We start from the raw sequence: 53,141 nt of genomic DNA, 5'->3' as shown, positions 1-53,141 counted from the left end.
GTCTCAGGGGACCAGGTCAACAGAGTCAGACGGCCTGTCGCCATGTGCGACCACCCCTCTCACTTCTCGACCGAGCCTCTGCTGCGGATCACACCCATGACGCTGCAACCGTACCGGCCGCCACTGACGATCCGGAGAGGCACCTGAACCGGGACGAGGTCGAGCCGAGTCGCTGGTTGTACAGAGCCGTCTTGCTTGGGACTCGTTGCCGAACAAGTCGTCGGCCCTCCATCTTGATTCAGATGGAGGGCCGACGATCATCGGAACCGCCGCTCTTACGGGCAGATGTGCATCAGTGCCTCAGTCGACGATCGGCAGGTACAGCCGGTGCCCCGCCTCCGCGAACTCCCTGGACTTCTGCATCATCCCCTCGGCGACCTCCTCGGCCGTCGCCCCTTCAGCCACGTCGCCGGCGAACTTCTTTGTGATGCTTTGGCTAATTTTCATCGAGCAGAACTTCGGGCCGCACATCGAGCAGAAGTGGGCCGTCTTGGCGGGTTCCGCCGGGAGGGTCTCGTCGTGGAAGTCCCGTGCCGTGTCCGGGTCGAGGGACAGGTTGAACTGGTCCTCCCACCGGAACTCGAAGCGGGCGTCGGACAGTGCGTCGTCCCACTCCTGCGCGCCCGGATGTCCCTTGGCGAGGTCGGCGGCATGGGCGGCGATCTTGTAGGTGATCACACCGGTCTTGACGTCGTCGCGGTTGGGCAGGCCCAGGTGCTCCTTGGGCGTGACGTAGCAGAGCATGGCCGTGCCCCACCAGGCGATCATCGCGGCGCCGATGGCGGAGGTGATGTGGTCGTAGCCCGGTGCGATGTCGGTCGTCAGCGGGCCGAGGGTGTAGAACGGCGCCTCGTCGCAGATCTCCTGCTGGAGGTCGATGTTCTCCTTGATCTTGTGCATCGGGACGTGTCCCGGGCCCTCGATCATGGTCTGCACGTCGAAGCGCCGTGCGATCCGGGCGAGTTCTCCGAGCGTGCGCAGCTCCGCGAACTGGGCCTCGTCGTTGGCGTCCGCGATGGAGCCGGGCCGGAGGCCGTCGCCCAGGGAGTACGTGACGTCGTAGGCGGCGAGGATCTCGCAGAGCTCCTCGAAGTGCTCGTACAGGAACGACTCCTTGTGGTGCGCGAGGCACCAGGCCGCCATGATCGAGCCGCCGCGCGAGACGATGCCGGTCTTGCGGTTGGCGGTCAACGGGACGTAGGCCAGACGCACCCCGGCGTGGACGGTCATGTAGTCCACGCCCTGCTCGGCCTGCTCGATGACCGTGTCCTTGTAGATCTCCCAGGTCAGTTCCTCGGGCTTGCCGCCCACCTTCTCCAGGGCCTGGTACAGCGGCACCGTGCCGATGGGAACGGGGGAGTTGCGCAGCACCCACTCCCGGGTGGTGTGGATGTTGCGGCCGGTGGAGAGGTCCATGACCGTGTCGGCGCCCCAGCGGGTCGCCCAGGTCATCTTCTCCACCTCCTCCTCGATGGAGGAGGTCACCGCGGAGTTGCCGATGTTGGCGTTGACCTTCACCAGGAACCGCTTGCCGATGATCATCGGCTCGATCTCCGGGTGGTTGACGTTGGCCGGCAGCACGGCCCGGCCCGCCGCGATCTCCTCGCGGACGACCTCGGGGTCGACGTTCTCCCGGATCGCCACGAACTCCATCTCGGGTGTGATCTCCCCGCGGCGCGCGTACGCGAGCTGCGTCACCGCCTGGCCGTTCCGGCCGCGGCGCGGCTGACGCGGCCGTCCGGGGAACACCGCGTCGAGGTTGCGCAGACCGCCGCGCGGTGAGGTGTGCCTGATCCCGTCGTCCTCGGGGCGGATGGGGCGCCCCGGGTACTCCTCGGTGTCTCCGCGAGCGACGATCCAGTTCTCCCGCAGCGGCGGCAGTCCCCTGCGGACGTCGGTGTCGACGAGCGGATCGGTGTACGGGCCCGATGTGTCGTACAGCGTGACCGTCCGTCCGTCGGTGAGGTGCACCCGGCGGACCGGTACCCGCAGATCGGGACGTGAGCCCTCCACGTACGCCTTGTGCCAGCCGATGGTCTTCTGCGTGGAGGCAGGCGTACGTACATCCTTGTCGGTCATGAGACCCAATCTCCCTACGCCGGCATTACCCGGTAACAGGTTCGGCGGTCGACGCAGCGGTTTCCGTCCGCCGGCGTTTCACGGTGAACATCGCACGTTTGCGTGAAACCCCGCGAAGACGGAGGTCAGCGCCCTCTCAGCCCGGTGCTCCGAGCTCCCGCGTGTGCAAAGGCACCTACACGCTAGCGTCATGCAGGGCGCGGTGAACAGTGGGGCCGCCCCGTTCCTTGCGATGATCGAGCGGTGACCACGACACAGCAGTCCCCCCAGCCGCCCCCCGGACCACGGCACGGACACGGGCACGGACCCGGTCCGGGAATCGCCGGAGGGCACGGGCACACGCACAGCCATGGGCCGGCCGCGCCCGTCTCCCGGCATCTGCGCAAGGTCATCGCGGCGGTCCTGATTCCGTTCGCCGCCGCGGTGGTGGCCGGTCTCGTCGTCCTGTGGCCGGGCGGCACCCCGGCGCACCAGCGCACCGGTGTGGGGTTCGACCGGCAGACGCAGCAGGCCACCGTCACCCGGGTGGTGGAGGTGAGCTGTTCGTCGGCGAACGCCTCCCCGGCCGCACCGGGCGGCGCTCCCTCCGCCGCCGGGGGCTCCTCCGCGCCGCGGCAGGCGTCCGGTACCTGCAAGAGGGCCACGGTCCGGGTGGACACCGGCAAGGACAAGGGGCGTACGTTCACCGAGATCGTGCAGCCCGACCAGTCCCGCCAGCTGAACCGGGGCGACAAGGTCGTGGTCGCCTACGAACCCTCCGCGCCGAGGGAGTTGCAGTACTCGGTCACCGATGTCGACCGGCGCCTCCCGATGACGCTGCTGGCCGCCGTCTTCGCCCTCGCCGTGGTGGTCGTCGGACGGCTGCGGGGCGTCATGGCGCTGATCGCGCTGGCCGTCAGCTTCCTGATGCTGAACCTGTTCATCCTGCCGGCGATCCTGCAGGGCTCGAACCCGCTGGCCGTGGCGGTCGTGGGGTCGAGCGCCATCATGCTGATCGCGCTGTACATGTGCCACGGCCTGTCCGCCCGTACCTCGGTGGCGGTGCTGGGCACCCTGATCTCGCTGACGCTGATCGGTGTGCTGGGCTCGCTGTTCATCGGCTGGGCCGCGCTCACCGGCAACACCGACGACAACACCGGGCTGATCCACGGCCTGTATCCGTCGATCGACATGAGCGGTCTGCTGCTGGCCGGTGTCATCATCGGCTCGCTCGGGGTGCTCGACGACGTGACGGTCACCCAGACGTCCGCGGTCTGGGAACTGCACGAGGCCAATCCCACGATGGGCTGGCGCGGACTGTACCGCGCGGGCATCCGCATCGGGCGCGACCACATCGCCTCGGTGGTCAACACCCTGGTCCTCGCGTACGCGGGTGCCGCGCTTCCGCTGCTGCTGCTGTTCTCCATCGCGCAGAGCAGCATGGGGACCGTCGCCACCAGCGAGCTGGTCGCCGAGGAGATCATGCGCACACTGGTGGGATCGATCGGCCTGGTCGCCTCCGTCCCGGTCACCACGGCCCTGGCGGCACTCGTGGTCTCGGCCGACCGCGGCCCACGGGGGCGGACCGCCGCGCCGGCCGCCGTGCCCGCCCCGGCACGCGGGGGAAGGGGCAGGCGCCGCAAGCGGTGATCCGCCGCGGGGGGGGGCGGCGCCCGCCCAGGGAACCGTTCCTGCACCGCTGCGAAGACGTGGTCACGCGGTGCATCACCCGTACGGCCGATGCCGTAACGCTTCAGCCCGTGCTCTGCTCCTCCGCCAGAATGCGGTCCAGGGCCTCGTCGAGATGGGCGTCGAAGTCGGCCAGTGCGCCTTCCTGCCCCAGCGGCACCAGCTTGTCCGTGCGGTCCAGGAACGCCACCAGCGGCGCCGTGGAGGAGCGGAACAGCGCCCGGTCGGAACCGACCTGAAGCCGGATCAGGACCTCGCTGAGCGACCCGGAGTCGACGGGAGCGATGTGCACATCGCCCTCCCCGCACGGCGCGGCCACCCCGTCGACCAGCAGCTCCCGCCCGAACGCCCAGGTCACCGGGGCGTCCCCGGGGAGATGGAAGGTCAGTCGCACGGCATAGGGATCGCAGGTCTCGTATCGCAACTCCACTGGGATGCGGAAGGAGAGTTCCTCGGACACGAGAAAACTCATCATGACCTCTGCCTGTACGGACTCGCTCATCGCTACCCCGTCATCTGCCGTCGACTGGCCGGGAACCCGTCCCGTGAGACGGGTGCATCTTGCTGAACGTACACAGCAGATCACAAGGAGTGATTTTTCAGATACTGATAGAGAGCGCCAGGGAGCCCAGACACCGTCCCACTTCGCGCTGCAACTGCCGTGCGGCGGGCAGCAGCCGGTCGGCCTGGTGCACGGGAAGGGAGAAGCCCATGGTGGCCACCGTGGTGCCCACCGTGATGGGAATCGCCGCGCACACCGTCCCCAGGGCGTACTCCTGCCGCTCGGTCACCGGCTCCATCCGCGGCGTCCGCTCCAGGCGCCGCAGCAGGCTGTGCTCGTCGCGGACCGTGTACGGGGTGAGGGAGAGCACGGGATAGCGGTCGAGATGGTCGCGCCGGGCGTCGTCGTCCAGCTGGGACAGCAGACACCGGCCGATCGCGTGCGCATGTCCGGTGGCGCGGAGGTCGGCCCACTCCTCGACCGCCGGATAGGCCGCGGAGGCCGAGACGCACATGACCTCGATCTCGCCGTCGCGGTACATCGCGTAGTACATCGGCGCGCCGATCGCGTCCCGCCACCGCGCCATCGCCTCGGCGACTGCGCCGCGACGTTTCTGCGCCGCCCCGCTGCTGCTCAGCCGCTCGGCCGCCTCCCCCAGGAAGAACAGGCCCCGGTCGCGGTACAGATAGCCCTCGTGAACGAGGGTGCGCAGCAGGTGGTAGGCGGTGGGAAGGGCCATGCCCGTCTCACGGGCGAGCTGCTTGGCCGGCGTTCCCCGCTCGTGCCGTGCGACGGACTCCAGCAGGCGCATCGCGCGCTGCACGGACCCGATGAGGGTCTGGGACTGCTGCTCCGGAACCGCGGCGCGCGGCTGTGCCGCGGGGCGCGACGAGCGCGGCTGCGCCGGAAGTGCCGTGGAGGGGGACGGTTCCCGGGGTGCGGGAGACGTGCGCCGTTCTGCAGGTGCGGTGTCAACCGTGGCCAAAGGTCACTCCCGTAGCGCGAGGGGGCAGCCGTGCCGGGAGCACGGGTGGGGGTGCGAGCCGCCGCGGGGACCTGCCCCGTGTCGATTTCCGGACCTTATCCGTCTGCCACCGCTCACAGACGGACTGTCCGGGAAACTTCCCTCCCCCGAGGGAACCGGTGATTCCTGTTACCGATCACCGGTGCCTCATGGCTCTCACCAGTCGCTGCGCGAGGTCGAACTCGACATGAACTTCCGGACGATGTAGATCAGTCCGCCGACCAGGGCCACAAAGATCAGCAGCTTGAACAGCAGGCCGATCAGAAAACCGACCACGCTTGCGATCAGGCCGCCGAAGACGACCAGGGCGATGACCGGCACCGCGATCCACTTCACCCACCACGGCAGACCCGCAAAGATCTCTCGCATTGCCCTCGTCCTCGTCTCTCCGCCGGCCGAGGCCGGTCCCGTCACGTCCCGCGCTCCTGGCGCGGGCTCTTCGTTGTCCTGCACTCGATGCTAGGGCGACCATGCGGCCTGGCGGAGTCCGCGCATCCCTTGTCCTCCCCTGACCGTTCCCCTAGGGAATCCAGGACGGCACCTCAGGCCTCCGGCGGAGAGAACACCACAAGAACCCGCAGATCCTCGCTGATGTGGTGGAACTTGTGGGGAACTCCGGCCGGCACGTACACCACGCTGCCGCGCGCCACATGGGTCGTCTCCTGGCCGACCGTGATCAGGGCACGGCCGCTCACGACGAAGTACACCTCGTCCTGGTTGTGCGGCTTCTGCGGGTCGTGCTCGCCGGCATTGAGCGCGTACAGGCCGACCGACATGTTCCGCTCCCGCAGGAACTGAAGGTAGGCCCCCTCGTTGGCAACCCGCTCCGCCTCCAGTTCGTCCAGCCGGAATGCCTTCATCGCCCTCGCTCACACCCCTCGCCGGTCCTGTCTGCCACGATCGGACACATGAAGAATTTCATAGTCAAGACGATCGCCAATGCGGGTGCCCTGGCGGTCGCCGTCTGGCTGCTCGACAGGATCACCCTGACCGACGGCGGCACGGTCCGGCAGGCCGGCACCCTGATCGTCGTCGCACTGGTCTTCGGCCTGGTGAACTTCCTGGTCAAGCCCGTGGTGCAGGTGCTGACCCTTCCGCTGTTCCTTCTGACGCTCGGCCTGATCACCCTGGTGGTCAACGCACTGATGCTGCTGCTCACCTCGTGGGTGTGCGGCAAGCTCGGGGTGAGCTTCCACGTCGAGGGCTTCTGGACGGCCGTCCTCGGCGGCCTGATCATCTCGGTCGTCTCCTGGGCGCTGAACGCGGTCCTGCCGGACGGGGACTGAGCGGACGAGAGCCGGCCGGACAAGAACCGGCCGGACAAGGACCGGCCGGACGAGGACCGAGCGGCCGGTGACGGGCCAAACGACGCCGGCGACAGGCCGGACGAAGGAGGACGAAACAGTATGAACGACTCCGTGACGCACGGCCTGGACGATCCCCCGAGGGACCTGTGTTCCCCCGCCGGCGCCGGTGAGGGCACACGCGTGGTGCGGGCCGGGCTGCCCGAGCCGGTCAAGTACGAGCCGGCGTTGCCGGGGCCGGTGTTCGCCGCCCACTTCCATCTGCCGGGCGACCCGACGGGCCCCTACACCTACGGCCGCGACGAGAACCCGACCTGGACCCTGCTGGAGCGCGCCATCGGCGAGCTGGAGGCGCCCGGGCAGGACGGTGCGGAGACCGTGGTGTTCGCCTCCGGCATGGCCGCCGTCTCCTCGGTGCTCTTCTCCCACCTGCGGGCGGGCGACGCGGTGGTGCTGCCCGGTGACGGCTATCAGGCGCTGCCGCTGGTGGCCGAGCAGCTGCGGGCCTACGGCATCGAGGTGCGCACCGCGCCGACCGGCGGGGACGCCCAGCTCGACGTGCTGGACGGGGCACGGCTGCTGTGGATCGAGTCCCCGTCGAACCCGGGACTCGACGTGTGCGACATCCGGCGGCTGGCCGAGGCCGCCCATGCGCAGGGTGCGCTGGTCGCGGTCGACAACACCCTGGCCACCCCGCTCGGGCAGCGGCCGCTGGAGCTCGGCGCGGACTTCTCGGTGGCCAGCGGCACCAAGCAGCTCACCGGGCACGGCGACATCCTGCTGGGATACGTCACCGGCCGCGACGGCGAGGCCATGGCGCCCGTACGCCGCTGGCGCAAGATCGTGGGCGCGATCCCGGGGCCGATGGAGGCCTGGCTCGCACACCGTTCGCTCGCCACTCTGCATCTGCGCGTCGACCGGCAGAACGCCTCCGCCCTGGCGCTCGCCCGGGCGCTGCGCGAACGCCCCGAGGTCACCGGGCTGCGCTATCCGGGGCTGCCGGACGACCCCGCGTACAGGATCGCCTCACAGCAGATGCGGCGCCATGGGTGCGTGGTGTCCTTCACACTGCCCACGCGCGCGCATGCCGAGCGTTTCCTCGACGCGCTCGAGCTCGTGGACAGCGCGACGAGCTTCGGCGGAGTGCGCTCCACGGCCGAGCGGCGGGGGCGCTGGGGCGGGGACGCGGTGCCGGAGGGCTTCATCCGGCTGTCCGTCGGTGCCGAGGACCCCGAGGACCTGGTGGCGGATGTGCTGCGGGCGCTGGAGGAGTCGGCCCGCTGACCGCCGCGTGGACGCCCGGTCCGTCGCCGTCGCACCGCCGGCCACGCGCGACGGGCGGTCCGAGCCTCCCCCCTCGTGGCTCGAACCGCCCTCCGGTTCCCGCGCGTAGAACCGCGCGAACAAGGCTAGTTGACTCAGTGTCAGTGTCCAATCACGGTAGCGACAGAGACCTATCGACATATTTATAGTTGGGCGGGGCCAGGGGGGTTGCACGAAAGGCGCCGAGAGGGGTGGGTATGCCATGGATCTGGCCTTGCTGCGCACGTTTGTGACGGTGCACCGGGCGGGCTCCTTCACCCGGGCCGCTGCGCTGCTCGGCCTCTCCCAGCCGGCTGTGACCTCCCAGATCCGCGCGCTGGAACGGCAGGTGGGCCGTCCCCTGTTCCTGCGCCAGGCCCGCGGTGTGACCCCCACGACCATCGGCGACGAACTCGCCCACAAGGCCGCTCCCCATCTCGACGCCCTGGTGGAGATCACCGAGTTCGGCCTCGACGACGAGTCCTCGTTACGCACCCTGCATCTGGCCGGTCCGCCGGAATTCACCGCGGAGCGGGTACTGCCCGCGCTGACCGGGCTGACCGGCGACGACGGACAGGGCTTCGCCCTGCGCACCTCGTTCGGGACCGCCGAGGAGACCCTGGACGGTCTGTCCGCCGGCCATCACGATCTGGCCATCAGCACGGTCCGGCCGCGGGGCGGACTGCTCACGGCGACTCCGCTGTGCGACGAGGAACATGTCCTGGTCGCCGCCCCCCGCTGGGCCGAGCGGGCCGATTCCGCGGAGTCGCATCACCAGGCCGCACCCCCTCCGGAGAACATCCCCCTGATCGACGTCCACGAGTCGCTTCCCTTCGTCTCCCGCTACTGGGCCTCGGTCTTCGACTCCCGGCCGGCCGCGTCCGGCACGGTGATCGTCCCCGATCTGCGTGCGGTCCTCGCCTGTGTGGCGGCAGGTGCCGGGCTCGCGGTGCTGCCCCGGTATCTGTGCGCGGACGCCCTGGAACGGAAGGAGGTCGTGGCCCTCCACGAACCGGCGGTGCCACCGCTGCGCACCTATTTCGTCGTCGTCCGGACCGGCACACTGGCGATGCCCCATGTCGCCCGTGCCCATGAGTGGCTGCTGCGTGCGGCCGCCGACTGGTCCTGAGGCCACCGGCGAAGCACCCTGCCCCGATCGCGGCGCCGCACCATGTTTCGCAGGCAACCAGTCGGGCCACATTTCCTCCATGACCGTCCGTCCCGTGGTCAAACGCACCGCCCGCGCCGTCCTCCTCGACGGTGACGACCTGATCCTGATCAAGCGCACCAAGCCCGGCGTCGACCCCTACTGGGTCACTCCCGGAGGCGGGGTCGAACCCGGGGACGCGACCGTCGTCGACGCCCTGCACCGTGAGGTCTACGAGGAACTCGGCGCCAAGATCACCGACGTGGTGCCCTGTTTTGTGGACACCGTGGAGCACATCGGCAGGGACGGCGGTGCGACCGGCGTCAAGGTGCAGCACTTCTTCGTCTGCCGGCTGGAGTCCATGGACCCCTCCCTGCGGCACGGTCCCGAAGTGGACGCCCCCACCGGCGAGTACGAGATCGTCCGGGTGCCGTTCACCCGGGTCGGCATCGCCTCCGTCCATCTGGTCCCCCTGTCCCTGCGGCACTATCTGGACGGAAACATCGAAGGCGTACGCGCCATGCACGCACCCGACCTGGGCTGAGAAACCGGGTGTTTCACGTGAAACGGCCCGCAGTCGCCCAGGGCGGACGCCCTGCCGCCGCCCAGGGCCCGCACGGATGACCACCGCATGACCAAAACCACGTCCGCCCGCTCCGAAACGGCTGGACGCCGAGGGGGCTCATCGGACAGCCTGACCTGCGTGTCGACTCCTTCCCCTGCCCTTCTCCCCATCCGCCGTCTGACGCCTCGCGATCTCACCGCCTGCGCCGATCTGTCCGAGAACCGAGGGTGGTCCCGTCAGGAACACAGGTGGAACTTCCTCCTGACCGCCGGGACGGGATACGGCATCGACGATCCGGACGGGGGACTCATCGCCGCCTGTGTCCTCACCCAGTACGGTCCGCAGAGCCGCCCGGACCTGGGCGCCATCGGCATGGTCCTGGTCGCCGAGCGGTATGCCCGCCAGGGCATCGGGCGCCGGCTGATGCGCCATGTCATGGCGACGGCGGGCACCACCCCCCTGACGCTCTATGCGACGCCGAACGGCCGCCCGCTGTACGAGGAGCTGGGCTTCAAGATCATCGGATGGGCGGAGACGGTGGCCGGGCACTTCACACCGGAGCCGGGCGAGCAGTGCTCCTCCTCCGACGGGCGGCTCACCACACGAGCGGCCACCGCCAGTGATCTCACCGGCATCCTCCGGCTCGACGAGGAGGTCTTCGGTGCCGATCGCACCGCCCTGATCACCCGGCTTCCCGCGTTCGCCGACCAGCTGCGGGTCGCCGAGAAGCACGGCCGGCTCATCGGCTACGCCGCGGCCTGGCCCAATACGGGCACCCATGTCGTCGGCCCCCTGATCGCCCAGGACACCGAGACGGCCAAAGCCCTGATCGCCTCCCTCGCCGCCCGCACCGACCGCCCGCTGCGCACGGACATCGACCTGCGCCACGAGGAGCTGCTGGCCTGGCTGAAGTCATGCGGGCTGGCGCCCACGGCCCGCAACGCCGTCATGACCTACGGCATCACAGAGCTGCCCGGGGACGAAAGCCGGCGCTTCGCTCCCCTCACCGTGGCGGCGGGCTGAGGAGACCGCCCCGGGCGCACACGGTGCCCATGTGCCCACGGTGCCCATGGGCCCTCTGTGTCTTCCGGTGCAGGCCCCGACTCTTCCGGTGCAGGCCCCGACCGCCCTTAGGGTGAGGGACATGACAGACCTCGAGATACGGCCGGCCGTCGCCGACGACGTCCCCGCCGTCGTCGCCCTCCTCGCCGACGATCCGCTGGGCGCGCAGCGCGAGTCCCCGGACGACCTCGCGCCCTATCTGGCCGCGCTGGAGCGGCTGAAGGCCGACCCCCACCAGCACCTGATGGTCGCGGTGCGGGAGGGCCGAGTCGTCGGCACGCTCCAGCTCTCGATCATTCCCGGCCTGTCCCGGCGCGGCGCCACCCGCTCGATCATCGAGGCGGTCCGCGTTCACGCCGACGAGCGCGGCAACGGCCTGGGCACACGGCTCATCGAGTGGGCCATCGAGGCCTCACGGCGTCATGGCTGCCGGCTGGTGCAGCTGACCTCGGACCGGACCCGCACCGATGCCCACCGTTTCTACGAGCGGCTGGGCTTCGAGGCCTCGCACCTCGGCTTCAAACTGCATCTGTGACGGCCCAGTCGCCGTCGGTGCCCCGCCATCCGTCCGGATCCACACCGCCGGGCACGGAGGCCTCCGTGTCGTACGGCCGGCGTGTGAACACGAACGACCCGAGATCCAGATGGTCCACCGACCCGTCCGGCCGCCGTACCACCCGCAGCACCTCGCCGGCGTAGTAGCCCTCCAGCCCCGTCCAGGTGCCGTCACCGTTCGCCCGGAACCGGGAGCCCCGCCCCTTGCCGGACAGCGGCTCCAGCGACAGCAGCCCGTCGGCGGTCAGCCGCAGGCCGAAGCCCTGTGTCCCCCAGTACCACGGCCCCGCCAGCTCCAGGACCGACGGGTCGATCTCCCGCATCGGCCGCCAGGGTTCGGGGATCCGCGGCTCCGCTTCGGCGACGATGCGCACGAGGTCGGCGCTCACCGCGACGGGCAGCGGGCCGGAGGTGCAGTTGGCCAGTACGACCGCGGCCACGTCCTCCTCCACGTCGATGACGAGCGAGGCCAGGAAGCCCGGCAGCGACCCGCTGTGTCCCACCAGGAGCCTCTCGCCCCACCGCCGCAGTTCGAGACCCAGCCCGTACGCGTACCCGGAGACCACGTCGCCCTCCTCGGGGGGAGCCGCCGGGGTCCGCATCTCCCGCAGCGAATCGGCGCTCAGAATCCGCTCGTCCCCCCGGGTGAGGAAGGCGGCGAAGCGGGCCAGATCCCCCGTGGTGGACCACAGTTGGCCGGCCGGGGCCATCCGGCCGAGGTCCTCGGCGGGCTCCGGCAGCACCACATCGGCCCAGGGGTGCACCGCCCATCCCTTCGCATACGGCGCCTCGGGCCGCGTGCTCGTGCGGTTCAGCCCCAGGGGCTCGAGCACCTCCCGTCGCAGGACCTCCTCCCAGGAGGCGCCGCGCACCTTCTCGACCAGCGCGCCCAGCAGGGTGTAGCCGGGGTTCGAGTAGTGGAACCGCCGGCCGACCGGATGCCGCAGCGGCTTCTCGCCCAGGACGTCGGAGAGTTCGGGGCGCAGCTCTCCGGGCGTCCTCTCCCACCACGGCGCGGGCGTCTCGGCGGCCAGCCCGCTGGTGTGCGCCAGCAGGTCGGCGATCGTGGCCTCCCCCGCGCCGGTGCCCGGCAGATGCTTCTCCAGCGGGTCCGTCAGGTCCAGCAGACCCTCGTCACGCAGCCGCAGGACCAGCACGCCGGTGAAGGTCTTGGTGATCGAGCCGATCCGGTACTGCGTGTTCTCGTCCGGTTCGTGTCCCTCCTGCGACGTCCGTGCACCGTGCCAGACGGTCCGTCCTGCGCGCACGACCGCGGCGACGAGCGACGGCGCCCGTCCTTCGGCCTGGGCCACGGCGATCCGGTGCGACAGCGCCCGGCGCGTACCGGGAAGCAATGCGTCCTGAAAACTCGTCATGCTCTCAGTCCACCCGGTACGACCGTGCACGTCGAGCGGATTTCACCGGGCACGGCGACGGCCGCGGCGAAGCGCGGGGACTGCGGGGTCCCGCTGCCGTCCGGAGGCCCTGTGACCTGCTGTTCCTCCGTCCGTCCCGGACGGCTGCCGTCGTAGTCGCCCCTCCGTACCGCCTTCGGCGCGGCCGGGACGGGGCTCAGTCGCACAGGGCCTTTTGCAGGCACGCGCCGAAGGCGGCGGGATGAGTGGTCAGACCGATGTGCCCGCCGGGGAAGTACCGGAGCTTTGTGCCGAGGCGCTCGGCCAGGAAAGCGGTCGCGCGATGGGGCAGTTCGCCGCGTGAGTCCTCGCCGCAGGCGAGCACGAGCCGGTCCGACAGCGCCTCGAGCCGCGAAAGGTCCGGTGCATGGGTCATGAAGCCGGGCACGATGCGCCCGACGAAGTACGGCAGGTCGGCCATTGTCCGCTCGGCCCGCGCCGCCGCCCGGGGCGGCAGCCCGGTCCCGGCCTCCGGTGCGGTGGCGCCGCCGTCCTTGCTCAGCCCCGCGGCCAGGACGGCCATCGCCGGCATGAGCCCCTGCGTGCGGAACGTCTCCCTCACGCGCGCGACGAGCGCGCGGTGCTCGGCGGCGTCCGGAAGGACCTCCACCAGCGGCGGTTCGTGCGCCACGACGCGCGCGACACGTTCGGGACGGGTGGTGAGCATGTGCACGGCGACGATCGCGCCCGAGCTGGCGCCGAACACCCGGGCCGGTTCACCGGGCGACAGCCGGTCCAGCAGCCGGAACGCGTCCTCGGCGTGCTCGGCCACGTGCTGCTCGGCCTCGGGGTCGTCCAGTGTGCTGCGGGACATGCCGCGCGGATCGTAGGTCGCGACGGTGTATGCGCCGGCCAGGTCGTCGGCGATGCCGTCGAAGGAGGCCGCGCCGCCCGTTCCTCCGGGGATCAGCAGCAGGAGCGGGCCCCGGCCGCGCACTTCGTAGTGCAGGGTGGCGCCGTTCACGCGCAGAGTGCCGACGGCCGGGTCAGTCATGCCGGGTCTCCTCTCGGGACGGGGGCCAGTGCTCCAGGAGGCTGTGCAGGGCGTCGAGGGTGCGGATCCAGGACTGCTCCGGCGGACGCCCGTGCATGAACCCGCCCGTGGCCTCCAGCGCGACGAACCCGTGGAAGGTGCTGCGCAGCAGCCGGACCGCGTCGGTCAGGTCGGGTTCGGCGAGTCCGTAGCCGCGCAGCATCCCGTAGGTCAGCTCGACCGCGCGCCGTGGTCCGGGCGCCTTGGCGGCCAGCTCGGGGTCGATCCGGACCGCGCTCTGCGTCGCCGCATAGCGGCCCGGGTGCTGGTGCGCGTATTCCCGCCAGGCATGGGCGAAGGCGACAAGGGCGTCCTTGCCCGACCGGCCGGCGATCGCCTCCGCGATGCGGAGGGTCTTCTCGTCCGCCGCCAAAAGCGCGATCCGCCCCCGCAGGTCCTCCAGGTTGCGGACGTGCACATAGAGACTCGCGTCCTTCACACCCAGCCGCCGCGCCACCTGTGACATGGTCACCCGGTCGAATCCGACCTCGTCCGCCAGCTCGGCGCCCGCGACCGTCACCCGCTCCGCCGTCAGCCCGGCCCGCGCCATGCGTCCTCCCCAAGAACCTAGGACCTCTAGGAATATCCTAGAGGTCCTAGGAAGACAAGGGACGACTGACCTCCTTGTCGGCCGACGGCGCTGTGAGCCGCGGCTCTTCCGGGCTGCGGCTTTCCTTCGGGCAGCCCAGGACCGCGTATCTTCCCCATTGCTTGCGCCCCTTGCCGTCCGGCGGCCGGACGGCAGCTGTCCCGCGGTCGTCCGGCTGCGACCTGGACTCCGCTCGCTGTCTCAGAGCGTGTCGGTCAGCCGCACTCCCAGGGGCGTGTCATTTCCCAGGCCCGAGGCGCCGGTGTCCACGGTTTCCTGGAACCAGTCCAGCGACTGGCCGTGCGGGCCGGCGAAGGCCACCGGCTGTTCGTCCAGGGCCAGAGCGAACACCGCTCGGCCCGGCGGTGCAGAGCGCGGAAGCCGGGCCTCGACGGCCGGCACGATGCGGGGTCCCTCGTTCGTGATCCAGTGCCCCGGAATGCTTCGCATCGTCTCAGCGAAGGCACTCCGGGCTTCGCTCGGCAGATAGGCCAGGACTGCGCTGTGGAAGACCACCGGCGTGGCCCCCCGCGGCGCCTGGGAAACCAGGTCCCGGACCGCCTGGTTGAGATCCCCCCGGACAAGGTGCGGGGGCTCGGCCTGCGCGATGCGTGCGGCGTTTCGCAGCCGCTCCAGCCGATCACGCTGCTCGGGCCAGACCAGACACTCCAGCCAGCGCATGTCGTCGGCATCACGGACGTCCAGTGGATTGAGGTCGACGCCGGCCCGCCAGACAACGGTGGGCAGCCGTTCTGGAAACGGCATGGGACCAGAGGTGCGACAGGTCAGGGAGACCGGACTGTCGGACGGTCCCAGGGGAGGCCGGTCGTCGTACCGGTACTGGTAGCGGTCGGGATACAGACACAGGCCGGCCGAGGCACCCGCCTCGATCAGGGCGAGCGGTTGAGGCAGGGAGGCCAGGAGCGGGAGCAGCGCGGCACACCTGCCGGGTTCGTTGGTCTGCGTGCGACGTCGCAGCATGGTCGCGCTCACCTGGTCCCAGTGAGCGATGACCCATGAGCGGAAAGGGCGATAGCCGTCGACAGGCCCTCCGAGGAACCGCACGGAGGCCAGGAGCAGGTTCGGCTGCCTCTTCGGTTCGGGCAACTGGTCGATGAGTGCGATCAGCTCCTCGTCGTCGGCAGCCCGGCCGGCCAGTTCCTCGTAGATCGCGGAGTGTCCGTGGACTTCCCTGGTCGCAAAAGCCCTGTACCGCTGCGCAGTATCCATCTGTGCGTCCCTTCGCCTGCATTGATCTTCACAGGGACGGTCACCGAAGAAGGAGCGAATCCCGGGTTGTCCTGAACCTCACACCTCGTTGCCGGCATCCGCGACCGCTCTGCCACGACCGGTGGGTCCCATGGGGCGTCCCCGTTCGGCGCGTTCGAGGAGACGAGGACGGGGGCCAGGGCTCGCGCATGGGTTCCTTGAAAAGGACACGGGACTCGGGAACCCACAAGGGCGTCGCTCAGGTCTGCGCCATGTCCACGAACCGCGAGTAGTGCCCCTGGAAGGCGACCGTGATCGTCGCGGTCGGGCCGTTGCGGTGCTTGGCGACGATCAGGTCGGCCTCACCGGCGCGGGGCGACTCCTTCTCGTAGGCGTCCTCGCGGTGCAGCAGGATGACCATGTCGGCGTCCTGCTCGATGGAGCCCGACTCACGCAGGTCGGAGACCATCGGCTTCTTGTCCGTGCGCTGCTCGGGGCCACGGTTGAGCTGGGAGAGCGCGATGACCGGGATCTCCAGTTCCTTGGCCAGCAGCTTGAGGTTCCGGGACATCTCCGAGACCTCCTGCTGCCGGCTCTCGGGCCGCCTGGAGCTGCCGGACTGCATCAGCTGCAGATAGTCGATGACGACCAGCCTGAGGTCGTGACGCTGCTTCAGACGCCGGCACTTGGCGCGGATCTCCATCATCGACAGGTTCGGGGAGTCGTCGATGAAGAGCGGGGCGGCCGAGACGTCCGGCATCCGGCGGGCCAGACGCGTCCAGTCCTCGTCGGTCATCGTGCCCGAGCGCATGTGGTGCAGGGCGACGCGGGCCTCGGCGGACAGCAGACGCATCGCGATCTCATTGCGTCCCATCTCCAGCGAGAAGATGACGCTGGGCAGGTTGTGCTTGATCGCCGCCGTCCGCGCGAAGTCCAGCGCGAGCGTCGACTTGCCCATCGCGGGACGCGCGGCGATGACGATCATCTGCCCCGGGTGCAGGCCGTTCGTCAGCGCGTCGAAGTCGGTGAAGCCGGTGGGCACACCGGTCATCTCGCCGCTGCGCGAGCCGATCGCCTCGATCTCGTCGAGCGCGCCCTCCATGATGTCGCCCAGCGGCAGGTAGTCCTCGCTGGTGCGCTGCTCGGTGACCGCGTAGACCTCGGCCTGGGCACGGTTGACGATCTCGTCGACGTCGTCGTCGGCCGCGTATCCCATCTGCGTGATGCGGGTACCGGCCTCGACGAGACGGCGCAGGATCGCACGCTCGTGGACGATCTCCGCGTAGTACGCGGCGTTCGCCGCCGTCGGCACGGTCTGCACCAGTGTGTGGAGGTAGGAGGCACCGCCCACCTTGTTGATCTCGCCGCGCCTGGTGAGCTCGGCGGCGATGGTGATGGGGTCGGCGGGCTCGCCCCTGGCGTAGACGTCGAGGATCGCCTCGTAGATCGTCTCGTGCGCCGGTTTGTAGAAGTCGCGGCCCTTGAGGATCTCCACGACGTCGGCGATGGCCTCCTTGGACAGAAGCATTCCGCCGAGGACCGACTGCTCGGCGTTCAGATCCTGGGGAGGCAGTCGCTCGAAGGAGGGGTTCCTGTCGTCCCAGGCACCGCGCTCCTGGCCGCGCTCGTGCTGTTCCTCGCGGTCAGGGCCCAGATCGAGACGACGGGAAGCAGGCACACGGTCACTGGGCCCTCTGTCGGCCCACGGGTCGTCCAGGGGCTCGGACATGCTCACCGAGCGACCTCCTCCCGTCCGCCGAGCGGACCTCGCCATGCCCCTGTGCGCAGGGGACGGCACCGACACATGAGAAACCCGTCTCCGCTTCGGACATGTCGGCTTTACGGCAGTTGGGAAGGCCGAAAAACAGAGCGGGCGCCGGTCCACGGTAGGCCCCCGGGAGGCATCAGCCAATCTGGTTATCCACAGGCCGTGTGGATAAGAGCCCCGATGCTGTGGAGAACTCCTCCAAACCTGTGCACGACCCGGTGGACAGGGCTGTGAACAAGCCCTCGAAACTCCCCGAAGAGCGGCTCTGACCTGCGGTTTTCCCATCCACCGGCTGTGCAGGAGAAAAACTTTCCCAGTCGGCCCAAGATCGCTTGGGGCGGTGCGTACAAGCGAGTGCCATGCACACAGAGGTAAGAGGCAGTACCCCATCGCATCTCTTACCTGTGGACGATTAGATTGGTGCCCATGACACAGGCCCCCGCACGCCGTACGGCCTCCCTGCGCCGGCACGACCGAGAGATCGTCGCACTGGCCGTTCCGGCCTTCGGCGCACTGGTCGCCGAGCCCCTCTTCGTGATGACCGACAGTGCGATCGTCGGCCACCTCGGCACAGCCCAGCTCGCCGGACTCGGCGTCGCCTCGGCCCTTCTGACGACCGCCGTCAGTGTCTTCGTCTTCCTGGCCTATGCGACCACCGCGGCCGTCGCCCGCCGCGTCGGCGCGGGTGATCTCCAGGCAGCCATCCGTCAGGGCATGGACGGCATCTGGCTGGCACTGCTGCTCGGCATGGCGGTGATCACGGTCGTCCTGCCCACCGCGCCCGCCCTGGTGGAGCTCTTCGGTGCCTCGCGGACCGCGGCCCCGTATGCAACCACCTATCTGCGCATCTCCTCGCTGGGCATTCCGGCCATGCTCGTCGTCCTGGCCGCCACCGGTGTTCTGCGCGGACTGCAGGACACCCGGACGCCGCTGTATGTCTCGGTCACCGGCTTTGTCGCCAACGCGCTTCTGAACGCGGGTCTTGTCTACGGCGCCGGACTCGGCATCGCGGGCTCGGCCTGGGGCACGGTCATGGCCCAGTGCGGCATGGCGGCCGTCTACCTTGCCGTGGTCGTCCGCGGAGCCCGCAGGCACAAGGCCTCCCTCCGCCCCGACGCGGCCGGTATCAGGGCGTCCGCGCAGGCCGGCGTCCCTCTGCTCATCCGCACCCTTTCCCTGCGCGCGATCCTGATGATCGCCACAGCGGTGGCGGCCCGCCTCGGTGACGCGGACATCGCCGCTCACCAGATCATCCTGTCCCTGTGGAGCCTGCTCGCCTTCGCTCTCGACGCCATCGCCATCGCCGGACAGGCCATCATCGGCCGCTATCTGGGAGCCGCGGACGTCGAGGGCGCCAAGGGTGCCTGCCGGCGCATGGTGCAGTGGGGGACGGCCGTCGGCTTCTGCCTCGGCATCCTCGTGGTGCTGAGCCGCCCGCTCTTTCTCTCCCTCTTCACCAGTGACATCGCCGTCAAGGACACCGCGCTGCCCGCACTGCTCGTGGTGGCGCTCTCCCAACCGATCTGCGGCATCGTCTATGTCCTGGACGGTGTGCTGATGGGGGCCGGCGACGGGCCGTATCTCGCCGGAGCCATGCTGATCACTTTGGCCGTCTTCACTCCGGCGGCACTGCTCGTTCCCGTCCTCGGGGGCGGGCTCACTCTGCTCTGGGCGGCCATGGCGCTGATGATGACCGTGCGCATGCTGACCCTGTGGCTGCGCTCCCGCTCGGGCCGCTGGATCGTCACGGGAGCGACACGCTGACCGTTTCACGTGAAACGCCGCTTCTCGCACTGCGGCATACCGGTCACACAGAGGGGCCGCACCCTCCACGGGTGCGGCCCCTCTGCCGGGTGGTCACGCCATGCGCAACGATCAGGCCGCGACGACCTCGATGTTGACCTTGGCGGAAACCTCGGGGTGCAGACGCACGGCCGTCTCGTGGGAGCCCAGGGTCTTGATCGGGGCACCCAGCTCGATGCGACGCTTGTCGACCTCGGGACCACCGGCCTCCTTGATCGCCGAGGCGATGTCGGCCGGGGTGACGGAACCGAAGAGACGGCCGGAGGCGCCGGAGCGGACCGCCAGGCGGACCTTCACGCCCTCGAGCTGGGCCTTGATCTGGTTGGCCTGCTCGATGGTCTGGATCTCACGGATCTTGCGGGCGCGACGGATCTGCTCGACGTCCTTCTCGCCGCCCTTGGTCCAGCGGATGGCAAGCTTCCGCGGGATCAGGTAGTTGCGGGCGTAACCGTCCTTGACCTCGACGATGTCACCCGCGGCGCCGAGGCCGGAGACCTCGTGGGTGAGGATGATCTTCATAAATGGCTCACCCTTCCCTTAGCGCGCGGTGGAGGTGTAGGGCAGCAGCGCCATTTCACGGCTGTTCTTGACGGCCGTGGCGACGTCACGCTGGTGCTGCGTGCAGTTGCCGGTCACGCGACGGGCACGAATCTTGCCGCGGTCGGAAATGAACTTCCGCAGCATGTTCGTGTCCTTGTAGTCCACGTACGTGATCTTGTCCTTGCAGAAGGCGCAGACCTTCTTCTTAGGCTTGCGCACAGGCGGCTTCGCCATGGTGTTTCTCCTGTGTGATCAAGAAGTGTGGGTGCGGCCCGCCCTGGGTCCGGGGACCTAGAAGGGGGGCTCGTCCGAGTAGCCGCCGCCACCGCCGGAGCCGCCGCCCCAGCCGCCGCCCTGACCGCCACCGGCAGGAGCACCGGTCGCCCACGGGTCGTCGGCGGGGGCACCGCCCGGCTGGCCGCCGGGGCCACCGCCCCAGCCGCCGCCCTGACCACCGCCGTAACCTCCCTGGCCACCGCGGCCGGTGGTCTTGGTGACCTTGGCCGTGGCGTTGCGCAGGCTGGCGCCGACCTCGTCGACGTCCAACTCGTAGACCGTGCGCTTGATGCCCTGGTTGTCCTCGTAGGACCGCTGCTTCAGCCGGCCCTGCACGATGACGCGCATGCCTCGCTGAAGCGACTCGGCGACGTTCTCCGCCGCCTGACGCCAGACCGAGCAGGTGAGGAAGAGGCTCTCGCCGTCCTTCCACTCGTTCGTCTGACGGTCGAAGATCCGGGGCGTGGACGCGACACGGAACTTCGCGACCGCCGCACCGGAGGGGGTGAAGCGCAGCTCGGGGTCGTCGACAAGGTTGCCGACGACCGTGATGACGGTCTCGCCTGCCATGGAGAACCTCTCGGCGGGTGTGCTGCTGGCTGCTTGTGCTGCTACTCGAATCCCGAGGCCGGCTGAGCGGAGGGGCTCAGTGGGTCTCGGGGCGGAGGACCTTGGTCCGGAGGACCGACTCGTTCAGGTTCATCTGGCGGTCGAGCTCCTTGACGACCGCAGGCTCCGCCTGCAGGTCGATGACCGAGTAGATGCCCTCGGGCTTCTTCTTGATCTCGTACGCGAGACGACGACGACCCCAGGTGTCGACCTTCTCGACCTTCCCGCCGCCGTTGCGGACGACGGAAAGGAAGCTCTCGATCAGCGGGGCGACAGCGCGCTCCTCGAGATCGGGGTCGAGGATGACCATCACCTCGTAGTGACGCATGTGGAACCCACCTCCTCTGGACTCAACGGCCACGGTCGTTCCGTGGCAGGAGGGCTGTGATGCGTACGCCACAGTGCCTGCATTACATCAGTCGCCACTGACAATCGGGGCCGACCGACGAACTCTCCGGGTTCACCATGCCGTCACCGGGGCAGACACTGTGCAGAGCGTACAGACTACCCGCACACGCGCTTCCGGTTGAAATCAGGTCGCAGAACCCGTCAACCTGGACATCACCGGACATCGCGGGTGTGCATGGCGCTACAATGCGCCCCTTTCGCAGGAGGTGCCCCATGGCACAGACGATGCGACCGAACACCGCCGCAGGCGGCGGCCTCCTCGCCACGGACGGCAAGCCCCACCCGCTCCAGGACACCCTGCTCGCGGTGACCCTGGTGCTGGGCCTGCTGGCCTTCATCACCGGGCTCCTCTTCCACGATCTGCACATGCTGAGCTCCTGGGCCGGCCTGGTGGGCATCCTCGCCGGTGCGTACGGCCAGTGGATCTCCGAGACCACACGCGCGCGCTTCGGGCTGGTCATCGGCCTGGGCGCCTCCGCGGTCGGCTTCTACCTCGGTCTGGCGCACGGCGGTCTCTTCGGCTGATCCCGGCGTTCCGGCCGCCCCCTGCGGGCGTCGTCCGCAGGACCGCGGAAGCGCCGCCCGCACCGCCCCGTGCGGCGCTGCGGCGGACGACGGACCAGGGCGAAGGTGGTGTGCGGCCAGTCTGCGCGCTCCCCGGGCGCAGTAGGCTTCGGCGCGAGAGCCGGAGCCCCTGAATCCATGGGGACACACCAGCCCGAGGAGCGCCCCGAATGAGCCTGACCCTGAGGACCATCAGTCGAGAGCAGCATCTGGCCTACATCCAGAGCCTGCCCGCGGCGAGTCACATGCAGGTTCCGGCCTGGGCGGATGTCAAGACGGAGTGGCGTTCGGAGAATCTGGGGTGGTTCGACGACCGCACCGGCGAGCTGGTCGGTGTGGGTCTCGTCCTGTACCGCCAGCTGCCCAAGATCAAGCGGTATCTCGCCTACCTGCCCGAAGGCCCGGTCATCAACTGGTTCGCACCCAACCTCGACGACTGGATCCAGCCGATGCTGGCGCACCTGAAGCAGCAGGGCGCCTTCTCGGTGAAGATGGGCCCACCGGTGATCATCCGCCGCTGGAACGCGGACACCATCAAGAAGGGCATCCAGAACCCGGACGTCAAGCGTCTGCGCGATCTGCAGGCCGACTTCATCGAGCCCCGTGCCTTCGAGGTCGCCGACAAGCTGCGCCGCATGGGCTGGCAGCAGGGCGAGGACGGAGGCGCCGGCTTCGGTGACGTCCAGCCCCGCTACGTCTTCCAGGTGCCGCTGGCCAACCGGTCCCTGGAGGAGGTCCACAAGAACTTCAACCAGCTGTGGCGCCGCAACATCAAGAAGGCCGAGAAGGCCGGTGTCGAGGTCGTCCAGGGCGGCTACGAGGACCTCGAGGAATGGCAGCGGCTGTACGAGATCACCGCGGTGCGCGACAACTTCCGGCCCCGCCCGCTGTCGTACTTCCAGCGCATGTGGACGGTCCTGAACGCCGAGGACCCCAACCGCATGCGGCTGTACTTCGCCCGGCACAACGGGGTGAACCTGGCCGCGGCGACCATGCTGATCGTCGGCGAGCACGTCTGGTACTCCTACGGTGCCTCCGACAACATCGGCCGGGAGGTCCGCCCCTCCAACGCGATGCAGTGGCGGATGCTGCGCGACGCCTACGCACTCGGCGCCACGGTCTACGACCTGCGCGGCATCTCCGACTCGCTGGACGAGACCGACCATCTCTTCGGCCTGATCCAGTTCAAGGTCGGCACCGGCGGACAGGCCGCCGAGTACCTCGGCGAGTGGGACTTCCCGCTGAACAAGCTGCTCCACAAGGCGCTCGACATCTACATGTCGCGGCGCTGACCTGGCACTCTTCGCCTCGGCACCGTCGACGACCTCCCTGTTTCCGTTCCCTGTTTCCGAATAGACCGCAGCCACGAGAAAGGTTTCGGGTCCGGCCATGGCGCTCACGCTCTACGTCGACACCGCGCGCTGGCGGGCGCATCACAAGCACGTGCAGGAGCAGTTCCCGGGCCTCGTCCCGGTCTGCAAGGGCAACGGCTACGGCTTCGGGCACGAACGCCTGGCGGAGGAAGCCACCCGGCTGGGCGCGGACCTCGTCGCCGTCGGCACGACGTACGAGGCCGCGCGCCTCAAGGACTTCTTCAGCGGCGATCTGCTGGTGCTCACGCCGTACCGCCGCGGCGAGGAGCCGGTGCCGCTGCCCGACCGGGTGATCCGCTCGGTGTCCTCGGTGGACGGGGTGTACGGCCTGGTCGGGGCCCGGGTCGTCATCGAGGTGATGTCCTCGATGAAGCGGCACGGGGTCAAGGAGAAGGACCTGCCGGAGCTGCACGCCGCCATCGAGAACGTCCGGCTGGAGGGCTTCGCCATCCATCTGCCGCTGGACCGCACCGACGGCACCAGCGCGGTGGAGGAGGTCATCGACTGGATGAACCGGCTGCGCGCGGCCCGGCTGCCGTTGCACACGATGTTCGTCAGCCACCTGAAGGCGGACGAACTCGCCCAGCTGCAGCAGCAGTTCCCGCAGACCCGTTTCCGCGCCCGGATCGGCACACGGCTGTGGCTGGGGGACCACGAGGCCACCGAGTACCGCGGCTCGGTCCTGGACGTCACACCGGTCTCCAAGGGGGAACGCTTCGGCTACCGCCAGCAGAAGGCCCCCTCGGACGGCTTCCTGGCGGTCGTGGCGGGCGGCACGTCGCACGGAGTGGGTCTGGAGGCCCCCAAGGCGATGCACGGCGTCATGCCGCGGGCCAAGGGCGTCGCCCGTGCCGGCCTCGCCACGGTGAACCGGAACCTCTCGCCGTTCGTCTGGGGCGGCAAGCAGCGCTGGTTCGCGGAACCGCCCCACATGCAGGTGTCGATCCTGTTCATCCCGGCGGACGCCCCGGAGCCCAAGGTCGGCGACGAGATGGTGGCGCATCTGCGGCACACCACCACGCAGTACGACCGGCTCGTGGACCGCTGACGCCTTTTCTCCCCATCCGCCTTTTCCCCCGTCCTTCTTTCCGCGAAAGGCCGTACACGGCAGTGACCGTGTACGGCCTTTCGCATGCCCGGCCTTCGCAGACCTGGTGGGCGGGCCCTGTCCGCTCAGGGCGCGTCGTCCCGGGGCACGGCCCCGCTCCGGTCGCCCCACCCCGCCTTCGGTGCGCCGGTGCGGGCCGCGGGATACGGCGAGGACAGGCGGGTGCCGAGAGTGAAGGCGTCCTCGGCGCCGTCGAGGACACCGCCCGAGGGGTCGTCGACGCCGGCGCGGCGCACCACGTCCTTCTCCGGCACGAGGATGTCGCGCACCACGACCACGCACAGATACAGCGTGCCCAGCAGATGCACGGCGATCGCCCCGTGGTAGCCGTCGGTCGGCAGGCCCTTGTGGGCGTCTCCGCTGGTCGTGTAGGCGAGGTACATCCAGATCCCGAGGAAGTACACCACCTCGCAGGCCTGCCAGATCAAAAAGTCCCGCCACCGGGGGCGGGCCAGCGCCGCCAGCGGGACCAGCCACAGCACGTACTGCGGCGAGTAGACCTTGTTGGTCAGGATGAAGACCGCCACGATCAGAAAGGCGAGCTGGGCGAAGCGTGGACGGCGCGGGGCGGACAGCGTCAGCACCGCGATGCCGAGAGCGCACAGCAGCACCAGCAGGGTGGCCGCGGTGTTGACGAATGCGACGCTGGGCGGATTGCTGGTGTTCTGGCTCCAGATCAGCCAGAAGGAGCCGAAGTCGACGCCCCGCTCCCGGCTGAACTTGTAGAACTGCCACCAGCCGTCCGTGGCGAAGGCCATCACCGGCAGATTCACCACCAGCCAGGCGATCACCGCGCCGGTCAGGGCCCTGCCGAAGTCACGCCATTTCCCGGCACGCCAGCACAGCAGGAACAGCGGGCCGAGCAGGAGGACGGGGTAGAGCTTGGCGGCCGTGGCGAGCCCCAGCAGAACGCCGGAGGCGAGCGAGCGCCTCCGGGACCACATCAGCATCGCGGCGGCCGTCAGGGAGACCGCCAGCAGGTCCCAGTTGATGGTGGCGGTCAGCACGAAGGCCGGGGCCAGTGCGACCAGCAGAGCGTCCCAGGGCCGCCGGGCGTGCGTACGGGCCACGCAGACGACGATGACGGCCGCGCACACCATCAGCATCCCGGCGTTGACCATCCAGTACCACTGCTCCTGGTACTGGATGGTGCCGCTGCTCGGGGTCAGCCAGGCGGCCACCTCCATGAACAGCCCGGTCAGCACGGGGTACTCCAGGTACGGCATGTCGCCGGGGAGCCTGTCGAAGTAGGGCACGAGGCCGTCGGCGAAGCCGCGCCCCTGGTACAGGTGCGGGATGTCCGAGTAGCAGGCCTTGGTGTACTGCGAGCTCGCACCGAAGAACCAGGCGCCGTGGTAGCAGGGCGCTTTCTGGACCAGGCCGAGAGCGAACATGCCGATCGCGACGAGCGCGACGACTCGCACCGGGGTCCACCAGGACGTCCCGAGCAGGGCGCGCCGTCCGAGCGGACCGCCGATCAGCTCACTGCCGGCCGTGGCGACCTCGTCCTCCTGAGTGGGCCGCACCGGGGCGGGCTCGTGCACGCTCGCTTGCGTGGATTCAGCACTGGGCATGGGGCACATCCTGCCGTACACGTCCGGGAAGAGGCGGAGGGCCGCCGCACCCGGTGGGTGCGACGGCCCTCGTTTCACGTGGAACACGCTCGCCGGGGGGCGAAGCGGCTAATTGCCCTGGCCTCCGAAGAAGCCTCCGTTGCCATTGCCCCGGTTGCTTCCGCCGAAGCCGTTGTCGTTGCCCCCGGAGTCGTCGCCGTCCGTGGGCGACGGGCTGACACCGCCGTTCGCGCCGCCGTTGCCCGTCTGACCGCCGTTGTCGCTGCAGCCGAAGAAACCGCAGCGCGTCGGGGTCTGCGTGGGCGACGGGAGGGTCGGAGTCTCCGAAATCGTGGGCGAGGAGGTCGGGGTCTCCTCCACCTCTTCCTCTTCCTCCTGCTCCTCCTCGGTCTGGGTGGCCGAAGGAGTCGGCGTGGAGGTGGGCTTGGCGTTGACGACCTCGCCGATGGGCTCGGGCTCGGGGAAGGGGATCGCCGGCTCGTTCTTGAGCGCCTCCAGCATGTAGTCGTGCCAGATCTCGGCCGGGAACGAGGCACCGTGGATCTTGGCCTGGCCACCCGTTCCGAACATCTCCAGGAACTGGCGCGACTTGTTGTTGGCGTCGTCGTCGAGCCGGAACATGCTGATCGCCGTCGACAGCTGCGGGGTGTAGCCGACGAACCAGGCCGACTTGTTGCCGTCCGTGGTACCGGTCTTGCCGGCCACCTCACGGCCCGGCAGCTGGGCGTTGGTGCCCGTTCCCTCCTCGACCACGGTCTTCAGGACGTCGGTGACGTTGTCGGCGACCTTCTTGGTGAAAGCCTGCTTGGTCTGGCCCTGGTGCTTGAAGATCACCCCGTCCTTGTTCTCGACCCGGGTGACGGAGAACGGCTCGTTCTGCTTCCCGCTGGCGGCGAAGGTGGCGTACGCACCCGCCATGCGGATGGCGCTGGGGTGGGAGATGCCGATGGAGAAGGACGGGTAGTTGGAGCCGGTCAGGCTGTCCTCCCTCAGGCCGGCGTTGATGGCGGCCTGCTTGACCTTGTCCAGGCCCACGTCCATGCCCAGCTGCACAAAGGCGGAGTTCACCGACTCGCGCATCGCCTCCCGAAGGTCGATCAGGTAGTCGGGCGGCGTGCCGTAGGACACATTGCCGTCATTGACCTGGTGCCACTCCTCGCCCTTCTCGTTCCTCCAGATCCGCCCGTCGTACTCCTTGATCTTGAGCTTGTTCTTGCCGCTGAAACGGCTCTTGGGCGAGACCTGGGTGCGCTCGTCCTGCGCCTGCGAGGGGCCGAGGCTCGGGTTGCGGATGCCGTCCTGCATGGCCGCGGCCAGCACGAACGGCTTGAACGTCGAGCCCACCTGGGCACCCGTGGCGTCGGCGTTGTTCGTGAAGTGCTTCGTCGCGTCCTGACCGCCGTAGACCGCCACGATCGCCCCCGTCTTCGGGTCCACCGAGGCCCCGCCGAACTGGACGTGGGTGTCGGTCTTCGGACGCTTCTTGGGGTCGATGTTCTCCTTGTAGACCTTCTTGACGGCCTCCTCCAGCTGCTCGACCTTCTTCCGGTCGAAGGTGGTGTGGATCTGGTAGCCGCCCTGCTGCAGCTGGTCGGCGGTGATCTCCGTGTTGTTGATGACGTACGCCTTGGCGAGGTCGACCAGGTAGCCGATCTGACCGCTCAGCTGCGTGTTCGACCTCGGGTTCTTCAGCTCGGGGAGGTCCTTGTACTTGGCCCGTACCGAAGCGTCCAGATAGCCGTACTCGACCATCTTGTCGAGCGTGTCCTGCATCTGGCGCCGGGCCCGCCTCGTGTTCTCCTCGGGCGTGGCCGCCGGGTCGATCGAGGTCGCGCCCGCGGGGTCGTAGTAGGTCGCGCCCTTGAGCATCGCGGCCAGGAAGGCGCACTCGCCCGGGTTCAGCTCCTTGGCTTCCTTGTCGAAGTACGCGCGCGCGGCGGCCTGGATACCGTACGCCCCGCGACCGTAGTACGCGGAGTTCAGGTAGCCGGCCATGATGTCGTCCTTGCGCACGGTGGCCCCGACCTTGATCGCGACGAAGATCTCCTTGAACTTGCGGGAGAGCGTCTGCGACTGGTCGTTGAGCATCGCGTTCTTGACGTACTGCTGGGTGATGGTGGAACCACCCTGCGTCTGGCCGCCCCTCGCCATGTTGAACATGGCCCGCGCGATGCCCTTGGGGTCGATGCCGCTGTCGGTCCAGAAGGTCTTGTTCTCCTGGGAGACGACGGCGTGCTGCATCTCCTTGGGGATGGAATCGAGGTTGACGATCTGGCGGTTGATCTCACCGCCCGTCCGCACCATCTCCTTGCCGTCCGCCCAGTAGTACACGTTGTTCTGGGCGGTCGCGGTCTTTGCGACGTCCGGCACGGACACCGTGGCGTACCCGATCCCCGCGAGCGCCACCAGGCTTCCCATGAAGCCGATGCACAGCCCCGTCACGAGCTTCCAGGACGGCACCCAGCGGCGCCATCCGTCCTTGTCCGCGCGCGGGTAGTCGATGAACCGGTTCTTGCCGGGCGGTGCCGCCCGGCCTCGGCGGCCGCTTCTCTGCGCGGCCCGCCGGGCTTCGGCGCGGCCGCCGTACGGGCGTTCTCCACCTCCTGCGTACGGCCCTGCTCCGTGCGCACCGGGTCCGTAGGAGCCGGCAGGAGATCCAGTGGCGCCCCGCGATGCCGCACGGCGGCCGGAGGACGAACCGGACTGGCCGCGTCGAGCCGCGGCACGTCCTCCTCCCTGCGGCTGCGGCGGTTTGCGACGGTGCTCGCTCATCGAACGACTACTCCTCGGGCAGGCGCACCCTCGCGCGCCTGGAAACGGCGGCTGGTTTCCGGTCCCCCCGAAGTACGGATGCGGTCGGTCGCTCATTCACCCGTACTGCACCCGGGACGATGACGTCCCTAAGCGTCACACGGTTCCCGGCTGTATCCATGGCGCACAGACTACGCACCGCCACAACCCGTTGAGTTCTGAAGTTCACCTCAAACCAGGCAACTTGACTTCAACGAGGCGGTGATGTGATTCCGCTCACCCGCTTCCCCCCTGGTTCCCTCTTGTCGCACCTGAAGCACCGTTCTATCGTCATGATGTATCGAGTCGATACATCGGCGCGAAATAGAGACCGTCACGGCGCCCGGAGCGGCATCCGCCGCACCGGGTCGCGGCAGAGAGGAGGCGACGATGGGCCGGCGTTCCGGGATCCTGGAGTTCGCCGTACTCGGGCTGCTGCGCGAATCTCCGATGCACGGCTATGAGCTGCGCAAACGACTCAATACGTCACTGGGTGTGTTCCGGGCGTTCAGTTACGGGTCGCTCTACCCCTGCCTCAAGACGCTGGTCGCCAACGGCTGGTTGACCGAGGAACCGGGAAGCGCGCCGGAGGACGCCGTCTCCGCCGCGCTCTCGGGACGCCGCGCCAAGATCGTCTACCGGCTGACGGCCGAGGGGAAGGAGCGCTTCGAGGAGCTGCTCTCCCAGACGGGTCCCGACGCGTACGAAGACGAGCACTTCGCCGCGCGCTTCGCCTTCTTCGGGCAGACCTCGCGCGATGTGCGCATGCGTGTGCTCGAGGGCCGTCGCAGTCGGCTGGAGGAGCGTCTGGAGAAGATGCGCGCCTCCCTGGCGCGCACCCGGGAACGCCTCGACGACTACACACTCGAGCTCCAGCGCCACGGGATGGAGTCCGTGGAGCGCGAAGTGCGCTGGCTGAACGAGCTCATCGAAAGCGAGCGGGCCGGGCGGGACCTCAAGGGTTCCGGCTCCGGGGGGCCCGACTCGCAGGACACCACCACTGGAGCGACGGGCGTCCTGCCCCGGTCCGGGCAACAGCCCCGGCCGGATACGCCCGACGACACCGCCACGTGAGGTCCCGTCGGGGCTTCACCGATCACACACAGGGAGCAACCGCCAATGGGTTCGGTTCGCGTAGCCATCGTCGGCGTGGGCAACTGCGCCGCATCGCTGGTACAGGGCGTGGAGTACTACAAGGACGCCGATCCGGCGTCCAAGGTCCCCGGCCTCATGCATGTGCAGTTCGGCGACTACCACGTGCGTGACATCGAGTTCGTCGCCGCCTTCGACGTCGACGCGAAGAAGGTCGGCCTGGACCTCGCGGACGCCATCGGCGCCTCCGAGAACAACACCATCAAGATCTGCGACGTGCCCTCCACCGGTGTGACGGTCCAGCGCGGCCACACCCTCGACGGCCTCGGCAAGTACTACCGCGCCACCATCGAGGAGTCCGCCGAGGAGCCGGTCGACGTCGTCCAGGTCCTCAAGGACAAGCAGGTCGACGTGCTCGTCTGCTACCTGCCCGTGGGGTCCGAGGAAGCGACGAAGTTCTACGCCCAGTGCGCCATCGACGCCAAGGTCGCCTTCGTCAACGCCCTGCCGGTCTTCATCGCCGGCACCAAGGAGTGGGCGGACAAGTTCACCGAGGCGGGTGTGCCGATCGTCGGTGACGACATCAAGTCGCAGGTCGGCGCCACCATCACCCACCGCGTCCTGACGAAGCTGTTCGAGGACCGGGGCGTCATCCTGGACCGCACGATGCAGCTGAACGTCGGCGGCAACATGGACTTCAAGAACATGCTCGAGCGTGAGCGTCTGGAGTCCAAGAAGATCTCCAAGACCCAGGCCGTCACCTCCCAGATCCCCGACCGGGACCTCGGCGAGCACAACGTCCACATCGGCCCGTCCGACTATGTGGCCTGGCTCGACGACCGCAAGTGGGCCTATGTCCGCCTCGAGGGCCGCGCCTTCGGTGACGTCCCGCTGAGCCTGGAGTACAAGCTCGAGGTCTGGGACTCCCCGAACTCCGCGGGTGTCATCATCGACGCCCTGCGTGCCGCGAAGATCGCCAAGGACCGGGGCATCGGCGGTCCGATCCTGTCCGCCTCCTCCTACTTCATGAAGTCCCCGCCGGTGCAGTACTCCGACGACGAGGCCCGCGAGAACGTGGAGAAGTTCATTCGCGGCGAGGTCGAGCGCTGACCGGTCGTTTCTGAAACCGCTCCTGCCAGGGCTGCCGGACCCCCGGGTGCACCGTGCGTGCTTTCCGGGGGTCCGGCATGTCCGCCATATGTGAGGCTGAGCGCCATGGCTGTCGTCCGCGACCTGCGTGTCCTTTTGCGGGTGAGGAACTTCAGACGCCTGCTCGCCGTGCGGCTGCTCTCCCAGAGCGCGGACGGCGTCTACCAGGTCGCGCTCGCCGCGTATGTCGTCTTCTCCCCGGAGAGGCAGACCTCGGCCGCCGCGATCGCCTCCGCGATGGCGGTGCTGCTGCTGCCGTACTCCCTGGTCGGCCCGTTCGCCGGGGTCCTGCTGGACCGCTGGCGGCGCCGGCAGGTCTTCCTCTACGGCAATCTGACCCGTGCGGCCATGGCAGCCGCCACCGCGGTGCTGATGGTCGCCGCCGTGCCGGACTGGCTGTTCTATGTCTCCGCGCTGTGCGTCACCGCCGTCAACCGCTTCGTCCTGGCCGGGCTGTCCGCCGCGCTGCCCCGTGTGGTCGACGCCGAGCGGCTGGTGATGGCCAATTCCCTGTCGCCCACGGCCGGTTCCCTGGCCGCGTTCGCGGGCGGGGGCCTCGCCTTCCTCGTACGGCTGCTGGGCGCGGACTCCGACGCCGCCGTGGTGCTGCTGGGGGCCCTCCTCTATCTGTGCTCGGCGCTCACCTCGCTTCTCATGGCCCCGGATCTGCTCGGCCCCGACCGGAGCCGGGCCCGCCCCCGATTGGGCGTGGCGCTGACCGGCACCGCCCGCGGTCTGGTGGCGGGCCTGCGGCATCTTGCCGCTCCGCCCCGCCGGAAAGCCGCCTGGGCACTGACCTCGATGACGCTGATGCGGTTCTGCTATGGCGCGCTGGCGGTCATGGTGCTGATGCTCTGCCGCTATGCCTTGACCTCGAACACGGAGGACGGGCTGCGTCTGCTCGGGCTGGCACTGGGACTCTCCGGCGCCGGGTTCTTCGCGGCGGCCGTTGTGACGCCCTGGATGGCGGGGTGGCTCGGCCCCATCCGCTGGATCACCGTGTGCGCCGGCAGTGCGGCGGTTCTCGAACTCGCCCTCGGTCTGCCGTTCGCCACCGGCCCTCTGCTGGTCGCGGCATTCGTTCTGGGGCTGACCACCCAGGGCGCGAAAATCGCCACGGACACCGTGGTGCAGTCCACGGTCGACGACGGCTTCCGTGGCCGGATCTTCTCCGTGTACGACGTGCTGTTCAATGTCGCCTTCGTGGGCGCCGCGGGCGTTGCCGCACTGATGCTGCCGCCGGACGGCCGCTCGACCGCGTTGCTGATCATGGTCGCCGTCCTCCACGCGGCGGTCGCGGCTGCCATGGCCGGCTCCGAACGCCGGCAGATGTCACCTCACCGGCCCTGCGACACCCCTTGAGGCCCCTCAGGAAAACCCCGAGGGAAAAGGGTGGTGTTTCACGTGAAACACCACCCTTCGGCCTTCTCCCCTGCGCCATGTTTCACGTGAAACATGGCCCTGCCGCAGGGGTCAGCCCGCCTGGTCCTGCTCCGCCCACCACTCCTTGAGAGCGGCCACCGCCGCATCGTGCTCCATGGGCCCGTTCTCCAGACGGAGCTCCAGCATGTGCTTGTACGCCTTGCCGACCAGCGGACCGGGCTTGATGCCGAGAATCTCCATGATCTGGTTGCCGTCGAGGTCCGGACGGATCGCATCCAGCTCCTCCTGCTGCTGGAGCTGGGCGATGCGTGCCTCCAGGCTGTCGTACGCCCTGGACAGTGCGGCCGCCTTGCGCTTGTTGCGGGTGGTGCAGTCCGAGCGGGTCAGCTTGTGGAGCCGGTCGAGCAGCGGGCCGGCGTCACGGACGTAGCGGCGGACCGCGGAGTCCGTCCATTCCCCGGTGCCGTAGCCATGGAAGCGCAGATGGAGCTCGACCAGCCGGGAGACGTCCTTCACCAGCTCATTGGAGTACTTCAGCGCCGTCATGCGCTTCCGGGCCATCTTGGCGCCGACCACCTCGTGGTGGTGGAAGGAGACCCGTCCGTCCTTCTCGAAACGGCGGGTGCGCGGCTTGCCGATGTCATGCAGCAGGGCGGCCAGCCGGAGGGTCAGATCGGGGCCCTCGTCCTCCAGCGCCATCGCCCGTTCCAGAACGGTCAGCGTGTGGTCGTAGACGTCCTTGTGCCGGTGGTGCTCGTCGCTCTCCAGACGCAGAGCCGGCAGCTCGGGCAGGACACGCTCGGCGAGGCCGGTGTCGACGAGCAGGGTCAGCCCCTGGCGCGGGTGGTCCGAGAGGATCAGCTTGTTCAGCTCGTCCCGGATCCGTTCGGCCGAGACGATCTCGATCCGCGCGGACATCTCCTTCATCGCCGCGACGACCTCGGGGGCGACCTCGAAGTCGAGCTGGGCGGCGAAACGCGCGGCCCGCATCATGCGCAGCGGGTCGTCGGAGAAGGACTCCTGGGGCGTGGCCGGTGTACGCAGCACACGGGCCTCGAGGTCCGCAAGGCCGCCGTGCGGGTCGATGAACGTCTTCTCCGGCAGTGCCAGCGCCATCGCATTGACGGTGAAGTCACGCCGGACGAGGTCCTCCTCGATGGAGTCGCCGTACGACACCGCGGGCTTGCGCGAGGACCGGTCGTAGGCCTCCGACCGGTAGGTGGTCACCTCGATCTGGAAGCACCGCTCGGTGTCCTCGACACGGACCTGCTTCTGCGCCCCGACCGTGCCGAAGGCGATCCCGACGTCCCATACGGCGTCGGCCCACGGCCGCATGATCTTCAGTACGTCCTCGGGACGGGCGTCGGTGGTGAAGTCCAGGTCGTTGCCGAGCCGGCCGAGCAGCGCGTCCCGGACCGAGCCGCCGACCAGGGCGAGGGAGAACCCGGCTTGCTGGAAGCGGCGCGCGAGATCGTCGACGACGGGGGCCACCCGCAGCAGCTCGCTCACCGCGCGCTGCTGCACCTGGTTCAGAGCGGAGGAAGTGTCTTCGTTGGCGTTCGGCACAACAGAAAAGGGTACGTGGCCTGGGCGGCCGACCGCGCCGTCATTGTTTTCCCCGGGCTCCCGGGACTCCCGGGGGACATCCGCGGGCGCGTGGGGACGGCATCTCCCGGAGCGCGGCGACAGATCTCTTGTTACCCGCCCAAGACGAGCCCTTGTGACGTAACGAACGGCATCCCCGGATACCCGCATATCCAGGACAGCCGTCGACGCTCCATGATCGTCGGGGTGCCTCCGCGGCACTTCCCCTCGGCGCGCATCGTTACCATGCCTGGACGCACATTCCGACGACCACTGACGACGAGGACGGGCGAGCGCGTGGCCGAGGCGGCAGACTTCCAGGGAATCAGTCCCTCACCTGCCCGCCGCCTGCTGCGACGGGCCGGGGTATTGCTCGCCGGGGTGCCTCTGCTGGCCGGACTGCTCCAGCTGCCCGTCACGACGGCCGCACATGCCGCCCCCCGGGACTCCTTCCAGGCCGCGCCGGGTTCGCGCACGGTCTCCGTCTCCCTGGACTCCCTCAGTCCCAGCGTGCCCTCGAAGGGGGACACGCTGACTGTCTCGGGCACCGTGACGAACAACGGCAGACAGACGATCACCGACGCCCATGTGGGCCTGCGCGTGGGTCCGGAACTGGACACCCGCTCGGCGATCGACGCCGTGGCCCGGCGCACCACGTTCGATCCGGGTGCCGACGGCTCCGAGATCGGCGGCAAGTACGTCCAGAAGTTCGCCGAACTCGCCCCGGGCATCGCCCAGCCCTTCACCCTCTCCGTGCCGGTGAACAAGCTGAAGCTGGGCGGGGACGGGGTCTATCAGCTCTCCGTCTCGCTGTCCGGCCGGACCTCCGCACGGCCCTGGAAGCAGGTCCTGGGCATCGAGCACACCTTCCTGCCGTGGCAGCCGGACGATGCGGACAAGAAGACGAAGACGACCTATCTGTGGCCGCTCGTCTCCGATGTCCACATGACCGCCGAGACAGGACCCGGTGCCCAGCAGACACCGGTCTTCCTCAACGACGACCTGGCCAAGGACATCGCTCCCGGCGGCCGTCTGGAGCGGATGCTGTCGCTGGGCAAGGACCTCGACGTCACCTGGGTCGTCGATCCCGACCTGCTGGCGTCCGTGGACGCCATGACCCGCACCTACCGTGTCCGGACCGACAACGGCACCACCGTCCCGGGCACCCATCAGGCGGTCGCCAAGCAGTGGCTCGCCACGCTGCAGCAGGCGGTGGCGGGCAAGGAGGTCGTGGCGCTGCCCTTCGCCGACCCCGATCTGGCGTCCCTCGCCCATGGCGGCACGAGCGTGACCGGCTCGCTCAGCCAGCTCAAGGACGCCACCGATGTCGCCGCCAGCACGGTGGAGACGGTGCTCCATGTGCAACCGAACACGGACTTCGCCTGGCCCGTCGACGGCGCCGTGGACCCCTCGATCGTCAAGGTCGCCACCTCCGCCGGCGCCGACAAGATCATCGCGCGCAGTGACAGCATGCGGGAGGCCGACGGCATGGCCTACACGCCGTCCGCGGCCCGCCCCATCGGCGGCGGCGTCACGGCGGTCGTCGCGGACGAGCGGCTGTCGACGGCCTTCGAGGGCGACATGTCGCGGGCCGGCAGCACCACGCTCGCCGTGCAGCGGTTCCTCGCCCAGAGCCTGGGGATCCACGGGCAGACGACCAAGCAGCGCAGCATCGTCGTGGCCCCGCAGCGCATGCCGACCGCCCACCAGGCCCAGGCCATGGCGCAGGCGCTGACGGCTCTCCAGCAGAGCACCTGGTCCCAGTCGCAGGACCTGTCCGCGGCCGCCAAGGCCGCGCCGGACCCCCGCGCCACCACGAAGGTCCCGTCGGCCGCCTCCTACCCGTCCTCGCTGCGCAAGAAGGAGCTGGGCCGCTCCGCCTTCGCGGCGATCGCCCGGACCCAGAACAAGGTCGACAACTTCAAGGTCATCCTGACCGACGAGTCCCGGGTCGTCACTCCCTTCGGACGCGCCCTGAACCGGGAGATGTCCACGACCTGGCGGGGCCGGGCCGACGAGGCGGAGCACTTCCGAAACGACGTGGAGGGATACCTCGACGATCTCTCCGAGCAGGTCAAGCTGATCGACAAGTCGGAGACGAAGCTCTCCGGCCGCAGCGCCACCATCCCGGTGACCGTGCAGAACAACCTGGTGCAGGGCGTCGACCACCTGGTGCTGCGGCTCACCTCGACCAATCCCACCCGTCTCAAGATCGGCGGCAGGGCCTACGCGGAACAGCCCGTCGAGGTCTCCGGCGGACACAGCCAGTCCGTGAAGTTCACCACATCGGCCAATGCCAACGGGCCGGTGACCGTGGTCGCCCAGCTCTACACGCAAGACGGCCGGGAGTACGGTGCCCCCGTCACCTTCGACGTGAAGGTCACCGAGATCACCGCCACGGTGATGCTGGTCATCGGCGGCGGTGTCCTGCTGCTCGTCCTCGCCGGCTTCCGCATGTACACCCAGCGCAAGCGGGCGGCGGCCCGGGAGGCCGCGCAGGGCGCCGCGGCGGCCGAGGGAGCCGAGAACGCCGAGGCCGCCAAGGCAGCCGGGGACCTCGAGGCCCCCGGGAGCACGGACGCGGACAGTGGCGAGAGCGGCGCCGACGGGACCGGCGGGAGCACGGACGCGCCGGAGGACGACGCCCCAGAGCAGCCGAGTGACCCGACACCGGACACCGCGGCGGAAAGCGCCGCCCAGTCCGGCACGGGTGAGAAAGTGGACCGTTGAGCATGTGGTGGCCCGGAGGGCCCGGGACGATGAGGTGGGGTAATCCATGAACGCGCCGTACGACGGTGACCGCGGCCAGGCCGTGGGCGGCTCGGGCGACCCCGGCGCCCCGCCTCCCCCGCACGGTCAGGTGCCGCCGCCCGCGAACCCGTACCGCGAGGGCGCCCACGGCACGGATCCCCACCGGGCCCAGAACCTCGCCGCCCAGGGCATGGGCGGCGAAAGACCGTACGACCGTGCCGCGCACCCCTCGCCGTCGCCCGCGCCGTCCGGTGCCCACGGTCCTCAGCAGCCGCCCCACGGGCAGCCCCCGCAGGCACCGCACGCCCCCGATCCGCGTGTGTGGGCGCAGACTCCCCCGCCGGGCCCGTCGGGCGCCGCCCCGTATCCGCCGCACGGCGAGGATCCGCGCACCGCGCAGTTCGCCGGTGCGGACCGTCCGGCCGGCCCCATCGGCGGGAACCGTCATGAGCCGGACGCCTTCGCCCATCTCTTCCAGGACCAGCAGCAGGGCGGCTACCAGGACACACGCCAGAGCGGCTACGGCCACCCGGCCCCCGGACCGTACGGCTACGCCCCTCCGCAGTCCGACGGGCGCCCGCTGGGCGAAGCCCCTTCGGTCACCGGCCCCGCCCCGGCCGCCGGCCAGGGAACGACGGGCCCGTACGTCTCCGCGCCGGCTGCCGAGGAGACCGCTGCCCCCAAGGCCGAGCCGGCCCCCGCTCCGGCGAAGAAGGGCGGGAAGGCCTCCGGCCTGCTGAAGTCGAGTGCCGTGATGGCCGCGGGCACGATGGTCTCCCGTCTCACCGGGTTCATCCGCTCGGCACTGATCGTCTCGGCGCTCGGCATCGGTCTTCTCGGCGACACCTTCCAGGTCGCCTACCAGCTGCCGACGATGATCTACATCCTGACCGTCGGCGGCGGGCTCAACTCCGTCTTCGTGCCCCAGCTCGTGCGCGCCATGAAGGAGGACGACGACGGGGGCGAGGCCTACGCCAACCGCCTGCTGACCCTGGTCATGGTGGTGCTGGGGGTGCTCACCGTCCTCGCGATGCTCGCCGCCCCCCTGCTGATCCGCATGCTGTCCGTCCCGGTCGCCAGCGACCCGGCGGCCAACGAGGTCGGCATCACCTTCGTCCGCTATTTCCTGCCCTCGATCTTCTTCATGGGCATCCATGTGGTGATGGGGCAGATCCTCAACGCCCGTGGACGATTCGGCGCGATGATGTGGACCCCGGTCCTGAACAACATCGTCATCATCGTGACGCTCGGCACGTTCATCTGGGTGTACGGCTCCGCCTCCCACTCCGGCATGACGGCCACGAACATCCCGCCGGAGGGCCAGCGGCTGCTCGGCATCGGCGTGCTGCTCGGGATGGTCGTCCAGGCCCTGGCGATGATCCCGTACCTGAAGGAGACCGGGTACCGGCTGCGGCTGCGTTTCGACTGGCGGGGCCACGGTCTCGGCAAGGCCGCGACACTCGCCAAGTGGACCATCCTGTTCGTCCTGGCCAACCAGGCGGGCGCGCTCGTCGTCTCCCAGCTGGCCACCGCCTCGGTCAAGGAGTCCGGCGTCAACGGCACCGGCTTCTCCGCGTATGCCAACGCCCAGCTGATCTGGGGCCTGCCCCAGGCCATCATCACCGTGTCCCTGATGGCCGCCCTGCTGCCGCGGATCTCCCGTTCGGCCGCCGACGACGACAGCGGCGCCGTCCGTGACGACATCTCCCAGGGCCTGCGGACCACCGCCGTCGCCATCGTGCCCATCGCCTTCGGCTTCGTCGCGCTCGGCATCCCGATGTGCACGCTGATGTTCGGCTCCTCGGGCACCGAGGCCGCCACCAACATGGGCTACATGCTGATGGCCTTCGGCCTCGGTCTGATCCCCTACTCCGTGCAGTACGTCGTCCTGCGCGCCTTCTACGCCTACGAGGACACCCGCACCCCCTTCTACAACACGGTCATCGTGGCCGGGGTCAACGCGGCTGCCTCGGCCCTGTGCTACGTCCTGCTCCCGGCCCGCTGGGCCGTCGTCGGCATGGCCGCCGTCTACGGTCTCGCGTATGCGATCGGCGTCGGTGTCGCCTGGCGGCGGCTGCGCAAGCGGCTGGGCGGCGACCTCGACGGCTCACGCGTGGTGCGGACCTACGCCCGGCTGTGCATCGCCTCGGTGCCGGCGACGCTGGTCAGCGGCGCGGCCTGCTACGGCGTCAGCCAGAGCCTGGGCCAGGGGGTCCTGGGATCGATCGCCGCGCTGCTGGCCGGCGGGGCCCTGCTGTTCGGCCTCTTCTTCGTCGCCGCCCGCCGGATGCGCATCGAGGAAGTCAACTCGCTCGTGGGCATGGTCCGCGGGCGCCTGGGACGTTGAGACGGGGGTAGGCGCACAACCATCCTCCGCAGCCGTGTGTCGTGCATAGCGGAGGACTGTGGGCACAATTGGTTTCGGCGTCGGACAGCGCGCGATGGATGGGGAGGCAGGAGCGACGGTGGCGGAACGGAGTACGGCTGCCGTCGACGTGGCAGACAACAGCGGCGAGAAGTCGCTGACCGCCAAGGCGGACCAGTCCACGTCCGACGGGGTGGCCCAGAACCGGAAGCGGGACACGGACAGCGACGAGACACGGGGGAGCGGCACGACCGAACCCTCCGGAAAGAAGGCCTCGCCTCCCGAACTGCACAGCGGTCACAAGCTGGCCAGACGCTACCGCCTCGAGGAGTGCGTCACCCGTCTGGACGGATTCAGCAGCTGGCGTGCGGTGGACGAGAAACTCCGCCGTGCCGTCGGAGTGCACGTCCTGCCCGCGGACCACGCCCGTGCCCGGTCCGTGCTGGCCGCGGCCCGCTCCGCCGCGCTGCTCGGCGACCCTCGTTTCGTGCAGGTCCTCGACGCCGTCGAGGAGAACGACCTCGTCTACGTCGTCCATGAATGGCTGCCCGACGCCACGGAACTGACCACGCTGCTGGCCTCCGGTCCCCTGGAGCCGCACGACGCCTACCAGATGGTCAGCCAGGTCGCCTCCGCGATGGCCGCCGCGCACCGCGAGGGTCTTGCGCATCTGCGGCTGAACCCCAACGCCGTGCTGCGCACCTCCACCGGCCAGTGGCGCATCCGCGGCCTGGCTGTGAACGCCGCGCTGCGCGGCGTCCGCTCCGACACCCCGCAGCGCACCGACACCGAGGCCATCGGCGCCCTGCTGTATGCGTCGCTCACCCAGCGCTGGCCGTACGAGGAGGACGCCTACGGCCTGTCCGGCCTGCCCAAGGACCTCGGTCTCATCCCTCCGGACCAGGTGCGCGCGGGCGTCCATCGCGGTCTGTCCGAACTCGCCATGCGCGCTCTCGCCAACAACGGCGCCACCGCCTCCCGGCACGAGGCACCGTGCACCACTCCGGAGGAACTGGCCAAGGCGATCAGCGAGATGCCGCGCATCCGTCCTCCGGAGCCGGCGTTCACCGCGCCGCCGGAGTACCAGAGCACCTCGTACCAGCAGGGCACATACGGCCGTACGGCACCGCGTCCCGGTGTCGCCCAGCCGATCCCCGCTCCGCCGCCCCCGCTGCAGAGCCGCACCGGCAAGGCCCTGAAGTGGGCCGTCTCGACGCTGCTCATCGCCGCCCTGGGCCTGGGCAGCTGGCAGCTCGCGGACGCCCTGATGAACCGGGGCGGCGATCCCGGCAACGGCACCCAGTCCCAGACGCAGGACGACAACGACAAGAACGAGAAGCCGCAGAAGCCGCCCCAGCCGCTCCAGATCCAGGGGGCGCGGGAGTACGTCGCCCAGGGGCCTGCCCAGGCCGCCGAGGACGTCGGCAAGACCTACGACGGCGACAGCTCCACGTACTGGCGCACCAAGAGCTACCGGGACGGCCCGCGGCTGGCTCCCTACAAGCCGGGAGTGGGCATCGTCTACGACCTCGGCTCGGCCAAGGAGCTCTCCGCGGCGTCGATAGGGCTTCGCTACTCCGGTGACCACACCACGGTCCATCTCTACGCCACCGACTCCCTGACTCCCTCCACCGGGATCGACGGGATGAAGAAGATCGGAACCGCGACCACCACCGGGTCCTCCCTCACGGTGAAGGCGACGAAGCCGGTGAAGACGCAGTACGTACTGCTGTGGATCACGGATGTGCCCAGGGCCCCCCATGACGGCTACAGCAGTGCCGGCTACAAGCAGGGCATCACCGATGTGAAATTCACGGGCTGACGTCTCACCGAAGGGGAGGGGGTCCATGGCGTCCGGCACCGCATACGGCGATGCAAGCGATGAGGACCTCCTGGCCCGCCATGTGAAGGGCGATCCCGACGCCTTCGGTGAACTGGTACGGCGCCACCGCGACCGGCTCTGGGCGGTCGCCCTGCGGACGCTGGGCGACCGCGAGGAGGCCGCCGACGCCGTGCAGGACGCCTTCGTCTCGGCCTATCGCGCCGCCCGCACCTTCCGGGGCCAGTCGGCCGTCACGACCTGGCTGCACCGGATCACGGTGAACGCCTGTCTGGACCGGGCCCGCAAGGCGGCCTCGCGCAGAACCTCGCCGGTGGACGACCCCGAGCGCCTGGAGCAGCTGCTGGAGCCGCACGAGTCGGCCTCGGCGCCCGCCGAGAGAAACGATGTGCAGCGGCAGCTCCTCGAGGCGCTGAGCAGCCTGCCGCCCGACCAGCGGGCCGCACTGGTGCTCGTGGACATGCAGGGGTATCCGGTCGCCGAGGCCGCGCGCATCCTCGATGTGCCGACCGGAACGGTGAAGAGCCGCTGCGCCCGGGGCAGAGCGAGACTTCTGCCGCTCCTCACCCATCTGCGGCCCGGACGTACCGGCGACGGGAAGGAACCGGGTACAGGACGGAACCGGACGCAGGGGACATCCGTCCCACCCCCGGCGGATCCTGAGAGCGTGGGCACGCGGGACACGGGGCCGAGCGATTCAGCTGCTGTGAAGGGCGGAGGTGGACGAGCGTGACAACCACGACGGACGCGGCCGAGCACCCGGATGTCACGGAGATCTCCGACCTCACCGAGGGCCTTCTCCCTCCTTCTCGGGCCACGGCCCTGCGACGGCATCTGGACGAGTGCGATCTGTGCGCCGATGTCCATGCCTCGCTGGAGGAGCTCCGTGGTCTGCTCGGCACCCTGCCGGATCCTCCGGGCATGCCCGAGGACATCGCGGCCCGTGTGGACGCCGCCCTCGCCTCAGAAGCCGCCGAAGCCGCCGAATCCTCTGATGCCTCCCGGAGCACCGGAACCACCGAGCCCGGCTCCGCCCCCGGGAACACGCATGTTTCACGTGAAACATCGGCGGCGGACCGCCCTCCGGGACATGCCCCCGCGTCCAGCACCGGACCGGGCCGCAGAACCCGCTCCCGGCGCGGGCGCCGCAGGATCGCCGTCCTGGGCTCCACCGTTGCCGTGGCCGCCCTGGGCGTCGCCTCCGTGGTGATGACCACCCTGTACGACGACAAGGGTTCCGGCACCGCGGCGCACGACCGTGCGAGCGCTTCCACGGACACCTTCTCCGAGGGAACGCTCAAGAACCGGGTCGCCGACCTTCTTCAGGCCCAGAAGGCCTCGGAGGGTTCCCGTGCTCCCCGTGGTCTCAGCATGGAATCCGCTCCGGATGCCGGCACCCCGAAGGTTCTGAAGACCCCCACCGTCACGGTGCCCCTGTGCATCCGGCAGGGCATCGGTGCATCCGGTGCTCCCCTCGCCGCCCAGGCGGGCACCTACAGGGGCAAGGACGCCTATCTCGTCGTGCTGCCCGACCCCTCCGGCGACAGCACCCGCGTCATGGCCTATCTCGTGGACGCACAGTGCGTCCAGCAGCCTTCGGCCGCCCCCACACTTCTGCTGCAGCGTTCCTACGCGCGTTAACCGGCACTCCTGCACGCGCTGTCCAAGCGCATGCGCTTGGTTTCCACACCCGCGCCCGTCCACATGCTGATGCATCCGTGTGCCCGAACCCATCGGGAATGCACGCCCCGTAGGATCCGTTGGATGGGGTGAGAGCTGTGCGAGAGGGCTCCCACCGGCCGTACGACCCAGTCCAGAGACGAGGAATCAACCCGTGAGCGACGTCCGTAACGTGATCATCATCGGCTCCGGGCCCGCCGGCTATACGGCGGCTCTCTACACCGCGCGCGCGTCGCTGAAGCCGCTGGTCTTCGAGGGCGCCGTCACCGCGGGGGGCGCACTGATGAACACCACCGAAGTGGAGAACTTCCCGGGCTTCCGCGACGGCATCATGGGCCCCGAGCTCATGGACAACATGCGGGCGCAGGCCGAGCGCTTCGGGGCCGAGCTCGTTCCGGACGATGTCGTCTCCGTCGACCTGACCGGCGAGATCAAGACCGTCACGGACACGGCGGGCACGGTGCACCGGGCAAAGGCCGTCATCGTCGCCACCGGCTCGCAGCACCGCAAGCTCGGCCTGCCCAACGAGGACGCGTTCACCGGCCGGGGTGTCTCCTGGTGCGCCACCTGTGACGGCTTCTTCTTCAAGGACCAGGACATCGCCGTGGTCGGTGGCGGTGACACCGCCATGGAGGAGGCGACCTTCCTCTCCCGCTTCGCCAAGTCCGTCACCGTCATCCACCGCCGGGACACGCTGCGTGCCTCCAAGGCCATGCAGGAGCGTGCCTTCGCCGATCCGAAGATCACGTTCATCTGGGACAGCGAGGTCGCCGAGATCCAGGGTGACCAGAAGCTCTCCGGTCTGAAGCTGCGCAACGTCAAGACCGGTGAGTTCTCGGACCTCGCAGTGACGGGTCTGTTCATCGCGATCGGCCACGACCCGCGCACCGAGCTCTTCAAGGGCCAGCTTGAGCTGGACGAGGAGGGTTACCTGAAGGTCGACTCGCCGTCCACGCGCACCAACATCCCCGGTGTCTTCGGCGCCGGTGACGTGGTCGACCACACCTACCGCCAGGCGATCACCGCGGCCGGCACCGGCTGCGCCGCTGCCCTGGACGCCGAGCGCTACCTGGCCGCTGTCGCGGACAGCGAGCAGAAGGCCGAGCCCGAGAAGTCCACTGCCTGAGCCCCATCCATTCCAGCCCACGCACGATCAATGAAGGAGCCCGCTGTGGCCGGCACCCTGAAGAACGTGACCGACGACACCTTCGAGCAGGAGGTCCTCAAGAACGACAAGCCCGTTCTGGTGGACTTCTGGGCCGCCTGGTGCGGCCCCTGCCGCCAGATCGCTCCGTCCCTTGAGGCGATCGCCGCCGAGTACGGCGACAAGATCGAGGTCGTCAAGCTCAACATCGACGAGAACCCGAACACGGCCACCAAGTACGGCGTCATGTCCATCCCGACCCTGAACGTCTACCGGAATGGCGAGGTCGCCAAGACCATCGTGGGGGCCAAGCCGAAGGCCGCGATCGTTCGTGAGCTCGAGGAGTTCATCGCCGACTGACGCGACACCCGCTGTTGCGACGGCATGTGTTTCACGTGAAACATGAAGGGGGCCGGCCTCACGAGGCCGGCCCCCTTCATGCAAGACGCCTTCTTCTCTTCCTGGAGGACGGCTCTCCTAGAGCGGCCGCAGTGCCGGTTCCTTGTGCACGGCTCCCAGAAGCCGGTCGAGCGCCATCTCCACGTCCTCCTTCCAGGACACCGTCGACCGCAGCTCCAGCCGCAGCCGCGGGTGAGTGGGATGGTGCCGGACCGTCTTGAACCCCACGGCCAGCAGATAGTCGACCGGGAGCATGCAGGCGGGTTCCTTCCAGTGGGCGTCCCCGAATGCCTCGATGGCCTTGAACCCTCGCCGCAGCAAGTCCTTCGCAACCGTCTGCACCATCACCCGGCCCAGTCCCTGTCCCTGGTAGCCCGGCGCAATGAAGCCGGTCATCAGCTGCACCGCATCCGGCGAGACAGGGCTTGTGGGGAACGCCGTGGAACGAGGGACATAGGCGGGGGGAGCGTAGAGCACAAAGCCCGCAGGTACGTCATCGACATAGACGACCCGGCCGCAGGAACCCCAGTCCAGGAGAACGGAGGAGATCCACGCTTCTTTTTCCAGGGCGGATGTGCCCGCTTTCACCGCGGCTTCGCCGCTGACGGGGTCCAGCTCCCAGAAGACACACTCACGACAGCGCTTGGGAAGGTCCTGAAGGTTGTCCAGCGTGAGCGGTACGAGCCTACGGCCCATGAAAGCTGTTCCTCGCTTCCTTCGCCTTTCCAGCGTGACAAGCGGGCGTCCTTCTCCAGCACGGTGGGGGGGATGTGCATATCCGAACGCATCGTAACCACGATGCGATTGTGCCGATACCGGATGAAAACAAAGAACGGGCCCCGTTCCGGTATACACCGGACAAGGCCCGCTTCTGCCGAACAATCGATCTGGCCCCTCCCCGAACGAGATCTCAGGAGTTCGGCTCCGTCTCCTCCGCACCGCTCTCCTGCAGGCTCTTCTGCAGCACCTGGGCCTCGCCCGGAGCCAGGGTGTCGAGGATGCGCTCCAGATCCTCCATGGAGGCGAACTCGACAGTGATCTTGCCCTTCTTCTGTCCCAGGTCGACCTTCACCCGGGTGTCGAAGCGGTCGGACAGACGAGTGGCGAGCTCCGACAGGGCCGGAGAGAACCGGGCGCCGGCCCGAGGACCCTTGGACCGTGGCGTCGCCTTCGGCCGTGCCCCCATCAGGGTGACGATCTCCTCGACCGCCCGCACCGACAGCCCCTCGGCGACGATCCGGTGAGCCAGCCGGTCCTGCTCCTCGGGGTCCTCCACCGAGAGCAGTGCCCGCGCATGTCCCGCCGAGAGAACCCCGGCAGCGACTCGGCGCTGCACCGCCGGCGACAGCTTCAGCAGCCGCAGGGTGTTGGAGACCTGCGGACGGGAACGGCCGATGCGGTCCGCCAGCTGATCATGCGTACAGTTGAAGTCCTTCAGCAGCTGGTCGTAGGCGGCGGCCTCTTCCAACGGGTTCAGCTGGACCCGGTGCAGGTTCTCCAGCAGGGCGTCCAGAAGAAGCTTCTCGTCGTCCGTGGCCCGCACGATCGCCGGAATCGCCTTGAGTCCCGCCTCACGGCAAGCCCGCCAGCGCCGCTCGCCCATGATGAGCTCATAGCGCGAAGGCCCGAGCTGCCGTACCACGACGGGCTGGAGAAGCCCGACCTCCTTGATGGAGGTGACAAGCTCGGCCAGCGCATCCTCATCGAAGACCTCACGCGGCTGGCGCGGGTTCGGCGTAATGGAGTCGAGGGGGATCTCGGCGAAGTGGGCGCCCACCGGAGCTGCGGGAACCTCGGCTGCGTTGCCCGACTCCTCTGTTTCACGTGAAACAGGCGGCAGCGTGGTCACCCTCGCCGCTGCCACGCCCCGCTCACCGGTCAGCGTAGAAGCAGCCGCAGGTGATGCCGAGGCACCCCCCATCGCTGCCGGGACCGAGGGTTTCTCCGCGGTCGGGGCAGTAGGAATCAAAGCGCCGAGCCCACGGCCCAGCCCCCTCCGTCGCTCACTCACTGAATCCCCTCCACCATATTGGGATCGCTCTGCGCGCCGATGTGCGCATGCGTGGCGTCATAGCTGACACGGACACCTCTCAGCGCGATTTCTCGTGCCGCCTCAAGATAGGAGAGGGCACCGCTCGATCCTGGATCGTAAGTCAGCACCGTCTGCCCATAGCTCGGCGCCTCGGAAATACGGACGGAGCGAGGAATGCTCGTCCGCAGCACCTCGTCACCGAAGTGGTTGCGCACCTCTTCGGCGACCTGGGACGCAAGGCGCGTCCGGCCGTCGTACATGGTGAGCAGGATGGTCGACACATGCAGAGTGGGGTTGAGGTGCCCCCGCACCAGGTCGACATTGCGCAGCAGCTGCCCCAGGCCCTCCAGCGCGTAGTACTCGCACTGGATCGGGATCAGAACCTCCTGGCCGGCCACCAGAGCGTTGACCGTCAGCAGGCCGAGGGAGGGCGGACAGTCGATGAAGATGTAGTCCAGCGGCTGCTCATAGGACTGGATCGCCCGCTGCAGCCGGCTCTCCCGCGCCACCAGGGACACCAGCTCGATCTCCGCGCCGGCGAGATCGATCGTGGCGGGGGCGCAGAAGAGACCCTCGACCTCGGTGACGGGCTGGACGATCTCGGCCAGGGGCCTGCTGTCCACCAGCACGTCGTAGATGGAGGGGACCTCCGCGTGGTGGTCGATGCCCAGTGCGGTGGAGGCATTGCCCTGCGGGTCGAGGTCGATCACCAGGACCCGACTGCCATGCAGAGCCAGTGAAGCGGCAAGGTTGACGGTTGTCGTTGTCTTGCCTACGCCACCCTTCTGGTTGGCGACCACGATGATGCGGGTCTGTTCAGGCCGTGGCAGTCCCGCACCTGCGCGGCCCAGAGTCTCGACCGCCAGCTGGGCAGCACGACCGATGGGAGTGTCGTCCATCGGGGGCGGTGTTTCACGTGAAACATCCTCCCCCGTCGACTCGGTACGGGGACCAGGGACCGGATCGGTCATCGGTCCCGCGATATTGGCGTCGGACCGCAAGGATTCACTCTCCTCGACTTCAGGCTCGCAATGAACAGAGCCTCCCATGCCTTCGGGGGTGTGAACCAGTGAGGCCTGTTGTTCTGTGGAGAAATCCACCTCTGTGGACAACTCCGTTCCCTGCTTGAGTGAGCCCGGCCTGCGGTCGCGCGGGTGGGCCGCAGCGCGGCTGCGATCGATGATGCCGTGCAACAGTGAGCGACGTTTCACGTGAAACACGATGCCCAGCGACCGCAGCCGAACCGCTGCGACACTCCGTTATTGCGCGGGTTTGACAGCTTGCGCAGGGGTACGTCCGGCTAGCGGCGCCGTCGTGTGCGCCCCGTCCGAGCCGCCTTCGCACGCTTGGCCGCAAAGCGCACACCGCCCGGGCTTTCCCCGACCTTGACCCTGACGACGGTGGACCGGGGTTCCACGACTCCCTCCCCCACGCGCAGGATGGAGGTCTCCACCGCGCCGAGCTTGGCCAGAGCCGTGGCCGCGTTCTTCAGCTCCTCCTCGGCCGTGTCCCCCTTGAGGGCGAGCATCTCGCCATAAGGGCGCAGCAGGGGAATGCCCCAGGTGGCCAGACGGTCCAGCGGGGCAACCGCCCGGGCGGTCACCACATGCACCGGCGGGATCTTGCCCATCACTTCCTCGGCCCGCCCGCGGACGACAGTGACATGGTCAAGCCCCAGCAGCTCGACGACCTCGGTGAGAAAGGTGGTCCGCCGCAGCAGCGGCTCCAACAGCGTGATCTTCAGGTCCTCCCGGACCAGAGCCAGGGGAATGCCCGGCAGGCCGGCGCCCGAGCCGACATCGCACACCGTCACCCCCTCGGGCACGACCTCGGAGAGCACCGCACAGTTCAGCAGGTGCCGCTCCCACAGACGGGGTACCTCACGCGGACCGATGAGCCCTCGCTGTACTCCTGCCTCGGCCAGCAACTCGGCGTACCGGACCGCATCCGCGAAGCGATCGCCGAATACGTCACGTGCCTGCTCAGGAGCAGGGGGGAGCTCCGCTGCCTCCGTCACGGGGACCGTCCTTCCGTACCGCATCAGCGCGAACAGCGCCGACCACCAGAACTATCAGGCTGACAAAGTTACGGCCCCGCCTGCAGGCAGACGGGGCCGGTGGAGTGGGGGGACCGTTCAGGCCGGAAACACGACGACGAAGCGCTGCGGCTCCTCGCCCTCGGACTCACTGCGCAGGCCCGCGGCCTTGACCGCATCGTGCACGACCTTGCGTTCGAAGGGAGTCATGGGCTTCAGCTTCACGGGCTCGCCGCTGCTCTTGACCTCGGCCGCGGCCTTGGCGCCCAGCTCGGACAGCTCGGCACGCTTCCTGGCGCGGTAGCCGGCGATGTCCAGCATCAGACGGCTGCGCTCACCGGTCTCCCGGTGCACGGCCAGCCGTGTGAGCTCCTGCAGCGCCTCCAGCACCTCGCCGTCACGGCCGACCAGCTTCTGCAGCTCACGGACGCCGGTGTCGCTGATGACCGAGACAGAGGCGCGGTCGCCCTCGACATCCATGTCGATGTCACCGTCGAGGTCGGCGATGTCCAGCAGACCCTCGAGGTAGTCCGCCGCGATCTCGCCCTCCTGCTCCAGGAGGGTCAGTTCGTCTGCACCCTCGACAGCGGCAGAGGTGGTGCCTTCCGTCACGGGATGGGCTCCTTCTTACTTCTTGGACGGGGACTTGGGCCGCTGCGGACCCTTGCGCTGACCGGACTGGGCCCGGCTGCGGGTGCCGTTGCCCGGCTTCGGGCCGGCCTTCCTGGCCGTCCCGGACGTGGCTGCCTGCGGCGAGTCGGACTTGTTCAGCGAGGGGGACGCCGTGGCGCTGCCGGCCTTGGAGCGACCCGACTGGCGCTGTGCCTTGGTCTGCCGCTTGGGCTGCTGACGGCGCGGGGCGGTGACGGTGGTGGTCGTGCCGTCCTGGGCCTGCGCGGCGGCGGCGCTCTCGCTCTTCACCACGGAGCCGTCGCTCTGAGCCGCCAGGCCCGCCTTGTTCAGACCGTTGATGAACTTGCGCTCGTACTCGTTGCGGTCCCGGCCCTTGGCGACGATCGCCTTGATCATGGCCTTCTCGCGCCGGTTGCGGACCTTGCCGTGGTGCGTGACGTGCTTGAAGAGACGCTCGAGGTAGGCGGCCTGGGCCTTGGAACCCGGGGTCGGGTTGTTGTGGATGATGTACATCTGCTGGCCCATGGTCCACACGTTGGTGGTCAGCCAGTAGACGAGGACACCGACCGGGAAGTTGATGCCGAAGACGGCGAACATGATCGGGAAGATGTACATCAACATCTTCTGCTGCTGCATGAACGGCGTCTTCACCGTCATGTCGACGTTCTTCGTCATCAGCTGGCGCTGCGTGAAGAACTGCGACGCCGACATCAGGACGATCATGACCGCGGTGACGATGCGCACATCCGTCAGCGAGGCGTTGAGCGCCTCGACCTTGGACGGGCTGTCCAGGAACTTCGCGGCCAGCGGGGCACCGAAGATGTGCGCCTTCTGCGCACTGGCCAGTAGCTGCTGGTCGATGAAGCCGATGGTCTTGCCCGAGGCGATGCTGTTCAGCACGTGGTACAGGGCGAAGAAGAACGGCGACTGCGCCAGGATGGGAAGGCACGAGGAGAGCGGGTTGGTGCCCGACTCCTTGTACAGCTTCATCATCTCTTCGGACTGGCGCTGCCGGTCGTTCTTGTAACGCTCCTGGATCTTCTTCATCTCCGGCTGGAGCGTCTGCATCGCGCGCGTCGCCTTGATCTGCTTCACGAACAGCGGGATCAGGCAGATGCGGATGACAATCACCAGGGACACGATGGACAGGCCCCAGGCCCACCCGGTGTCAGGGCCGAAGAGCACCCCGTACACCTTGTGGAACATGACGATGATCCAGGAGACGGGTGTTGTGATAAAGCTGAAGAGGCTGGCAATCGTGTCCACTAATCATGCTCCTTGGGCATGGGACGAGGGCTCTGCGGCCGGGCTCGACGGAGGGATGGGGCCGTCGGTGGCCGTTTCGGCGGCGGAGGGCCCGCCCTTGCGTGCGCGCCATGCGCTGCGCAGCATTTCGTGCCACCGCGGACGCTTGCGCGGCGGCACATGGTCCACACCGCCGAGCGACCACGGATTGCATCTCAGGATCCGCCAGGCAGTGAGTGCTGTTCCCTTGATCGCACCGTGCCGGTCGATGGCCGTGTAGCCGTAGTGGGAACACGACGGGTAGTACTTGCACACCGGCCCGAGCAGCGGGCTGATGGTCCACTGGTACAACTTGATCAATGCCAGCAGCGGGTACTTCACCGCGCGCCCCCTCCCAGCAGTCGTCGAAGGGCGGCATCCAGGTCTCGGGCCAGCTGTGCGTGGTCGGCGTCACCCGCACCGGGCAGCGCTCGCACGACTACCAGGCTACCGGGGGGCAGCAGAGCGATCCGGTCGCGCATCAGATGGCGAAGCCTGCGCTTCACCGTGTTGCGGACGACCGCACCCCCCACGGCCTTGCTCACGACGAAACCCGCACGCGGCGGAGGAGCGCTCTCCCCAGGCGCGTGCGGGTCCGTGGCACCGCTGCGTAGATGGACGACGAGAAGGGGGCGTCCGGCTCGGCGCCCTCGTCGTACCGCGGTCGCGAAGTCCTCGCGCCGCCTCAGCCGGTTCTCGGTGGGCAGCACGACGTCATGACCTGACCGGGATCAGGCGGACAGGCGGGCGCGACCCTTGCTGCGGCGGGACGCGATGATCGCGCGGCCGGCACGGGTGCGCATACGCAGCCGGAAGCCGTGGGTCTTGGCGCGACGACGGTTGTTCGGCTGGAAAGTGCGCTTGCTCACTCGGGGACTCCAGAAAAATCGATGGTGGCGGATGCCGTCCTGGCTGTCACCGTGCGCCCACGAGTAGCTCGCAGTTACGCCCGAGTGCACCGCTTACCGATCACCTTGACGCGATCTGTGCCCATCGGAGGCAGGCGGCAGCAGCCATCGACAACTCGACCTCGTCACGGTACGCGCGGCCGCGTCTTCCGGTCAAACCGGGGGACACGGAGAGACACTGTCCACAGCCTGGGGACAACAACTTGAACCGCACCCGCCACGCTGACTACCGTGGCTGAACTCCCATTCGTTCCCTTGTCCCCCTCACCACCGAAGAGATACCGACCCGTCCCGAACCACACGTTCGTAGGACCCGTGAGAGAGCGTGCCTGTGGCTGACGTACCTGCCGATCTTGCCGCAGTGTGGCCACGAGTCCTGGAACAGCTTCTCGGCGACGGCCGTGGACAGGGCGTCGAGGCCAAGGACGAGCACTGGATCCGGCGCTGCCAGCCGCTCGCGCTGGTCGCCGACACCGCGCTGCTCGCCGTGCCGAACGAGTTCGCCAAGGGCGTCCTCGAAGGGCGCCTCGCCCCGGTCGTCAGCGAGACACTGAGCCGTGAGTGCGGCCGCCCCATCCGTATCGCCATCACCGTCGACAGCTCCGTCGGCGAGTCCCCGGTTCCCGCTCCGCCCGCGCCGCGCTACGAGGAGCCGCGCTACGAGGAGCAGGAGCTGCCCACCGGTCAGGGCGGATACGAGGGCTACGGCCGGCACCGGTCCGACGGCCACCGTTCCGGCCACGCCGACCAGCTGCCGGGCACCGGGAGCGACCAGCTGCCGCCTCCGCGCACCGGTCCCCAGCCGGTCGACGACTCCGACCCGCTGCCGACCGCCCGTCCCGCCTACCCCGGGGAGTACGCCGACTACCAGCGTCCCGAGCCCGGTGCCTGGCCCCGCCGTCCCCAGGACGACTACGGCTGGCAGCAGCAGCGGCTCGGCTTCCCCGAGCGGGACCCGTACGCCTCTCCCTCCGCACAGGACCCCTACGGCCCGCAGGACCCCTACGCGCCGTCGGCGCCGTCCCAGGACTACCGTCCGCAGCCGGTGGACCGCCCGTCGTACGACCCGTCGCGCCCCGACTACGAGCAGCGCGACACCGGGCGCCGCGACCTGCCCGAACCTCCGGTCGGCTCCGGTCAGGCGCACCGCGGCGGTCCCATGGGCCCGAGCCGCCCCGCCAGCGGTGCCTCCGGCCCGCTCACCGCACAGCCCGCTCCGGCGTCCGGCCCCGGTGAGCCGACCGCGCGCCTGAACCCGAAGTACCTCTTCGACACCTTCGTCATCGGCGCCTCCAACCGCTTCGCGCACGCCGCCGCGGTCGCCGTCGCCGAGGCGCCGGCCAAGGCCTACAACCCGTTGTTCATCTACGGGGAGTCCGGGCTCGGCAAGACGCACCTGCTGCACGCGATCGGTCACTACGCGCGCAGCCTGTACCCGGGCACGCGCGTGCGGTACGTCAGCTCGGAGGAGTTCACCAACGAGTTCATCAACTCCATCCGCGACGGCAAGGGCGACAGCTTCCGCAAGCGCTACCGCGAGATGGACATCCTGCTCGTCGACGACATCCAGTTCCTCGCGGACAAGGAGTCGACGCAGGAGGAGTTCTTCCACACCTTCAACACCCTCCACAACGCCAACAAGCAGATCGTGCTCTCCAGCGACCGGCCGCCCAAGCAGCTGGTGACCCTGGAGGACCGGCTGCGCAACCGGTTCGAGTGGGGGCTGATCACCGACGTCCAGCCCCCCGAGCTGGAGACCCGCATCGCCATCCTGCGCAAGAAGGCGGTGCAGGAGCAGCTGAACGCCCCGCCGGAGGTGCTGGAGTTCATCGCCTCCCGGATCTCGCGCAACATCCGCGAGCTGGAGGGCGCGCTGATCCGGGTGACCGCGTTCGCCTCGCTCAACCGGCAGCCGGTGGACCTGGGCCTGACGGAGATCGTCCTCAAGGACCTCATCCCCGGCGGCGAGGACAGCGCCCCGGAGATCACGGCGGCGGCCATCATGGCGGCCACGGCCGACTACTTCGGGCTCACGGTCGAGGACCTGTGCGGCACCTCACGCGGCCGCGCCCTGGTGACCGCCCGGCAGATCGCCATGTATCTGTGCCGGGAGCTGACCGACCTGTCCCTGCCGAAGATCGGCGCGCAGTTCGGCGGGCGCGACCACACCACCGTCATGCACGCCGACCGCAAGATCCGCGCGCTGATGGCCGAGCGGCGCTCCATCTACAACCAGGTCACGGAGCTGACCAACCGCATCAAGAACGGCAGCTGACCGGCCGCGTCGAAAACGGCCGGGAAGCCGCAGGACGCAGCCGAGGGGCGTCCCGGGACACCGGGGCGCCCCTCCGGTCCGCTCCGGCCGGTTCTCAGGACTCCGGAGCTCCGGGGCTCCGGCCCGCGGCGCTCCGGGCCTCCCGGCACGCCCTTCCGGCCCTCCTCCGCACGGACCCCTCCGGGGATCCCTCCGTCTTCTTCCGGACCGCCGGGCACGTCCCTCCTGTTTCCCCGTGCCCTTTCGCCGTCCCGGCCCGAGGCCGGGGCACCGGCGCCGGACGCCGGACCGCGCCGAGCGCCCCCGCGCCGCCCCGCACC

48 protein-coding genes are annotated in these 53,141 nt (G+C 69.0%); 22 read left to right on the top strand and 26 right to left on the bottom strand.

Translation table 11 applies throughout. The features are described 5' to 3' along the window. Positions 1-300: 300 nt before the first annotated feature. Positions 301-2,079, bottom strand: coding sequence for a phosphomethylpyrimidine synthase ThiC (gene thiC / locus CCN35_RS06600; protein WP_086791810.1), 1,779 nt, complete (start codon positions 2,077-2,079; stop codon positions 301-303). Between the two features lie 243 nt (positions 2,080-2,322). Here thiC and CCN35_RS06595 point away from each other — a divergent pair, with 243 nt between their 5' ends. After that, positions 2,323-3,708, top strand: a complete 1,386-nt coding sequence (locus CCN35_RS06595) for a YibE/F family protein (protein WP_067397822.1) — start codon at positions 2,323-2,325, stop codon at positions 3,706-3,708. 103 nt (positions 3,709-3,811) lie between these two features. Here CCN35_RS06595 and CCN35_RS06590 read toward each other — a convergent pair whose 3' ends face one another. The 4 genes from CCN35_RS06590 to CCN35_RS06575 form a co-directional block, all read right to left on the bottom strand. Then, positions 3,812-4,249, bottom strand: a complete 438-nt coding sequence (locus tag CCN35_RS06590) for an SsgA family sporulation/cell division regulator (RefSeq protein ID WP_067397821.1) — start codon at positions 4,247-4,249, stop codon at positions 3,812-3,814. Positions 4,250-4,346: 97 nt separating this feature from the next. Beyond that, a complete protein-coding gene (locus CCN35_RS06585) occupies positions 4,347-5,081 on the bottom strand; it encodes an IclR family transcriptional regulator (protein WP_268877207.1) in 735 nt (244 codons plus the stop codon). 348 nt (positions 5,082-5,429) lie between these two features. Continuing rightward, entirely contained in the window at positions 5,430-5,642 is a 213-nt protein-coding gene (locus CCN35_RS06580) for a DUF5326 family protein (RefSeq protein ID WP_067397819.1), read from the bottom strand. Positions 5,643-5,815: 173 nt separating this feature from the next. After that, the gene (locus CCN35_RS06575) at positions 5,816-6,133 is read right to left on the bottom strand and encodes a cupin domain-containing protein (protein WP_067397818.1); all 318 of its coding nucleotides are present in this window, start codon (positions 6,131-6,133) and stop codon (positions 5,816-5,818) included. A 48-nt stretch (positions 6,134-6,181) separates the two neighbouring features. Between CCN35_RS06575 and CCN35_RS06570 the strand changes: the two genes are divergently transcribed. The 6 genes from CCN35_RS06570 to CCN35_RS06545 all read left to right on the top strand — a co-directional run bounded on the left by CCN35_RS06570 (position 6,182) and on the right by CCN35_RS06545 (position 11,188). After that, positions 6,182-6,559: a phage holin family protein gene (locus CCN35_RS06570; protein WP_067397817.1), complete on the top strand. Its 378-nt coding sequence runs from the start codon at positions 6,182-6,184 to the stop codon at positions 6,557-6,559. A gap of 120 nt (positions 6,560-6,679) precedes the next feature. Then, positions 6,680-7,861: a cystathionine gamma-lyase gene (locus tag CCN35_RS06565; protein ID WP_067397816.1), complete on the top strand. Its 1,182-nt coding sequence runs from the start codon at positions 6,680-6,682 to the stop codon at positions 7,859-7,861. 241 nt (positions 7,862-8,102) lie between these two features. Continuing rightward, the gene (locus CCN35_RS06560; RefSeq protein WP_067397815.1) at positions 8,103-9,008 is read left to right on the top strand and encodes a LysR family transcriptional regulator; all 906 of its coding nucleotides are present in this window, start codon (positions 8,103-8,105) and stop codon (positions 9,006-9,008) included. 79 nt (positions 9,009-9,087) lie between these two features. Further along, complete coding sequence (locus CCN35_RS06555; RefSeq protein ID WP_067397814.1) at positions 9,088-9,570, top strand: NUDIX hydrolase; 483 nt, start codon at positions 9,088-9,090, stop codon at positions 9,568-9,570. A gap of 159 nt (positions 9,571-9,729) precedes the next feature. Continuing rightward, positions 9,730-10,614, top strand: a complete 885-nt coding sequence (locus CCN35_RS06550; protein WP_067397813.1) for a GNAT family N-acetyltransferase — start codon at positions 9,730-9,732, stop codon at positions 10,612-10,614. A 121-nt stretch (positions 10,615-10,735) separates the two neighbouring features. Next, a complete protein-coding gene (locus CCN35_RS06545; RefSeq protein ID WP_067397812.1) occupies positions 10,736-11,188 on the top strand; it encodes a GNAT family N-acetyltransferase in 453 nt (150 codons plus the stop codon). Here CCN35_RS06545 and CCN35_RS06540 read toward each other — a convergent pair. From CCN35_RS06540 to dnaB, 5 genes are all read right to left on the bottom strand, one after another. Further along, entirely contained in the window at positions 11,172-12,584 is a 1,413-nt protein-coding gene (locus CCN35_RS06540; protein WP_067397811.1) for a serine hydrolase domain-containing protein, read from the bottom strand. The genes CCN35_RS06545 and CCN35_RS06540 overlap by 17 nt on opposite strands. A gap of 196 nt (positions 12,585-12,780) precedes the next feature. Then, positions 12,781-13,617 carry an alpha/beta fold hydrolase gene (locus tag CCN35_RS06535; RefSeq protein WP_067397810.1) on the bottom strand — a complete coding sequence of 279 codons (837 nt, stop codon included), beginning with the start codon at positions 13,615-13,617 and terminating at the stop codon, positions 12,781-12,783. Further along, positions 13,610-14,206, bottom strand: coding sequence for a TetR/AcrR family transcriptional regulator (locus CCN35_RS06530; RefSeq protein WP_067397809.1), 597 nt, complete (start codon positions 14,204-14,206; stop codon positions 13,610-13,612). Before CCN35_RS06530 ends, CCN35_RS06535 begins: the two co-directional genes overlap by 8 nt. Before the next feature lie 240 nt (positions 14,207-14,446). Continuing rightward, positions 14,447-15,475 carry a DUF2332 domain-containing protein gene (locus CCN35_RS06525; RefSeq protein ID WP_067397808.1) on the bottom strand — a complete coding sequence of 343 codons (1,029 nt, stop codon included), beginning with the start codon at positions 15,473-15,475 and terminating at the stop codon, positions 14,447-14,449. Positions 15,476-15,713: 238 nt separating this feature from the next. Beyond that, positions 15,714-17,189 carry a replicative DNA helicase gene (gene dnaB, locus CCN35_RS06520; RefSeq protein WP_067397807.1) on the bottom strand — a complete coding sequence of 492 codons (1,476 nt, stop codon included), beginning with the start codon at positions 17,187-17,189 and terminating at the stop codon, positions 15,714-15,716. Between the two features lie 459 nt (positions 17,190-17,648). Here dnaB and CCN35_RS06515 point away from each other — a divergent pair, with 459 nt between their 5' ends. Next, positions 17,649-18,986, top strand: a complete 1,338-nt coding sequence (locus tag CCN35_RS06515) for an MATE family efflux transporter (protein WP_086791806.1) — start codon at positions 17,649-17,651, stop codon at positions 18,984-18,986. Positions 18,987-19,097: 111 nt separating this feature from the next. Here CCN35_RS06515 and rplI read toward each other — a convergent pair whose 3' ends face one another. The 4 genes from rplI to rpsF form a co-directional block, all read right to left on the bottom strand. Continuing rightward, complete coding sequence (gene rplI / locus CCN35_RS06510) at positions 19,098-19,544, bottom strand: 50S ribosomal protein L9 (protein ID WP_067397805.1); 447 nt, start codon at positions 19,542-19,544, stop codon at positions 19,098-19,100. A gap of 18 nt (positions 19,545-19,562) precedes the next feature. Next, the gene (gene rpsR, locus CCN35_RS06505) at positions 19,563-19,799 is read right to left on the bottom strand and encodes a 30S ribosomal protein S18 (protein ID WP_067397804.1); all 237 of its coding nucleotides are present in this window, start codon (positions 19,797-19,799) and stop codon (positions 19,563-19,565) included. Positions 19,800-19,856: 57 nt separating this feature from the next. Next, positions 19,857-20,411 (bottom strand): single-stranded DNA-binding protein, encoded by a 555-nt coding sequence (locus CCN35_RS06500; RefSeq protein ID WP_067397803.1) that lies wholly within the window; start codon positions 20,409-20,411, stop codon positions 19,857-19,859. A 76-nt stretch (positions 20,412-20,487) separates the two neighbouring features. After that, positions 20,488-20,778, bottom strand: coding sequence for a 30S ribosomal protein S6 (gene rpsF, locus CCN35_RS06495; RefSeq protein ID WP_067397802.1), 291 nt, complete (start codon positions 20,776-20,778; stop codon positions 20,488-20,490). A gap of 293 nt (positions 20,779-21,071) precedes the next feature. Here rpsF and CCN35_RS06490 point away from each other — a divergent pair, with 293 nt between their 5' ends. The 3 genes from CCN35_RS06490 (at position 21,072) to CCN35_RS06480 (ending at position 23,843) form a co-directional block, all read left to right on the top strand. Beyond that, positions 21,072-21,383, top strand: coding sequence for a hypothetical protein (locus CCN35_RS06490; protein ID WP_067397801.1), 312 nt, complete (start codon positions 21,072-21,074; stop codon positions 21,381-21,383). Between the two features lie 209 nt (positions 21,384-21,592). Further along, a complete protein-coding gene (locus CCN35_RS06485; protein WP_067397800.1) occupies positions 21,593-22,714 on the top strand; it encodes a lipid II:glycine glycyltransferase FemX in 1,122 nt (373 codons plus the stop codon). Between the two features lie 97 nt (positions 22,715-22,811). Beyond that, positions 22,812-23,843, top strand: a complete 1,032-nt coding sequence (locus CCN35_RS06480; RefSeq protein ID WP_067397799.1) for an alanine racemase — start codon at positions 22,812-22,814, stop codon at positions 23,841-23,843. Between the two features lie 125 nt (positions 23,844-23,968). Here the strand turns inward: CCN35_RS06480 and CCN35_RS06475 are convergent, their stop codons facing one another. Next, positions 23,969-25,477, bottom strand: coding sequence for a glycosyltransferase family 87 protein (locus CCN35_RS06475; RefSeq protein ID WP_067397798.1), 1,509 nt, complete (start codon positions 25,475-25,477; stop codon positions 23,969-23,971). A 108-nt stretch (positions 25,478-25,585) separates the two neighbouring features. Further along, positions 25,586-28,249: a transglycosylase domain-containing protein gene (locus tag CCN35_RS06470; RefSeq protein WP_079129917.1), complete on the bottom strand. Its 2,664-nt coding sequence runs from the start codon at positions 28,247-28,249 to the stop codon at positions 25,586-25,588. 408 nt (positions 28,250-28,657) lie between these two features. Between CCN35_RS06470 and CCN35_RS06465 the strand changes: the two genes are divergently transcribed. From CCN35_RS06465 to CCN35_RS06455, 3 genes are all read left to right on the top strand, one after another. Beyond that, on the top strand, positions 28,658-29,341 hold the full coding sequence (locus CCN35_RS06465; protein WP_067397797.1) for a PadR family transcriptional regulator: 684 nt from the start codon (positions 28,658-28,660) through the stop codon (positions 29,339-29,341). Between the two features lie 45 nt (positions 29,342-29,386). Further along, positions 29,387-30,469, top strand: coding sequence for an inositol-3-phosphate synthase (locus CCN35_RS06460; protein WP_067397796.1), 1,083 nt, complete (start codon positions 29,387-29,389; stop codon positions 30,467-30,469). Positions 30,470-30,574: 105 nt separating this feature from the next. Further along, entirely contained in the window at positions 30,575-31,870 is a 1,296-nt protein-coding gene (locus tag CCN35_RS06455; RefSeq protein ID WP_067397795.1) for an MFS transporter, read from the top strand. Positions 31,871-31,981: 111 nt separating this feature from the next. On the opposite strand, the gene CCN35_RS06450 is transcribed toward CCN35_RS06455, so the two are convergent. Next, positions 31,982-33,457 (bottom strand): CCA tRNA nucleotidyltransferase, encoded by a 1,476-nt coding sequence (locus CCN35_RS06450; protein ID WP_067397794.1) that lies wholly within the window; start codon positions 33,455-33,457, stop codon positions 31,982-31,984. A gap of 315 nt (positions 33,458-33,772) precedes the next feature. Between CCN35_RS06450 and CCN35_RS06445 the strand changes: the two genes are divergently transcribed. The 7 genes from CCN35_RS06445 (at position 33,773) to trxA (ending at position 43,615) form a co-directional block, all read left to right on the top strand. Beyond that, positions 33,773-36,205, top strand: coding sequence for a DUF6049 family protein (locus CCN35_RS06445; protein ID WP_086791804.1), 2,433 nt, complete (start codon positions 33,773-33,775; stop codon positions 36,203-36,205). A 46-nt stretch (positions 36,206-36,251) separates the two neighbouring features. Further along, positions 36,252-38,573 (top strand): murein biosynthesis integral membrane protein MurJ, encoded by a 2,322-nt coding sequence (gene murJ / locus CCN35_RS06440; protein WP_086791802.1) that lies wholly within the window; start codon positions 36,252-36,254, stop codon positions 38,571-38,573. A gap of 118 nt (positions 38,574-38,691) precedes the next feature. Further along, positions 38,692-40,413 carry a protein kinase family protein gene (locus CCN35_RS06435; protein WP_067397791.1) on the top strand — a complete coding sequence of 574 codons (1,722 nt, stop codon included), beginning with the start codon at positions 38,692-38,694 and terminating at the stop codon, positions 40,411-40,413. 25 nt (positions 40,414-40,438) lie between these two features. Then, positions 40,439-41,164, top strand: coding sequence for an RNA polymerase sigma factor SigM (gene sigM, locus CCN35_RS06430; RefSeq protein ID WP_067397790.1), 726 nt, complete (start codon positions 40,439-40,441; stop codon positions 41,162-41,164). Further along, the gene (locus CCN35_RS06425) at positions 41,161-42,072 is read left to right on the top strand and encodes an anti-sigma factor family protein (RefSeq protein WP_067397789.1); all 912 of its coding nucleotides are present in this window, start codon (positions 41,161-41,163) and stop codon (positions 42,070-42,072) included. The genes sigM and CCN35_RS06425 overlap by 4 nt, the downstream gene beginning before the upstream one ends. 193 nt (positions 42,073-42,265) lie before the next feature. Further along, complete coding sequence (trxB, locus tag CCN35_RS06420; protein WP_067397788.1) at positions 42,266-43,237, top strand: thioredoxin-disulfide reductase; 972 nt, start codon at positions 42,266-42,268, stop codon at positions 43,235-43,237. A 45-nt stretch (positions 43,238-43,282) separates the two neighbouring features. Further along, positions 43,283-43,615, top strand: coding sequence for a thioredoxin (gene trxA, locus CCN35_RS06415; protein ID WP_067397787.1), 333 nt, complete (start codon positions 43,283-43,285; stop codon positions 43,613-43,615). Between the two features lie 117 nt (positions 43,616-43,732). On the opposite strand, the gene CCN35_RS06410 is transcribed toward trxA, so the two are convergent. The 9 genes from CCN35_RS06410 to rpmH all read right to left on the bottom strand — a co-directional run bounded on the left by CCN35_RS06410 (position 43,733) and on the right by rpmH (position 50,507). Beyond that, complete coding sequence (locus CCN35_RS06410) at positions 43,733-44,350, bottom strand: GNAT family N-acetyltransferase (RefSeq protein WP_067397786.1); 618 nt, start codon at positions 44,348-44,350, stop codon at positions 43,733-43,735. Between the two features lie 214 nt (positions 44,351-44,564). Beyond that, positions 44,565-45,665 (bottom strand): ParB/RepB/Spo0J family partition protein, encoded by a 1,101-nt coding sequence (locus CCN35_RS06405; protein ID WP_086791801.1) that lies wholly within the window; start codon positions 45,663-45,665, stop codon positions 44,565-44,567. Next, positions 45,662-46,735 (bottom strand): ParA family protein, encoded by a 1,074-nt coding sequence (locus CCN35_RS06400; RefSeq protein WP_079129919.1) that lies wholly within the window; start codon positions 46,733-46,735, stop codon positions 45,662-45,664. The genes CCN35_RS06405 and CCN35_RS06400 overlap by 4 nt, the downstream gene beginning before the upstream one ends. A 251-nt stretch (positions 46,736-46,986) precedes the next feature. Beyond that, positions 46,987-47,703, bottom strand: a complete 717-nt coding sequence (gene rsmG / locus CCN35_RS06395) for a 16S rRNA (guanine(527)-N(7))-methyltransferase RsmG (RefSeq protein WP_067397783.1) — start codon at positions 47,701-47,703, stop codon at positions 46,987-46,989. 117 nt (positions 47,704-47,820) lie between these two features. Then, the gene (locus CCN35_RS06390) at positions 47,821-48,333 is read right to left on the bottom strand and encodes a Jag family protein (protein WP_067397782.1); all 513 of its coding nucleotides are present in this window, start codon (positions 48,331-48,333) and stop codon (positions 47,821-47,823) included. A 15-nt stretch (positions 48,334-48,348) separates the two neighbouring features. Then, positions 48,349-49,620, bottom strand: a complete 1,272-nt coding sequence (yidC, locus tag CCN35_RS06385; protein WP_067397781.1) for a membrane protein insertase YidC — start codon at positions 49,618-49,620, stop codon at positions 48,349-48,351. 3 nt (positions 49,621-49,623) lie between these two features. After that, a complete protein-coding gene (gene yidD / locus CCN35_RS06380) occupies positions 49,624-49,980 on the bottom strand; it encodes a membrane protein insertion efficiency factor YidD (RefSeq protein ID WP_079129916.1) in 357 nt (118 codons plus the stop codon). Further along, positions 49,977-50,348 carry a ribonuclease P protein component gene (gene rnpA / locus CCN35_RS06375; protein ID WP_079129915.1) on the bottom strand — a complete coding sequence of 124 codons (372 nt, stop codon included), beginning with the start codon at positions 50,346-50,348 and terminating at the stop codon, positions 49,977-49,979. Before rnpA ends, yidD begins: the two co-directional genes overlap by 4 nt. A gap of 21 nt (positions 50,349-50,369) precedes the next feature. Next, the gene (gene rpmH / locus CCN35_RS06370) at positions 50,370-50,507 is read right to left on the bottom strand and encodes a 50S ribosomal protein L34 (protein ID WP_031511218.1); all 138 of its coding nucleotides are present in this window, start codon (positions 50,505-50,507) and stop codon (positions 50,370-50,372) included. 370 nt (positions 50,508-50,877) lie between these two features. On the opposite strand from rpmH, the gene dnaA reads away from it, so the two are divergent. Then, positions 50,878-52,821, top strand: coding sequence for a chromosomal replication initiator protein DnaA (gene dnaA / locus CCN35_RS06365; protein WP_079129914.1), 1,944 nt, complete (start codon positions 50,878-50,880; stop codon positions 52,819-52,821). The last annotated feature ends 320 nt before the right edge of the window (positions 52,822-53,141 follow it).

This window comes from Streptomyces thermovulgaris, assembly GCF_002155915.1.
Lineage (GTDB): Bacteria > Actinomycetota > Actinomycetes > Streptomycetales > Streptomycetaceae > Streptomyces > Streptomyces thermovulgaris.
This window is presented reverse-complemented; position numbering and strand designations above follow the sequence as displayed.

Bases quoted from the DNA above. Each gene is read 5' to 3' on its own strand.
- thiC (WP_086791810.1), bottom strand. From the start codon at position 2,079: ATGACCGACAAGGATGTACGTACGCCTGCCTCCACGCAGAAGACCATC.
- CCN35_RS06590 (WP_067397821.1), bottom strand. From the start codon at position 4,249: ATGAGCGAGTCCGTACAGGCAGAGGTCATGATGAGTTTTCTCGTGTCC.
- CCN35_RS06580 (WP_067397819.1), bottom strand. From the start codon at position 5,642: ATGCGAGAGATCTTTGCGGGTCTGCCGTGGTGGGTGAAGTGGATCGCG.
- CCN35_RS06575 (WP_067397818.1), bottom strand. From the start codon at position 6,133: ATGAAGGCATTCCGGCTGGACGAACTGGAGGCGGAGCGGGTTGCCAAC.
- CCN35_RS06570 (WP_067397817.1), top strand. From the start codon at position 6,182: ATGAAGAATTTCATAGTCAAGACGATCGCCAATGCGGGTGCCCTGGCG.
- CCN35_RS06565 (WP_067397816.1), top strand. From the start codon at position 6,680: ATGAACGACTCCGTGACGCACGGCCTGGACGATCCCCCGAGGGACCTG.
- CCN35_RS06560 (WP_067397815.1), top strand. From the start codon at position 8,103: ATGGATCTGGCCTTGCTGCGCACGTTTGTGACGGTGCACCGGGCGGGC.
- CCN35_RS06555 (WP_067397814.1), top strand. From the start codon at position 9,088: ATGACCGTCCGTCCCGTGGTCAAACGCACCGCCCGCGCCGTCCTCCTC.
- CCN35_RS06545 (WP_067397812.1), top strand. From the start codon at position 10,736: ATGACAGACCTCGAGATACGGCCGGCCGTCGCCGACGACGTCCCCGCC.
- CCN35_RS06540 (WP_067397811.1), bottom strand. From the start codon at position 12,584: ATGACGAGTTTTCAGGACGCATTGCTTCCCGGTACGCGCCGGGCGCTG.
- CCN35_RS06535 (WP_067397810.1), bottom strand. From the start codon at position 13,617: ATGACTGACCCGGCCGTCGGCACTCTGCGCGTGAACGGCGCCACCCTG.
- CCN35_RS06530 (WP_067397809.1), bottom strand. From the start codon at position 14,206: ATGGCGCGGGCCGGGCTGACGGCGGAGCGGGTGACGGTCGCGGGCGCC.
- CCN35_RS06525 (WP_067397808.1), bottom strand. From the start codon at position 15,475: ATGGATACTGCGCAGCGGTACAGGGCTTTTGCGACCAGGGAAGTCCAC.
- CCN35_RS06515 (WP_086791806.1), top strand. From the start codon at position 17,649: ATGACACAGGCCCCCGCACGCCGTACGGCCTCCCTGCGCCGGCACGAC.
- rplI (WP_067397805.1), bottom strand. From the start codon at position 19,544: ATGAAGATCATCCTCACCCACGAGGTCTCCGGCCTCGGCGCCGCGGGT.
- rpsR (WP_067397804.1), bottom strand. From the start codon at position 19,799: ATGGCGAAGCCGCCTGTGCGCAAGCCTAAGAAGAAGGTCTGCGCCTTC.
- CCN35_RS06500 (WP_067397803.1), bottom strand. From the start codon at position 20,411: ATGGCAGGCGAGACCGTCATCACGGTCGTCGGCAACCTTGTCGACGAC.
- rpsF (WP_067397802.1), bottom strand. From the start codon at position 20,778: ATGCGTCACTACGAGGTGATGGTCATCCTCGACCCCGATCTCGAGGAG.
- CCN35_RS06490 (WP_067397801.1), top strand. From the start codon at position 21,072: ATGGCACAGACGATGCGACCGAACACCGCCGCAGGCGGCGGCCTCCTC.
- CCN35_RS06485 (WP_067397800.1), top strand. From the start codon at position 21,593: ATGAGCCTGACCCTGAGGACCATCAGTCGAGAGCAGCATCTGGCCTAC.
- CCN35_RS06480 (WP_067397799.1), top strand. From the start codon at position 22,812: ATGGCGCTCACGCTCTACGTCGACACCGCGCGCTGGCGGGCGCATCAC.
- CCN35_RS06475 (WP_067397798.1), bottom strand. From the start codon at position 25,477: ATGCCCAGTGCTGAATCCACGCAAGCGAGCGTGCACGAGCCCGCCCCG.
- CCN35_RS06470 (WP_079129917.1), bottom strand. From the start codon at position 28,249: ATGAGCGAGCACCGTCGCAAACCGCCGCAGCCGCAGGGAGGAGGACGT.
- CCN35_RS06465 (WP_067397797.1), top strand. From the start codon at position 28,658: ATGGGCCGGCGTTCCGGGATCCTGGAGTTCGCCGTACTCGGGCTGCTG.
- CCN35_RS06460 (WP_067397796.1), top strand. From the start codon at position 29,387: ATGGGTTCGGTTCGCGTAGCCATCGTCGGCGTGGGCAACTGCGCCGCA.
- CCN35_RS06455 (WP_067397795.1), top strand. From the start codon at position 30,575: ATGGCTGTCGTCCGCGACCTGCGTGTCCTTTTGCGGGTGAGGAACTTC.
- murJ (WP_086791802.1), top strand. From the start codon at position 36,252: ATGAACGCGCCGTACGACGGTGACCGCGGCCAGGCCGTGGGCGGCTCG.
- sigM (WP_067397790.1), top strand. From the start codon at position 40,439: ATGGCGTCCGGCACCGCATACGGCGATGCAAGCGATGAGGACCTCCTG.
- CCN35_RS06410 (WP_067397786.1), bottom strand. From the start codon at position 44,350: ATGGGCCGTAGGCTCGTACCGCTCACGCTGGACAACCTTCAGGACCTT.
- CCN35_RS06400 (WP_079129919.1), bottom strand. From the start codon at position 46,735: ATGGGAGGCTCTGTTCATTGCGAGCCTGAAGTCGAGGAGAGTGAATCC.